Origin of the sequence: Paraburkholderia acidipaludis NBRC 101816, assembly GCF_000684975.1 — a bacterium.
Classification (GTDB): Bacteria; Pseudomonadota; Gammaproteobacteria; order Burkholderiales; family Burkholderiaceae; genus Paraburkholderia; species Paraburkholderia acidipaludis.
In genome coordinates this window covers 113793-165129 of sequence record NZ_BAXZ01000014.1, presented here as the reverse complement: position 1 = coordinate 165129, position 51337 = coordinate 113793, and the positions used below count along the sequence as shown (strand labels likewise).

Sequence of the window (51337 nt, the reverse complement as noted above, 5' to 3'; positions counted from 1 at the left end):
TCACTGAGGCACCTCGAAGATGAGCGACATGATACGCATGCACAACCCGCCCCATCCCGGAGAAGCGTTGCGGGACGACATTCTTCCCGAACTGGGTCTCACCGTGACCGAGGCCGCCGCCCAGCTCGGCGTCACGCGTGCCGCGCTCTCGCGCGTGCTGAACGGCCGCGCCGGGATTTCGCCCGAAATGGCGTTGCGGCTCGAGGCGTGGCTTGGCGAAGAAAACGGCGGCCGGGCCGATTTGTGGCTCGCCCAGCAGGCGGCGTACGACCTCTGGCAGGCGCGCGCTCGCGGTGCGCCGCGCGTTGAACGCGTCGTGGCCCGTTCGTGAGCCAGCCGGTTTGCGGCGCCACGATCAGGCAAACTTCGGTGCGGCGAGTCGAATCACGTAAAATTGCGGACTAAACCGAACTTTATGATCGAAGCATGAGCACCGATTCCACCCAATCCCGCAGCGCTCCCAGCGTCTTCCCGGTCACCGACGAAGTTCGGCACGCGCTCGCTGTCACGAAGCGCGGCGTCGACGAACTGCTGATCGAAGAAGAATTCCAGCAGAAGCTCGCGAAGAGCGCCGCAACGGGCAAGCCCCTGCGCATCAAGCTTGGCCTCGATCCGACCGCGCCCGACATCCATATCGGCCACACGGTCGTGCTCAACAAGATGCGCCAGCTTCAGGATCTCGGCCACACCGTGATCTTCCTGATCGGCGACTTCACCTCGCTGATCGGCGATCCGTCGGGCCGCAACGCCACGCGTCCGCCGCTCACGCGCGAGCAGATCGAGTCGAACGCGAAGACGTACTTCGAGCAGGCGGCGCTCGTGCTCGACCGCGAGAAGACCGAGATCCGCTACAACAGCGAATGGTCGATGCCGCTCGGCGCCGACGGCATGATCAAGCTCGCATCGCGCTACACGGTCGCGCGCATTCTCGAGCGCGAGGACTTCACCAAGCGCTTCCAGGGCGGCGTGCCGATTTCGATCCACGAATTCCTCTACCCGCTGATGCAGGGTTACGACTCGGTCGCGCTCAATGCCGACCTCGAACTCGGCGGCACGGACCAGAAGTTCAACCTGCTCGTGGGCCGCGAGCTGCAGAAGCAGTACGGCCAGGAGCAGCAGTGCATACTCACGATGCCGCTGCTGGAAGGGCTCGACGGCGTCGAGAAGATGTCGAAGTCGAAGAACAACTACATCGGCATCAGCGAGAAGCCCAACGACATGTTCGGCAAGCTGATGAGCATCTCCGACGTGCTGATGTGGCGTTACTTCGAGCTCCTGTCGTTCCGTCCGATGGCCGAGATCGAGGGCTTCCGGAAGGAAGCCGAGGCGGGACGCAATCCGCGCGACTTCAAGGTGCTGCTCGCTCAGGAAATCGTTGCGCGCTTTCATTCGCAGGCGGACGCCGAGCACGCGCTCGACGACTTCAATCACCGCGCCAAAGGCGGTGTGCCGGACGATATTCCCGCGGTCACGCTCACGGGCGCGCCGCTCGCGATCGGCCAGTTGCTCAAGCAGGCCGGCCTCGTGCCGTCCACGAGCGAGGCGCTGCGCAACATCGAGCAGGGCGGTGTGAAGATCGACGGCACGACCGTGTCCGACAAGGGCCTGAAGATCGAGGCCGGCGACTTCGTCGTGCAGGTCGGCAAGCGCCGCTTCGCGCGCGTGACGCTCACGGCCTGATGATCGCCCTGATTCAGCGTGTGCGCCGCGCCGAAGTGCGCGTGGACGACCGCGTGACCGGTGCGATCGGCCAGGGGCTGCTCGCGCTCGTCTGCGCCGAGCGCGGCGATACCGACGCCAACGCGGACAAGCTGCTCGCGAAGCTGCTGGGCTACCGCGTGTTCAGCGACGCGGCGGGGAAGATGAACCTGCCGGTGCAGAATATCGACGGCAACGGCGCGGCGGGCGGTCTCCTGCTCGTTTCGCAGTTCACGCTGGCCGCCGACACCAACAGCGGTTTGCGTCCGAGCTTCACGCCCGCGGCGCCGCCCGACGAGGGCCGCCGGCTCTTCGATTACTTCGTCACGGCAGCGCGCGCGAAGCATCCACACGTCGAGACCGGCGAGTTCGGCGCGGACATGCAGGTGTCGCTCGTCAACGACGGCCCGGTGACGTTCTGGCTGCAAGTGCGCAACTGACTGATTCCCCGTGAGACTTCGCGCCGCTCCATGACTACGCAAATCCTCTTTATCCGCCACGGTGAAACGGCCTGGAACCGCATCAAGCGCATCCAGGGCCACATCGACATTCCGCTGGCCGAAAGCGGCATCGAGCAGGCGCAGCAACTCGGGCGCCGTCTCGCCGCGGCGGCGCAGGCAGGTTCGCGTCTCGATGCGATCTGGTCCAGCGACCTGTTGCGCGCGCAACAGACTGCGCAACCGGTGTCCGAAGCCCTGCATTTGCCGGTGCAGCTCGCGCCGGGCCTGCGCGAGCGTCATTACGGCGCGTTCCAGGGACATGACAGCGACGAAATCGCCGAGCGTTTTCCGGACGAATATGCTCATTGGCAAACACGCGATCCCGGCTTCACGCCGCCCGAGGGCGAATCGCAGCGCGCGTTCTATCATCGCGTGCTGCATGCGCTGGAGCCGCTGATCGCGATGCATCCCGGCGGCCGCATCGCGGTGGTCACGCACGGCGGCGTGCTCGATTGCGTCTACCGTTTCGCCAGGGGCCTCGCGCTCGATGCGCCGCGCAACTGGCCGCTCCTCAATACGAGCATGAACCTCGTCGATTTCGAGAGCGACGGCTATGTCACGCAGGCCAGTATCGCGGAGTGGGGCGACGTCGCACATCTGGGCGGCGTGAGCGCCGACGACGGTTTCAAGCGCGCAGCCGAACCCGGCCGCTGACGCGCTACGCCATTGACGGCCAGGGAGACCGATTTTCGCTGTGCCGTCAACCCCTCTTACCGCCTTCTTACGCTCCCTTTCCAATCGCTATCCCGAATAGCGGGCTGGCTGTTACCATTCCTCCGACCTTTGCGCCGCGCCGGCCATGGGGCTTGCGCGCCGTATTTTCCGCGGCGCTCGAGACCGGCCGCGCGTTGAAGAGGACGCGCGCGTGCTGCGCCTCGCGCGGGCCAAGGCGGTAGACGAAAGGTAATTCCCGGAAAACAAGCAGGAGATTCGAATGACGTTCAAGCTTCACATGCTGGCGGTCAGCGCCGCCGTCGTTGCGTTCGCAGCGATGTCCGCCAACGCTTCGGCCGACGAGATCGTCAAGATCGGCCACGTCGGTCCGCTCACGGGCGGCTCGGCTCACCTCGGCAAGGACAACGAGAACGGCGCGCGCCTCGCCATCGAGGAAATCAACGCGAAGGGCCTCGTCATCAACGGCCAGAAGGTCACGCTGCAGCTCGACGGCCAGGACGACGCCGCCGACCCGCGCCAGGCGACCCAGGTTGCGCAGAAGCTGGTGGACGACAAGGTCGTGGCCGTGATCGGCCACCTGAACTCGGGCGCCTCGATCCCGGCGTCGAAGATCTACAGCGACGCGGGCATCGTGCAGATCTCGCCGTCGTCCACGAACCCCGCTTATACGCAGCAGGGCTTCAAGACGACCTTCCGCGTCGTCGCCACCGACGCGCAGCAGGGTCCGGCACTGGCCGACTACGCAGCGAAGACGCTGAACGTGAAGAGCGTCGCCGTCGTCGACGATTCGACGGCCTACGGCCAGGGTCTCGCGAACGAGTTCGAGAAGACCGCGAAGTCGCTCGGCCTGAAGGTGCTGTCGCACGACGCGACCAACGACAAGGCTGTCGATTTCCGCGCGATTCTCACAAAGATCAAGGGCGAGAACCCCGACGCGATCATGTACGGCGGCATGGACGCCACCGGCGGCCCGTTCGCGAAGCAGGCGAAGCAACTGGGCCTGCGCGCGAAGATCCTCGCGGGCGACGGCGTCTGCACGGAAAGCCTCGCGCAGCTCGCGGGCCCGGCGGCCGACAACATCGTGTGCTCGCAGGCCGGCATGGCGGTCGAGCGCATGAACGGCGGCGCGGCGTTTGCGGCGAAGTACGAGAAGCGCTTCGGCCATCCGATCGAATTCGACGCACCGTTCACGTATGACGCCGTGTACATCGTCGTCGACGCGATGAAGCGCGCGAACTCGATCGATCCGGCGAAGATCCTGGCCGAAATCCCGACCACCGACTACAAGGGTGTGATTGGCGAGACGAGCTTCGATTCGAAGGGCGACCTCAAGCACGGCGTGATTTCGCTGTATGACTACAAGGCCGGCAAGAAGACGCTGCTCGACGTGGTGAAGATGTAAGACGCGGTACGCGCTGCACGTCAGACGACGTGCGCGAAGCGGCCAGCCGGCATTCGCGGGCTGGCCGTTTTTTTTGCCCGTCGTCGTCCGTCGTGCGGGTCAGCGAGGCTGCGCGGCCGCGCGCCGCCGCGCACGTTTCGATACGCCGTTGACGAGCGCCCAGCGCAGCACCGGCGCGACCGTGCGCATGCCCGGCTGCACGAGCGCGCGGCGCACGCGCGCGAAGCTGTCGAAGCCGAGCAGCTGCAGCGCGAACGGCGGCAGCAGGTCGATGCCGGCCTGACGCATCAGCGCGCCCGCGGGCCGCATGGCCGGGCGCGGCGCAGGCGCGTTCATCAGCACGCGCACGACTTCGCGCGTGCGCTCGCTCGCAACGAGCTCCGCTTGCATGGACTGCAGATAAGCCGCGACTTCGGCGCGCGAAGCCGGCACGGCGGTTGCACCCAGGAGCCGCGCGATGGTCGAGGTCTCCGCGTAGTACTGATCCTGGGCGGCACCGGGCAGCAAGGGGTTCACATAGCGCAGGTGCGCCGTGAGGAAGCTGGAGACCTCCGCGACATGGACCCACGTGAGCAGCGCCGGATCGCTCGCCCGATACGGGCGCCCGTCGGGCGCGGTGCCGGTCACGCTCTCGTGAATCTTTTTCACCCGCTCGATCAGCGCGAGCGCGTCGGCGCGGCTGCCGTAGGTCGTGCCCGCAATGAAAGTCGCCGTGCGGCGCAGGCGCCCCAGGATATCGCTGCGAAACGTGGAGTGATCCCATACGCCGGCCAGCGCCAGCGGGTGCAGCGCTTGCAGCAGCAGCGCGCTGATGCCGCCCGCCATCATCGAGGCGAAGTCGGCGTGCACGGTCCAGCAGACGGCTTCGGGGCCGAAGAGACCGGGATCGCCGGGCGGCGAAGAGTAATCGAGCTTCGGGCCGCTGCCCGTGGTCAGATGCGTGACGCTTTCGGCCAGCGCCATGCGCACGCGTTGCTTGAGTTGCGCGGCGAGCCCGGTGGGCTCGGGGGTGTCGTGGCGGCGGCCTGCGTGTTGCTCGGACATCGTTTGTGCTCGCGTGACGGCCTAGCGCACATCAGGACGCGTTCGGGTCCCAGAGGCCGCCCGAAGCCGCCGAGTCCGGCGCGGCAAGCCCGAAGTGCCGGTAGGTCAGCAGCGTCGCCACGCGTCCGCGCGGCGTGCGCTGCAGATAGCCCTGCTGGATCAGGTACGGTTCCAGCACGTCTTCGATCGTGTCGCGCTCCTCGCCGATCGCGGCGGCGAGGTTGTCGACGCCCACCGGGCCGCCGTCGAACTTGTGCAGGATCGCTTCGAGCAGCTTGCGGTCCATGAGGTCGAAGCCCACGGGATCGACGTCGAGCATCTTGAGCGCGGCGTCGGCGACGGGTGCGGTGATCGCGCCGTCGGCCTTCACTTCAGCGTAGTCGCGCACGCGCCGCAGCAGGCGGTTGGCGATACGCGGCGTGCCGCGCGAGCGCCGCGCGATTTCGAGCGCGCCGTCGGGATGAATGTGCGCGCCGAGTAGCGAGGCCGAGCGCTGCACGATGCGCGAGAGCTCCTGTGCGTTGTAGAACTCGAGCCGCGAGACGATGCCGAAGCGGTCGCGCAGCGGGTTCGTCAGCATGCCCGCGCGCGTGGTCGCGCCGACGAGCGTGAACGGCTGCAGATCGAGCTTCACGCTGCGCGCGGCGGGGCCTTCGCCGATCATGATGTCGATCTGGTAGTCCTCCAGCGCCGGATACAGGATTTCCTCGACGACGGGCGAGAGCCGGTGAATCTCGTCGATGAACAGCACGTCGTTGGGTTCGAGGTTCGTGAGCAGCGCCGCGAGGTCGCCCGCGCGCTCCAGCACCGGCCCCGAGGTCTGCCGCAGATTGACCCCCATTTCGCGCGCGATGATGTGCGCGAGCGTGGTCTTGCCGAGGCCCGGCGGCCCGAACAGCAGTACGTGATCGAGCGGCTCCGAGCGGCGCTTCGCGGCCTCGATGAAAATCTCGAGCTGGCCGCGCACCTTCTCCTGGCCCACGTATTCGTCGAGCTGGCGCGGACGCAGCGCGCGCTCGAACACCTCCTCGTTGGGCGAGGCCGGCGTGGCAGCGATCACGCGTTCCGCGCCGGCGCGGTTGGCGGCGAGTTTGTCGGTTTCGATCATGCAGCGATTGTACCGCGCAAGGCCCGCGCGGGCGGGGCGGCTTCGGCCAAAGCGCTGCTAGTGCAACTAACCGCCGGAGGCTGCTTTCGAGCGCCTTTGCGTCAGGCCTTCGAGAGCACTTTCAGCGACAGTTTGATGCCCTCGGAGACGCCGGTGCCGGCCGGCACGTTCTTGATGGCGGCGAGCGCTTCCTTCTCGGAATAGCCGAGCGCGAGCAGCGCGTTGAGGATGTCGTTGGCGTGATCGGACGGCGAGGCGGCCGCGGCCATCGCGCCCAGATCGGCGCCAAGCTTGCCCTTGAGTTCGAGCAGCAGGCGCTCGGCGGTTTTCTTGCCGATGCCCGGCACGCGGGTGAGACGCGCGGCGTCTTGCAGCGTGACGGCCTGGGACAGTTCGTGCACGCTCATGCCCGACAGCACGGCGAGCGCCATGCGCGCGCCGATGCCGCTGATCTTGAGCAACTCGCGAAACGTGGCGCGCTCCTGCTGCGTGCCGAAGCCGTAGAGCAGATGGGCGTCCTCGCGCACGATCGTCTGCGTGAGCAGCACGACTTTTTCGCCGGTGCCGGGCAGGTTGTAGAACGTGCTCATGGGCACGTCGATTTCGTAGCCCACGCCGTTGCAGTCGACGAGCAGGTGCGGCGGATTTTTTTCCAGCAGGACGCCGGCGATGCGACCGATCATGACGGATTCAGTGAGGAGGGAAAGCGTGAGTGTAGCGGAGCGCGGGGCCCGCCGGCACAGCTAAAGCGGACGAAGGCGGATGTTGGCCGCAAGGCCAGGAGGGCAAGGGAGACTACCCGATCAGCCGCCCGCGCCGCACCCGCATGCCCTTCTTCGCGAGCGTGGGCGCGAGCCCGCCGAGCGCGGTGAGCGTATCGCTGCCGTGGGCGTGACAGATGGCCATGCCGAGCGCGTCGGCGGCATCGGTGCCGGGCATGCCCGTGAGGCTCAACAGACGCACCACCATCTGCTGCATCTGCTCCTTGGTGGCGCGGCCATAACCCACTACGGCCTGCTTCAGTTGCAGCGCCGTGTATTCGGCCACCGGCACGCCGCCCGAAACGAGCCCGCAGATGGCCGCGCCGCGCGCCTGCCCGAGCAGCAGTGTCGACTGCGGATTGACGTTGACGAACACCTTTTCGATCGCGGCCTGATCGGGCGCGTGCTGGCGGATCAGCGTGGAGACGCCTTCGTAGATCGTGCCGAGGCGCGTGGGCAGGTCGGCGTCGCCCGTGCGGATCACGCCGCTCGCGACGTAGGTGAGCTGATGGCCGTGCCGCTCGATCACGCCGAAGCCGGTAACGCGCAAGCCTGGGTCGATGCCGATGATTCTCATGAAGGGCGGGGAAAACGGATGTGCCTGCGATGTTACAACGAACGGGCCGCCGCCCGCGAGCGGGCGAGGCGAGCAAAAAGGCCCGCGGGATGCACTCCGGCGGGCCTTGAGGAGCATCCTGCACGCCACCGGAAGGCGGCGCGCGGTGCGCGAGTGTTTAGTGACGGAAGTGGCGGATGCCCGTCACCACCATGGCGATGTTGTGTTCGTCGGCGGCGGCGATCACTTCGTCGTCGCGCATCGAGCCGCCCGGCTGGATCACGCAGGTCGCGCCCGCGTTCACCACCACGTCGAGGCCGTCGCGGAACGGGAAGAACGCGTCCGACGCCACGGCCGTGCCCGCGAGCTTGAGGCCCGCATTTTCGGCCTTGATGCTCGCAATGCGCGCCGAGTCCACGCGGCTCATCTGGCCCGCGCCCACGCCCATCGTCATGCCGTTCGCGCAGAACACGATGGCGTTGGACTTCACGAACTTCGCGACGCGCCAGGCGAACAGCAGGTCGTCCATTTCCTTGGGAGTGGGGTGGCGCTTCGTCACCACGCGCAGCTCGTGCGGCTGCACGTTCTTCGAATCGAGCGACTGCACGAGCAGGCCGCCGCCCACGCGCTTCAGATCGAACGCGTTATGGCCTTCGCCCAAAGCGATCTCGAGCAGACGCACGTTCTGCTTGGCGGAGAACACGCCCTTCGCGGCAGCCGAGAACGACGGCGCGATCAGCACTTCGACGAACTGCTTCGACACGGCCTGCGCCGCGGCTTCGTCCACTTCGCGGTTGAACGCGATGATGCCGCCGAACGCCGAGGTCGGGTCGGTCTGGAACGCCTTCGAGTAGGCCTCGTGCGCATCGGCGCCCACGGCTACGCCGCACGGGTTCGCGTGCTTGATGATCACGCAGGCGGGCGCGTCGAAGGTCTTCACGCATTCCCACGCCGCGTCCGAGTCGGCGATGTTGTTGTACGAGAGTTCCTTGCCCTGCAGTTGCGTGTAGTTCGCCAGCGCGCCGGCCGGGGTGGCCAGGTCGCGGTAGAACGCGGCGGTCTGGTGCGGGTTCTCGCCGTAGCGCAGGTCCTGCACCTTGTCGAAGGCGAGGTTCAGCGTGGCGGGGTAGGTGTTGCGCGACTTGTGTTCGAGCTCGCCGGTGAGGCTCGTGAGGTAGTTCGTGATCGCGCCGTCGTACTGGGCGGTGTGCGCGAACACCTTGGTCGCGAGGCGGAAGTTCGTGCCGTAGCTCACGCTGTTGCCGTTCGCGCGCATTTCTTCGAGCACGGTCGCGTAGTCGGCCGGGTCGACGATCACGGTCACGTCGCGATGGTTCTTCGCCGCCGAGCGCAGCATGGTCGGGCCGCCGATGTCGATGTTCTCGATCGCCTCTTCCAGCGTGCACTCGCTCTTCGAAATCGTCTGGACGAACGGGTACAGGTTCACCACCAGCAGGTCGATGGTGGGGATGTCGTGCTTCTCGAGCGCGGCCATGTGCTCGGGCAGGTCGCGGCGCGCGAGAATGCCGCCGTGCACCTTCGGATGCAGCGTTTTCACGCGCCCGTCGAGCATTTCCGGAAAGCCGGTGTAGTCGGCGACTTCGGTGACGGGAAGGCCTGCTTCCGCGAGCAGTTTCGCGGTGCCGCCGGTCGAGAGGAGCTTGACGCCGAGCGAGGAGAGCGATTTCGCGAAGTCGACGATGCCCGACTTGTCGGAAACGGAGATGAGCGCTTGCTGGATCATGATGGGGAAGGGAGCCGAAGAGATCGAGGAGGCCGCGCCAGAGGCTCGAAAGCCGGCCCTACAGCAGGCCGTGCTGCTGGAGCTTCTTGCGCAGCGTGTTGCGGTTGATGCCGAGATACTCGGCGGCCAGCGACTGGTTGCCGCCGGCTTGCTCGAGCACCACCTCGAGCATCGGTTTTTCGACGATCGAAATCACCATTTCATAAACGTCGTGCGGATTGGAGCCGTCGAGATCCTGGAAGTAGATGCCCAGACTCTCGCGGACGCATTGTTCGATGTTGTGCTTGCTCATGCTGCCAGTCGATCGGTTGTTTCGCCTTCGCCGTCGCGGCCTTTTGGGCCGCTTTCGTTGCTTTCGTCCTCGTAGACGAGGCGCTCCGAGCGCGCTCTCTGTTCGTCGAAGAACTGGTTGACGGCGAGGAGCTGTTCGCGTGTGGTGTCCAGCGTGTTCATGCGGTGCCGGAACGTATTGGCGCCGCAAAGGCCGCGAGTGTACCAGCCGATATGCTTGCGCGCAGTACGCACACCCGTAAATTCCCCGTAAAACGCGTAATGGTCTTCGAGATGCTCGTTCATGATCGACTGGATTTCGTCGACGCGCGGCGGCGGCAGCAGCTCGCCCGTGGCGATGAAATGTTCGATCTCCCGAAAGAGCCACGGACGCCCCTGCGCCGCGCGGCCGATCATGATCGCGTCGGCACCGGTGAGGGTGAGCACGTGGCGTGCCTTCTGCGGCGAGGCGATGTCGCCGTTGGCCACCACCGGAATGCGCGCGGCGGCTTTCACCGCGGCAATCGTTTCGTACTCCGCTTCGCCGTGGTAGAGATCCGCGCGCGTGCGGCCGTGCACGGTCAGCATGGATATGCCGCAGTCCTCTGCGATGCGCGCAACGCTCAGCGCATTGCGGTTCTGGCGGTCCCAGCCCGTGCGGATCTTCAGCGTAACGGGCACCGCGTCGGGGCCCACGCCCACGGCGTCCACCACGGCCTTCACGATGCGCGCGACGAGCGGCTCGTTCTGCAGCAGCGCGGAGCCTGCCGCCACGTTGCACACCTTCTTGGCCGGGCAGCCCATGTTGATGTCGATGATCTGCGCGCCGTTCGCCACGTTGTAGCGCGCGGCTTCGGCCATCATCGCCGGATCGGCGCCGGCGATCTGCACGGCGATGGGCTCGACCTCGCCCGCGTGATTCGCGCGGCGCTGGGTCTTTTCGCTTTTCCAGAGCTGGGCGTTCGAAGCCACCATCTCCGAGACCGCGTAGCCCGCCCCGAGGCGCTTGCACAGCTGGCGGAACGGCCGGTCCGTGACCCCGGCCATGGGGGCGACGAACAGGTTGTTGCGCAGGATGTGACGGCCGATGGTAAGCATGACGCCCGGAAAACACCGCCGCCGCGATGCGTCCCGAAAATCTCGGCAACACCGGCGCGGCTACGGCTGGAAAAAGGGGAAACGCATATTTTAGCGTAAGCGAGATGCGCGGTCGCGCCGCGCGGCGCCGAAACCTTGCCGCGAAGCGCCGTGCAACGCCGCTATAACGACATCGCCGCAGATTTCTTGAAAGGCGTCTTGAAAAGCGATTCGACCCTCTACGGAAGGGGCGAGAGGGAGCGAACCGTAGCGTGTCAGATCCGCTGGCCGAACATCATCTGCCGGGCGAGCGCCTTCTTGATGGGCGGCACGAATTCGAGCGCCGTGAGCGCGAGCCCGCGCAGCGCGGCGAGCGGAGCGACGTCCACGGTGAAGAGCCGGGCGAGGGTGTCCGTCGCGCCTATCGTCATGCGCCGGTCGAAGGCGCGGCGGCCCGCGAAGTCGGCCAGCGCGAGCGGCGTCGCGCCGTGCTGGGCGAGCGAGTCGGCGAGCGCGTGCGCGTCGCGCAGGCCCAGATTGAGCCCTTGGCCCGCGACCGGATGCAGTGTCTGGGCCGCGTTGCCTACCGCCGCGATGCGGCCGTGGCCGGTCACGAGCGCGTCGAGCGCCGAAAGGCCGAGCGGGAACGCCGCGCGTCCGTGGATCTGCGCGAAGCGGCCCATGCGCGAGCCGAACGCGACGCCGAGTTCCGCGAGGAAGTCGGCGTCGGAAAGCTGCGCGCGCCGCGTGCCTTCGTCGGGCGAGCAGCACCAGACGAGCGCGTAGTCCGCGCCGCGCACGCCGCCCATCGGCAGGAGCGCAATCGGGCCTTCGTTCGTGAAGCGTTCCCAGGCGACATGCGGCTGCGGCGCCGATACCGTCACCACGCCGACCAGCGCCGTCTGGCCATAGTCGCGCGTGTGCTTCGTTTCGCCGTTGGCATGTGCGGCGGCTTCTTTCGCCGCGTTTGCGCCGGCGTCGGGATCGCCGTGCGCGGAGCGATCCGAAGGCGGCCGGTAGAGGCCGCCCTCGGCGTTCACGAGGATGCGCGTGCGCAGGCGGCGCTCGGCGCCCGCGTTCACGACGGGCAGCGTCACGCCGTCGTGCTCGACGACGGGATCGAGCGCGTGAGTCCGATGCAGCCAATGCACGGGCGTGCGGCGCACGCCTTGCGCGAGCGACTGGACGATCGAGCCGTAGCGCGCGACATAGCCCAGCGCGGGCAGATCGTAGTCGTGGCGGTCGATCAGCGTGCGGCCGAAGTGGCCGCGCTGCGAGACGTGGATGCGTTCGATGGCGGTGGCGTCGTGCGGCCACGCGAGCGCCTCGAGCAGCGTGCGGCTGCCCTGCGAGACGGCGATGGCGCGCGGGTCGCCGCTGTTGTCCTCGGGCTCGCGCGCATCGATCAGCGCGACCGACAGCGCGGCGGTCGCGCTGCGCCGCGCGAGCCAGCCGGCCAGCGCCATGCCCACCGGCCCGGCGCCGACGATGGTCACGTCGTAGTCGAACGGCGCAATGGCGGTGTCCGTCGGCACGGCCGCGGGAGTCTCGGAAGCTGCGTTCATGGCGATTCTTCGGGTTCGTTCTTGCTCGTCGGGCGCCGGGAGCTCAGGCCTGCCCGCGCGCTTCCTGCATCAGCGCTTCGATTTCGGCGGCCTCGACCGGCACGTCGCGCGTGATCAGTTCGCAGCCCGCCTCGGTCACGATCGCGTCGTCCTCGATGCGGATGCCGATGTCCCAGTAGCGCTCGGGCACGTCTTCGGCCGCGCGCACGTAGAGGCCCGGCTCGACCGTGAGCGTCATGCCGGGGTGCAGCGTGCGCCACGGCGGCGCGGCTTCGCCGGCCGGCGCCATGTGCGCGCCGTTCTGCGGGCCGCGTTCGCGGTAATCGCCCGCATCGTGCACGTCCATGCCGAGCCAGTGGCCCGTGCGGTGCATGTAAAAGCGCGCATAGGCGCGCTCGGCGATTACGTCGTCCACGCTCGCGAACTTCTGGCGGTCCACGATGCCGGTGTCGAGCAGCCCTTGCGCCAACACGCGCACGGCTGCATCGTGCGGCGCCTCGAAGTGCACGCCGGGGCGCGTCGCGTCGATGGCCGCCTGCTGCGCCGCGAGCACGATGTCGTAAAGCTCGCGCTGAGCGCTCGTGTAGCGCCCGCTGGCCGGGAACGTGCGCGTGATGTCGGAGGCATAGCCGTTCAACTCGCACGCCGCGTCGATCAGAATCAGGTCGCCTTCGCGCGCCACCGCGTTGCCGGCCGGGTAGTGCAGCACGCATGCGTTGGCGCCGGCCGCAACGATCGAGCCGTAGGCCGGACCTTGCGCGCCATGCTTGCGGAATGTGTAGAGCAGCTCGGCTTCGATTTCGTACTCGCGCATGCCGGGGCGGCACGCGGCCATGGCGCGACGGTGCGCGAGCGCCGAGATCTTCGCCGCGCGGCGCATCGTGTCGAGTTCATGGGCGTCCTTGATCACGCGCATGTCGTCGAGCAGCGGCAGCAAGTCGTACGCCGCGGCCGGCGCCGTGATGCCGCTGCGTCCCAGCGCCCGCACGGCGTCGACCCAGCCCCTCACCTGGGCGTCGAAGCGCTCCGAAGCGGCCAGCGCGTAATGCAGCGCCGGCCGGTTGGCGATGAGCTGCGGCATGCGCGCATCGAGTTCGTCGCGGGCGAAGGCGGCGTCCATGCCGAATGCTTCGCGCGCCGCTTCCGGACCGAAGCGGAAACCCTCCCACGTCTCGCGCTCGGCATTCTTTGCGCGACAAAACAGGATGGACGAGGGCTGGTTGTCGCTCGCATTCGCGTCGAGCACGAGCAGCGCTTCCGGCTCCGTGAAGCCGGTCAGGTAATAGAAGTAGCTGTCGTGGCGATACGGGTAGTCGGCGTCGCGGTTGCGCAGCGCTTCGGGCGCCGTGGGCACGATCGCAATGCCGCCGCCGCGCGCGCGCATGGCGGCGAGCACGCGTTCGCGGCGCGCCCGGTAGAGCGCCGCGCCGCCGTCGGGGCCGCGCGGCGTGTCGGCGGCGGATTGATCGGGGAGCGGGGTGGCCGCCGGGGTCGCCGAAGCATGCGTGAGGGTCGTGTCCATCGTGCGATTGTAGCGCTCCCCCAGGCAATGCCGCTCGGGTGTCCGCGCCGGCGATGCGCACTCGCCGCACAACAACGGCCGATCGATGGCCGATGTTGCATCCGTCCCACAATCGTTATCGCATAAATCGGGCCGGTCGCCGGGGACGCCGTCAGAACAGCGTCAATCCAACGTATACTTCGGCCGGATTCCAGAAAAGGCAGGTGCGATGAAACTTATCGGTTCGCTCGGCAGCCCGTACGTCCGCAAGGCGCGGATCGTGCTCGCCGAGAAGAAAATCGACTACAAGCTGGTGCTCGAAAACGTGTGGGGCGAGGAAACGGCGATCCACGACTACACCCCGCTCGGCAAGGTGCCGTGTCTCGTGATGGACGACGGCGAGGCGGTGTTCGACTCGCGCGTGATCTGCGAATACGTCGACACGCTTTCGCCGGTGGGCAAGCTGATTCCGCCGTCGGGGCGCGAACGCGTGGAGGTGCGCTGCTGGGAGGCGCTTGCCGACGGCATTCTCGACGCGCTCGTGGCGATCCGCCTCGAAGGCACGCTGCGCACGCCCGAGCAGCGCAGCGAAGCCTGGATCGAGCGCCAGCGGCGCAAGGTCGATGCGGGCCTGAACGCGCTGGCCAAGGGCCTCGCGGGCAATACGTGGTGCGCGGGCAACCGCTACACGCTGGCCGATATCGCGGTGGGCTGTGCGCTCGGCTATCTCGACTTCCGCACGCCCGATCTGAACTGGCGCGATCCGCATCCGAACCTCGCGCGCCACTTCGAGAAGCTCTCGCAGCGGCAGTCGTTCGTGGACACCTTTCCGCAGAACTGACGCCTGGAGTGAGAAACGGCGGCATCGGGCCGCCGTTCCTCACTCTACTTCGCTGCGCTCTGCCGCACGTCGCGCGCGCGGGCCGGTCAGACGATCTTTTCCGCTTCCGGCGCGAACGAGTCGCTCTGCGCGACCGGCCACCACTTCTCGTACAGCTGATAGCGGTAGCGGCCTTCGAGCAGGTCGCCCGGCTTCAGGTACTTGAGCAGGTCCGACATCAGCTTGACCTCGTATGAGGAAATGCGTCGCACGATGTGGTGTGCGCGCAGGTCCTGCGGACCTTCGAGACCGGCGGCCTGGAGGATTTCCTGCAGCGCGTGCAGCGTGTTGTGGTGGAAGTTGAACACGCGCTCGCCCTTGTCGGGCACGTTGAGCGCTTTCTGGCGCACCGGGTCCTGGGTCGCCACGCCGGTCGGGCAGCGGTCCGAGTGGCACTTCTGCGCCTGGATGCAGCCCACCGCGAACATGAAGCCGCGCGCCGAGTTGACCCAGTCCGCGCCGATCGCGAGCGTCTTCGCGATATCGAATGCCGTGATGATCTTGCCGCTCGCGCCGATCCGGATCTTGTCGCGCAGGCCGATGCCGACGAGCGTGTTGTGCACGAGCAGCAGCCCTTCCTGCAGCGGCGTGCCGATATGGTCGGTGAATTCGAGGGGGGCGGCGCCCGTGCCGCCTTCGGCGCCGTCCACGACGATGAAGTCAGGCAGGATGCCCGTTTCGAGCATCGCCTTGGCGATGCCGAAGAACTCCCACGGATGCCCGATGCACAGCTTGAAGCCCGTGGGCTTGCCGCCCGAGAGCGTGCGCAGGCGCTCGACGAATTCGAGCAGGCCGCGCGGCGTGGAAAACTCCGAATGGCGGGCCGGCGAGATGCAGTCCTGGCCGACCGGAATGCCGCGCGTTTCGGCGATCTCCGGCGTGACCTTCGCGGCCAGCAGCATGCCGCCGTGGCCGGGCTTCGCGCCTTGCGAGAGCTTCACCTCGATCATCTTCACCTGCGGTTCGCCCGCGAGGCGCTGGAATTTCTCGGCGCTGAAGGTGCCGTCGTCGTTGCGGCAGCCGAAGTAGCCCGAGGCGATTTCCCAGATGATGTCGCCGCCGTTCTCGCGGTGATATTTCGACAGCGAGCCTTCGCCTGTGTCGTGCGCGAAGCCGCCTTTCTTCGCGCCGAGATTCAGCGCGCGGATCGCGTTCGCGGAAAGCGAGCCGAAGCTCATCGCCGAGACGTTGAAGATCGAGATCGAATAGGGTTGCGCGCGGCTCGCGCCCACGAGCACGCGGAAGTCGCAGCCCGGGATCTTCGTCGGCGCGAGCGAGTGGCTGATCCACTCGTGGCCGACGGCCTTCACGTCGAGCTCTGTGCCGTAGGGGCGGCTGTCGACGGCGTTCTTGGCGCGCTGATACACGAGGCTGCGTTGCGCGAGCGAGAACGGCTTTTCGTCGGTGTCGTCCTCGACGAAGTACTGGCGGATCTCGGGCCGCACGAACTCGAAGAAGAAGCGCAGATGGCCCCAGATCGGATAGTTGCGCAGGATGGCGTGGCGCTCCTGCGTCAGGTCGTAGAGGCCGAGCAGGACGAACAGCGCGGGCACGATGGCGCACAGCCACGACAGATGATGCAGCGCCGCGGCGGCGGCGCAGACTGCCGTCACGAGCACGGCGATCCACATCGCGAGATAACGTCGGGAAAACATGGGGGGCTCCTTGGCTTGGCCTTGTGCGCGCATTTGGCCCGCGTGGACGGGCGATGCGCTGCTGCCGCGCCGTCCGGCGGCGCGGATGGCGCAAATGATGCCGCAAGTTTGTGAAACTGGCCGTGAAGCCGGCAGGAAAGTGGGCGGTGCCGAGGCGTGCCTTACGCCTTGCTTGCCGCGCTGTCGAGCAGCGCGGGTTTCTTGCCCGGCGCGCCTTGCGTGTGCGACTGGGCGCGCCGGGTCCGCTTCGCCCGCGCCGGCGCGGGCGGCGGTACGGCCGGGACGTGCGGCTCCAGCGTCTCGACTGCTTCGATGATGCCGCCGCCCAGGCACACGTCGCCATCGTAAAGCACCGCCGACTGGCCCGGTGTCACGGCCCATTGCGCCTCGGGGAAGTGCAGCGAGAACCGGCCTTCGCCGGATTCGCCGGATTCGCCGGATTCGTCCGAGACGGCCGCGCCATAGCTGCAGCGCGCGTCGGCCTGGCGGTAGCGCGTTTTCGCGCCGCACGCGTGGCCTTCGGCCGGCGGTTCGCCCGCCACCCAGCTCACGTTGCCGGCGCGCAGATCGTGCGCGAGCAGCCACGGGTGATCGTGGCCCTGCACGACGTAAAGCGTATTCGACGCCATGTCCTTGCCCGCCACGAACCACGGGTCGCCGCTGCCGTCCTTGCTGCCGCCAAGGCCTATGCCCTTGCGCTGCCCGAACGTGTAGAACGCGAGGCCGATATGCTCGCCCACCACCTTGCCGTCGGGCGTCATCATCGGGCCTGGCTGCGTGGGCAGGTAGCGGTTCAGGAAGTCGCGGAACGGCCGTTCGCCGATGAAACAGATGCCGGTGGAGTCCTTCTTTTTGGCGTTCGGCAGTCCGATCTGTTCGGCGATCTCGCGCACCTTCGTCTTCGGGATCTCGCCGAGCGGGAACATCGTCTTCGAAAGCTGGGCCTGGTTCAGACGATGCAGGAAGTACGACTGATCTTTGGTGTGATCGAAAGCCTTCAGCAGTTCGAAACGCCCGTTGCGTTCGTTCTCGCGCACGCGCGCATAGTGGCCCGTGGCGATCGTTTCCGCGCCGAGCGACATGGCGTGGTCGAGGAACGCCTTGAACTTGATCTCGGCATTGCAGAGCACGTCGGGGTTCGGCGTGCGGCCGGCCGAATATTCGCGCAGGAATTCGGCGAACACGCGGTCCTTGTACTCGGCGGCGAAGTTCACCGCTTCGACGTCGATGCCGATCAGGTCCGCCACCGACACCACGTCGATCCAGTCCTGGCGCGTCGAGCAGTACTCGCCGTCGTCGTCGTCTTCCCAGTTCTTCATGAAGAGACCGACGACGTCGAACCCCTGCTCCTTGAGCAGCCATGCGGTGACCGACGAATCGACGCCGCCCGACATGCCTACCACGACTTTACGTTTGCTCATCTCTCTTGCTGCCTTCAACCTTGAGGACCCGCTTTGGGGCCCGCTTTGGGACCCACCGCGTGCACATGCACGAAATCGACCGGCACGCGCACGCCCGCGAGGTAATCGTCGACGCACTTCATCACGAGCGGCGTGCGGTGACGCTCGGGCACGGCGCGCAGTTCCTCGGCGCTCATCCATACCGTGCGGACGATATCGGGGTCGAGCGCGCGATCTTCGGGCGCAGCGCCAACCGTGCCGCAATACGTGAAGCGCAGATAGGTCGCGCCGCTTTCGCCCGGCTTGCCGAAATGCGTCATGTAGACGCCCACCAGCGCCTCGGGCGCGAACACATATGCGCTCTCTTCGAGCGTTTCGCGCATCACGGCCTCGGCGAGCGTTTCGCCCGCTTCCAGATGGCCCGCGGGCTGGTTCAGCCGCAGGCCGGCCGGCGTGTGTTCCTCGACGAGCAGGAAGCGCCCGTCGCGCTCGATGATGGCCGCCACGGTGACGTGCGGGGCCCAGGTGTCCTCGTTCATGGTCCGCCATTTTACCGGCACACGCTTCGCGCTGCTGGCGGCGGACGTGGCAGGCGCGGCCGGGCTTACCGGCCGGCCGGTTTATCCGCCGATGCTCGCCACAGCTCGCGGCGGCGCACAACCCCCGGTTTTCTGGAGTCGATCCGCCCCCGGCTTTCGGTTAAAGTGGTGTGTCCTTATGCCGTTGCATTAGAAAAGAATACTTGCCGGCGCACCTCGCCGGCCCCCCGAATCTTTACATAGCTGGAAGGTCGAGGAGGATTCAACGATGCATATCGGAGTACCCGCAGAAACGCGGGCCAACGAAAGCCGCGTGGCCGCGACGCCGGAGACAGTCAAGAAATACGTCGCCCAGGGCCACACCGTCACCGTCCAGAGCGGAGCGGGCGCCGGCGCGAGCTTCCCCGACGAGGCCTACAGCGGCGTTGGCGCGCAGATCGCCGATGCCGCCGCCGCGTTCGGCGCCGACCTCGTGCTCAAGGTTCAATCGCCCGCCGTCAGCGAGCTGCCGTTCATGAAGCGCGGCGCCGTGCTCGTCGGCATGCTCGATCCCTTTAATGAGGAAAACGCACAAAAGCTCGCGGAGGCGGGGCTGACTGCGTTCGCGCTCGAAGCCGCGCCACGCACCACGCGCGCGCAGAGTCTCGACGTCTTGTCCTCGCAGGCCAACATCGCCGGCTACAAGGCGGTGCTCGTCGCGGCGAATCTCTACCCGCGGTTCATGCCCATGCTCATGACCGCCGCGGGCACCGTGAAGGCTGCGCGCGTGCTGATTCTCGGCGCGGGCGTGGCGGGCCTGCAGGCGATTGCCACGGCGAAGCGCCTCGGCGCCGTGATCGAGGCCTCGGACGTGCGGCCTGCGGTCAAGGAGCAGATCGAGTCGCTGGGCGCGAAGTTCCTCGACGTGCCCTACGAAACCGATGAGGAGCGCGAAGCAGCGCAGGGTGTGGGCGGCTATGCGCGGCCCATGCCGCCGTCGTGGCTCGCGCGCCAGTCGGCGCTGGTCCACGAGCGCGCGAAGCAGGCCGACGTGGTGATCTCCACCGCATTGATCCCGGGCCGCGACGCGCCTACGCTCCTGCCCGCCGAAACCGTGCGGGCGATGAAACCGGGCTCGGTGGTGATCGACCTCGCGGCGGGTCGCGGCCCGGTGGCCGATCCGGCCAGCGGCCGGCGCGGCGGCAACTGCCCGCTCACCGTTGCCGACCAGGTGGTCGCGCAGCACGGCGTGCAGATCTGCGGCTACACGAACCTCGCTTCGATGGTCGCCGCCGACGCCTCGTCGCTCTACGCGCGCAACCTGCTCGACTTCCTGAAGCTGATACTCACGAAGGAAGGCACGCTCAACATCGACCTCGCGGACGACATCGTCGCGGCCACGCTGCTGGCTCGCGACGGGGCCGTGACGAAGAAGGCATGACGAGGAGGAGAACGAATCAATGGAAGTCATCAATCATACCGTCATCAACCTGATCATCTTCGTGCTGGCCGTGTACGTGGGCTATCACGTGGTCTGGAACGTCACGCCGGCGCTGCATACGCCGCTCATGGCCGTGACCAATGCGATTTCGGCGATCGTGATCGTCGGCGCGATGCTGGCCACCGGGCTCACGGTGGGCGGCGCGGGCAAGTTCTTCGGCACGTTTGCCGTGCTGCTGGCGGCCGTCAACGTGTTCGGCGGCTTTCTCGTCACACGGCGCATGCTGGAGATGTTCCGCAAGAAGGAGCCGAAGAAGCTCGAGTCGAAGGAGGGCGCACGATGAGCATGAACGTCGTTACGCTGCTCTATCTGGTGGCGTCGGTCTGCTTCATCCAGGCGCTCAAGGGCCTCTCGAACCCGAAGAGCGCGCGCGCCGGCAACGTGTTCGGCATGACCGGCATGGCTATCGCGATCCTCACCACGGTCGCGCTGATCGTGAAGGAGTCCGCACAGTTCGGCTCGAATCTCGGGCTGGGGCTCGGACTGCTGTTCGGCGCGCTGGTGATCGGCGGGGGCGTGGGCGCCTATGTGGCCGGGCGCGTCGAGATGACGAAGATGCCGGAGCTGGTCGCGGCCATGCACTCGCTGATCGGTCTCGCGGCCGTGTGCATTGCCTACGCGGTGGTTTCCGAACCTTCCGCGTTCGGGCTCGTGGCCGAGGATGCGCCGTATCCGGGCTTCCTGCCGTATGGCAACCGCATCGAGCTCTTCATCGGCACGTTCGTCGGCGCCATCACCTTCAGCGGTTCCGTGATCGCATTCGGCAAGCTCTCGGGCAAGTACAAGTTCCGGCTCTTCCAGGGCGCGCCGGTCGTCTATGCGGGCCAGCACTTCATCAACCTGATGCTCGCGCTCGGCATGATCGGCTTCGGGATCCTGTTCTTCCTGACGCAGTCGTGGCTGCCGTTCATTATCATGACGCTCATCGCGTTCGCGCTCGGCGTGCTCATCATCATCCCGATCGGCGGCGCGGACATGCCTGTCGTGGTCTCGATGCTGAACTCGTACTCGGGATGGGCGGCGGCGGGCATCGGCTTCTCGCTGAACAATGCGATGCTGATCATCGCCGGGTCGCTCGTGGGCTCCTCGGGCGCGATTCTCTCGTACATCATGTGCCACGCGATGAACCGCTCGTTCTTCAACGTGCTGCTGGGCGGCTTCGGCGCCGAGGCCGGCGGCGCGGCGGCGGGCGGCGCGCAGGAGCAGCGCCCGGTGAAGTCGGGTTCCGCCGACGACGCCGCGTTCATGCTCGGCAATGCCGAAAGCGTCGTGATCGTGCCGGGCTATGGCCTCGCCGTGGCGCGCGCGCAGCATGCGCTCAAGGAACTCACGGACAAGCTCGTCGAAAAAGGCGTGGATGTGCGTTACGCGATCCACCCGGTGGCGGGCCGCATGCCGGGCCACATGAACGTGCTGCTGGCCGAGGCCGAGGTGCCCTACGACATGGTGTTCGAGATGGAGGACATCAACAACGAGTTCGGTCAGACCGATGTGGTGCTGGTGCTGGGCGCGAACGACGTGGTGAATCCGGCCGCGAAGAACGATCCCAAGTCGCCGATTGCGGGCATGCCGATCATCGAGGCGTACAAGGCGCGCACGGTCATCGTGAACAAGCGGTCGATGGCGGCGGGCTACGCGGGGCTCGACAACGAGCTCTTCTACATGGACAAGACGATGATGGTCTTTGGCGATGCCAAGAAGGTGATCGAGGAGATGGTGAAGGCGGTGGAGTGAACGCCGCGTGTCCCTACGGGCAGGCCATGCAAAGCGCGCAGCGATGCGCGCTTTTTTTCGTGCGGAGGCGAGGCGTAGCGACGGGCGAGCCGCCGCGTACCGCCCGTTAGCGCGAAGGCGCCTTCACGCGGCGCATATAGTCGGCGAGGCGCCGCCCGCTGACATCGGGGAATGCTTCGAGCACCTCGACCTTGTCCATGCGCGCGATGTCGAAGTTGCGGAAGTCCTCGCGCAGTTCGCACCACGCCCCCACCGTCCAGCGTGCGCCCCAATAGACGAGCCCGAGCGGCCACACGCGCCGCTCCGTATGGGCGCCCAGCCGGTCGCAATAGGCGAAGCGCACGACAAGCCGTGTGTCGACGGCGCGATGCAGCGCGTCCACCTTCTCGGAGAATGCCCGGTCGACGTGAAACGACGGCACGAATACGGCGAGGCGTTCGAGCACCACGCGCTTGTCGGCGGGCATGGCGGCCGCGATCTTGGCGAGCGAGCTGCGCGCCCCGCCCGCGAGCGCGGCGCCGCCCCACGATTCGGCCATGCGGGCGCCCACGGCGAGGGCCGTGAGCTCGTCGGCGGTGAAGGAGAGCGGCGGCAGGCTCGCGCTGCGCGCGAGGCGGTAGCCGATGCCCGCCTCACCCTCGATCGGCACGCCGGACAGCTGCAGGTCGCGCACATCCCGATAGACCGTGCGCGGCGACACCTCGAGCCACTCGGCAAGCTGCTGCGCCGTGGTGAGGCGCCGGCCGCGCAACAGCTCGGCAATGCGAAAGAGGCGGTCAGCGCGACGTGACATAGGCGAAAGCGCGTGGGGTCAACGAAGTATCGGCGAGGGGGCGGCCGCCTGGCTGAGAGCGGCCGCTGCCGCGATGATAGCGCCGCTCGCATGAGGGCCGCCGGTCGCGGGCAATGCCCGCAAAGGCGGGCGCTGAGCGGCCGTTCGCTCGCTCGCAAACCGGCCGCGCCGCCGCGTGACCCATGCCTCAGGCGAGCTTCGCCGCGTGCAGCCCGATGCGGTTGCCTTCGGTATCGAGGAAGAAGCCGATGTACCCATAGTTGTTCGGCAACTCGAGTGCCGGCCCCTGCTTCTTGCCGCCGGCCTTCTCGACGCGGTCGAGCACCGCCGTCACGGAAGGCTGGGCGTTCAGGTACACGAGCACGCCTTTCGAATCCGGCTTCAAGTCCTGCGGATTGAAGACGATGCAGCCGCCGGTTTCGGCCTCGGTGTGCGTGAACAGCGCCATCGGCACGCCGCCGAACACTTCGCGCTGCAGCGACGTATCGAGCGCCGTTTCATAGAAGCGGGCGGCGCGCTCCAGATCGTGCGCGGGAATTTCGAACCACGAGATGACACGGGATGCTTCGGTCGACATGATGCGCTCCTCGGATGCGGACTACTGACGGTGGACAGGGCGGATTCGCCGGATGGCGTAAGGGAAGTGTGCCTGGCTGCTGCTGACAACGTACTGTCAGCAGCGATCGGCAACCGTCGGCGAGGCGGGGCTATGTCTGGAGTGCGAAGATTTTCCGGCGGTGTATCGAGGGCCGCGCGGCGCCCGCTCGCAGTGCGAGGGCGGGCGCCGTTGCCCGGTCAGGCGTGGTCGTCCGTCTGCGCGCCGCTGCTGGCGGGACGTTGGCGCACGCTGCCGGCGATCAGGTCGAAGCGGAACAGCCGGCATTCGAGCGCGCCGTTGAAGAGCGGCGTCTTCGCGGACTCGCGCAGGCGCAGTTGACCGGGCAGCTTGCGGTCCGACGTCAGCACGAAGGCGCGCCAGCCCGTGAAGCGCTGCTTGAGCGCGTCGCCCAGCGCCTGGAAGAACTCGCTGTCGGGCGCATCGGTTTCGGCGCGGCGGAAACCTTCGTCGCCGTTGTCCCGGTCATCGCGATCGTCGCGCATCGAGCGCGCGGTGGGCCGCGCCTCGCCTCGCGCGTTGCGGCCGCGCACTTCGATCCGCTCGCCATACGGCGGGTTCGCCACGAGAATGCCGGGCGCGTCCGCGGGCGGCGTCATGTTGCGCGCGTCGATCTGCTTGAGCGGCACGCTGCCGAGCCCGGCGCGTGCGAAGTTGGCGCGCGCCTTCTCCAGCATCACGTCCGAAATGTCGCTGCCGTAAATCTGCAATTCGTGCGGACGGCTTTGCGCCGCGTTGCGCGCGGTGTTCGCCTCGCTTTTCAGGTGGCGCCAGGCAGCGGAGTCGAACTGCTTGAGACGCTCGAAGCCGAAACTGCGCTCGAGTCCCGGCGCGATGTCGAGCGCCACCTGCGCTGCTTCGGCGAGGAAGGTGCCGCTGCCGCACATCGGATCATAGAGCGGCGTGCCGGGCGTCCAGCCGGTCAGGCGCAGGATGCCGGCGGCGAGATTCTCGCGCAGCGGCGCGGCGCCCTTGTCGAGGCGCCAGCCGCGCTTGAAGAGCGGCTCTCCGGAGGTGTCGAGGTAGAGCGTGCACTCGCCGGCCGTGAGGAACGCAAAGACGCGCACGTCGGGATACGCGGTGTCGATGCTCGGGCGCGCGCCGGCCTTCGAGCGCATGCGGTCGCAGATCGCGTCCTTCACGCGCAGCGTCGCGAATTCCAGGCTGCGCAGCGGCGACTTGATCGCCGTGATGTCGACGCGCAGCGTGTCGTTCGGCGTGAACCACTGTTCCCAACGCTGTCCGGAGGCGAGCGTGTAGATGTCCTGCTCGCCGCGATACGGGCCCTGGGCGATCTTCATGAGCACGCGGCTCGCAATGCGCGAGTGCAGGTTCGCGGCCATGCCGCCGGCCCAGTTGCCGCGGAAATGCACGCCGCCGGGCACGTCGGCGCCCACCGTGAGCGCGCCGGGCGGCAGGCGCCGTGTGGCGGTTTCGGCCAGTTCGGCGGCGAGCGCGGCTTCGAGGCCGCGCGGGCAGGGGGCAAAGAATTCGAAAGACATGAGGGGGAAGGGACGCTGCGGGGAAGGCGCTATTGTACGCGGGTTGCGAGGGCGGCCCGTCCCGGCGGCCGCTTCAGTATCCGCTTCAATGTCTGCTTCAATGCCCCCCGGCCTCGTCCGTGTTCTGCCGCGCGCGCATCGGCCATACGAGGTCGGTCGGATGCCGCGTGATGCGCCGCCAGATCGCGCGCATGATCGGGCGCACGTCCTTGCGCCCGAGGTCGCGCGAGCGCAGCGCCATCTGCAGCGCAAACGCGAAGCTCACCGTCACGTTCAGCACCGCCATGCTGGCCACGCCCGCAACGGCCCACCAGAGTTCGCCGGACCTGAGCGTAGCGGTGCCGAGCACGCCCATCGCGACGCCGATCGAGCCGGCCGAAAGCGTCACGTGCCGCACTTCGAAATGGAACGCCATCGCCGAAACGATGGCCGGCACGATCCCGAGCATGAGCCCGAGGACGACATTGCCCCACACGCCCGCTACGTTGACGCGGCAAAAATGCGCGAAACGCGCGGCGCCCGTGGTGCCGAGCGTCATGCGCAGGCGCCGGTTCCAGGCGAGCGCGTCTTCCACGCGATGCAGCACGAACCAGTTGTCGGCCCAGCCGGAGAACACGCTCGAGGCCCACAGCAGCACGCCGGTCAGCGCCGCGTAAAACGGTGTCGGGCCGACGAGCGAGAACGACTGGAGCGTGGCGTGCGCCTTCGCCGGGGAGATCAGGTTGGCGTGGAACAGCCAGCCGCACACGAGCTGGATCGCGAGGCAGGCGGGGAACACGAGCAGCACGTTGCCGAGCACGGCCGCCGCCTGGGTGCGGATCAGCGCCACCACCGACGAGACGAAGCGCGTGCGCCCGGCCGGCTCGTCGGCGCCGTCGAGTTCGCGGGCAAGCGTCGGGGCGGTCATGGCCGGCTGCTTGGTGGCAAGCGAGAAATGGCAGAAGTGCATGACGAGGAAGCTCACCGCGTAGTTGAGCCCCGCGAACACGCCCTCGATCATCGAAGGCAGATGCGCGCCCGTGATGCCGAACTTCACGTACACCGTCACCGCCGTCACGAGCCCGCCGCCGGCGGCCATGCGCAGCATCGTCAGATATTCGGCGCGGTCGCGGGCGATGTAGTGCTCGCCGGTGTCGGCGGAGAGCTCGACCACCTTGCGCGAGAGCAGCGCGAAGTTGCTGCGCAGCAGGTGCGTCACGCTCTGGCTCGCCTGGTTCGCTTTCACGAGGTCCGCGACAAGGCGCGCCTGCACATGCAGATCGTCGGAAGCCATCCATGCGTCGAGCAGCCGTTCTGCCCGCAGCACCCGCATGCGCATGCGTTCGACCTGGAACACCGTGTCGACGCGCACGCCGTTGCGGTAGAGGTGCGCGAAGACGTCGTCGGTGGCCTCGCGGCAGCCGTCCAGCAGGACGCGCAGCCACGCGACTTCCTGCAGCAGCCGGTCGGGCTCGCCCGCGTCGCGCGCATTCTCGACGGCGAGCATCGCGCGGGTCAGGCGGAAGAACGGCAGACGTTCGACGGCGACGCGGGCGTCGTCGCTCGACAGGCGGCTGCGCACCGTCGGCGAAAGCCCGGTCGAGCTGATCTGGCAAGTGAGGTTGTGGAGCGCTGTCAGCAGACCCACGGAAAAGTCGCTCGGGCGCGGCTCTGCTCCGGTGCTGGCGGCCGATTCCGGTGCGCCGTCCGCGGGCGCGGCGGCACTCGCAACGCGGGCGGCGGCGACCGATGCCTCGGCCGCCGCCTGCTCCTGCGGCCCGGCAATCAACGCCCGCAGGCGGCTCAGCAGATCGAGCGGCAGCGTCGCGATCCATTCGGGGTCGTGCGCGGCCGGAAACATCAGCGCGACCAGCGCCGCCAGGTCGCGGCGGTTCGGCGCGGGCGGAATCAGCTGCGCCTGGATGCGCTCCATGAGCGAGCCGACGAGACCGGAATGCACCGGCATGCCGGCGTCGCACAGGAGCGAGATGCTGTCGGTCTCGCGCAGCAATTCGCGCACCATGGCGCCCACGTTCGCTTTCCACGTCGGATTGCGGTCGAGCACGTGCAGCAGGTAGCGCACGCGCGCATGCTCCGGCGGCGCGCGGTGCGGCTTGCCGGGCGCGGCGTCGGCGGTGTCCGGAGCGCTGGCCACGGCGTCGAGCTTGCCGCCTCGGTGAATCCAGTGCGCGAGCTCGATCAGCCAGTCGCTGCGCTCCGCGTAAGGGGCGTCGGCGTCGGCGACGGCGAGCAGCGCGTCGAGCTGATGGCCGGCGCTGCGCGAGGCGCGCCACTTTTTCCAGAGGGTCGTGAACGTGCGGAACATGGAGGATGAGCTGGTGCGCCGGCCCTGCGCGACGGGCGCAGGGCGCCGCCGCGCGGGGCACGGCGCGGGAGGTCAGCCGGCGCCGTTGCCCGCCGCTGCGGACGGGCACGCAATGCCGCTCACCGGCGTGGGGCGATGGTCGGACTTTTTGCCGCCGGCCGCCGACGCGGCAGGCTGCGGCGCGGCCGCAACCGCGCGCACGCCGCTCGAGATCGCCGTCGAAAGCACCTCGACCGCGCGCCGGTGCCCGTCGACGAGCGCGTCGTAGCCGGGAGCGACCGGTTCGTCGATCACGCTGCGGCAGGTCACGACCGCCTGCGTGGCGAGCGAGCGCACGCTCCAGACGGCGTCGATGAGCGCGTGCGAGTCGGGCCACGATTCGAAGCGCTGGACCCGCACGCTTATGCGATACACGGGCACGCCGGCAGGGTATGGCGAGCCGTACACGTCGATGGTGCCCAACTGCTGCGTGAGGTCGCCCGACAGCGCGCGGCGGATCTCGTCGCCGGGCATCGACGACCAGCGCCGCTCTTCGAGCACCTTGACCTGGCTGTCGCTCGTCTGCACGACGAACTGTGCCTTGGCCACCTGCGGCGGCACGTCGATCGGCGGGAGCTCGATCAGCCAGGCCGGATTGGCCGCCGGCGCGGTGCGCGCGGCATCGCCGGTCGGGCTCAGCGTGTAGAACTGGCTGGGCGGCGACGAGCAGCCGGCCAGCACGGCCGTCGCGGCGGCGAGCGCCAGTGCGGCGACGCGTGCGCCAGGCACGGCGCGCACGGGGCAGCCGGCTGCGGCGGTGCGCTTGAGGAGCCGGTCGAACATCATGGGTTATCTCCTGATTTGCCGCGCAAGAGCGATTCGGGGTGGCGTTCCAGATAGTCGGACAGCGCGTTGAGCGACTGCAGCGTGCGCGTGAGCTCCGTCATGGCCTGATGCACGTCCGACTGCAGCGGCGAATCCTGCTGCAGCGTGGCCTGCGCCGCGGCGAAGGTTTTCTGGGCTTCGTCGAGCGTGCCGCGCATCTGCGGCAGCATCTGGTCGTTGACCTGCGCGAAGAGCTGGTTGGCGCTCTTGAGCGACTCGTTCAGATTCGTGCCGATCTGGTCGAACGGAATCTTGTCGAGCTTCTTCGCAATGTCGGCCACCTGCAGCTGCAGTTCCTCGAGCGAGTTCGGGATGGTGGGCAGCTCGATCGGGTCGCGGTCGACATTCGCCGTGGCCGGCGGGGCCTTCGGGAAGATGTCGAGCGCCACGTAAAGCTGACCCGTGAGCAGATTGCCCGTGCGCAACTGGCCGCGCAGCCCGCGCTGCACGAGACGCGTAAGCAGCTCGCGGCCCTCGGGCGTATGCGGCGCCGGGCTCTCGCCGTGTATGCGACGCGAGAGGCGCATCGGATACAGGTCGATCGTGACCGGCATCGCGAAATTGTGCTCCTTCGGGTCGTACTCGATGCCGATATCGGTGACCTGGCCCAGCACGATGCCGCGGAAGTCCACCGCCGCGCCCACCGAAAGGCCGCGCAGCGACTGGTTGAAGTACATGACGACGCGTACCGGCGTGCCATCGGGCTCGCGCATGGCATCGGATTCGTTGTCGGCGAGGTTGAAGGTGGCGTTTTCGGGGGCCTGCGGACCCATCGCCTTACCCGGCGGCGCCTGGAACGCCAGCCCGCCCACCACGATGGTCGCGAGCGACTGCGTGTCCACCTTGATGCCGCTGGAGTCGAGCTGCACGTTCACGCCGCTCGCGTGCCACCAGCGCGTGTTGGCGCCGACGTACTGGTCGTACGGCGCGCTGACGAACACCTGCACGGTGACGCCCGTGCCGTCCTGGTCGAGCGAGTAGCCCGTTACCTGGCCCACCTGGATGCGCCGGTAGAAGATCGGCGTGCCGATGTCGAGCGAGCCGAGCGTATCGCTGTGCAGCGTGTAGCGGTGGCCCTTCTCGTCGATCGTGACGGCGGGCGGCGCTTCGAGCCCGACGAAGTCGCTGACGGTCTCTTTCGAGCGGCCCGCGTCGGCGCCGATGTAGGAGCCCGAGAGCAGCGTGGAGAGCCCCGAGACGCCGCTCGCGCCGATGCGCGGGCGCACCACCCAGAAGCGGCTGTCCTTCACGGCAAACGCTTCGGCGTCCTTGGTCAGCTCGACGGTGACGAGCACGTGCGAGAGGTTCGGCGCAAGCTTGATGGCGCGCACGGAGCCGATGTCGACGTCCTTGTATTTCACCTTGGTCTTGCCGGGCTCGAGGCCTTCGGCGTTCGCGAAGCTGATCGTGATGGTGGGGCCGCGCGTGGCCACGGATTTCACCACGAGCGCGACGCCGATCAGCGCGGCGACGAGCGGCACGATCCAGACGAGCGAGGGCAGCCAGCGCTTCGGCTTGACGATCTCGGGCTCGGGCAGCTCGGGTGGGAGCGGGCCGCCCGCGGAAGGCGGAGTCGGTCCTTTCGGGTTATTCATGGGGGCGATCCTGAGAGTAGTGCGTTGGCTTCTGTTTATCGTCGTCCACGGGGTCCCAGATCAGGCGCGGGTCGAACTGCATCGACGCCAGCATGGTCAGGATCACGACCGAACCGAATGCGATCGCACCCGGGCGCGCCGTGATCACGGCCAGCGACTGGAAGCGTACCAGCGCAACCGTCAGCGTCACAACGAAGATGTCCAGCATCGACCAGCGGCCGATGAACTCGACGATCCGGTACAGCTTCGTGCGCTCGACCGGGCGCCAGGTCGAGCGGCGCCCCGCCGTGAAGGCGAGCAGCGCGAGCACGAAGAGCTTCATCATCGGCACGAGAATGCTGGCGATGAACACGATCACCGCAAGCGGCCACGAACCCGAGGTCCAGAAGTACACGATGCCGCTCATGATCGTGTCGTCCTCGTCGCCGACGAGCGAGGCCGTGTGCATGACCGGCAGCAGGTTGGCCGGGATGTACAGCACCGCCGCGGCGATGAGCAGCGCCCAGGTGCGCGAGAGACTGTCCGGATGGCGCTCGTGCAGCCGCGCGTTGCAGCGCCCGCAGCGCGGGTGCGCGGCCGAGCGCACGTGCGGCTGCACGTGCCCGCAGGCGTGGCACGAAATCAGGCCAGCTTCCGTAGCGGTCACATATTTCATGGCGGCGCCTCTAGTGGGGAGACGAGCCCGAGGGCTTCGGATTACCGCGCGGCGGCATGGGCGCGGACGGATCGTGGATGTCGGGATCGGCGAGCTGACCCGGCACGGGCGGCGCGGCCGGATGGCCGGAGCCAGCGCCCGGAGCCGTCGCATGTGCCTTGCGGTCCCGGCGGGTCCGTGTGCCGGCATGCTTGCTCCGCTCGCGCAGCGCGTCGGCGATATCCCAGAGCGTTCGGGCATCGAAGGTCACGACGACGGTGAACATGAGCGTCAGCGCGCCGAACGCGAACAGCGCCGTTTCGGGAATCACGCGCGCGAGACTCACCATCTTCACGATCGTGATCAGCACGCCGAGCATGAACACCTCGAGCATGCCCCAGGGGCGCACGAACTCGATCGCGCGCAGGACCCGGTTGAACCCCGGCGGAATGAAGCCGCGCCGGATGGGCAGCAGTACGTAGAGCAGGGCGACGAGTTCGGTGAGCGGAAAGAGGACCGTGGCGCAGAACACCATCACCGCGATGATCTGCATGTCCTCGCCCCACAGGACCACGAGCGCGCCGAACAGGCTCGATTCCGAGACGATGCCGTTCGCATCGAGTTCGATGATAGGAAACGATTGGGCGATGATGAACGTGATGAGCGCGGCAAGCGTCATCGCGCAGATGCGGTCGAGCTGCGCCGACCCGCTGTTGTAGAGGGTCGCGCCGCAGCGCGGGCAGCGGGCGGTTTGCCGGCCGAGCAACTGGGGCTTGCGGTAGAGCGCGTCGCATTCGTGACACGCGATCAGTGGGTCCTGGGCCATGCGGGCAGATGACGCAAAACGACGTGAACGGGGACGGGCAACGCTGCCGCCTGCGACAGGAGAAGCGCGACGGCTGTGCTCCATGTTACCAAACGCGGGCCGGCGCGCAACGAAAGGCGCCGGGCCACACTCTTTCGGCCTGCGAAGCGCCGCTGGCCACACTCGCATAGCATGATGGGCCTGGAGTGTGCCACGTTTGCGCACAGGTTGCATTCAACCGCGGTACGCTTGTTGATTCATGTATGACCGAACTGCACGCACCGAAGGCGCTGCTGTATCTTGTGACCTTCATGTAACCCGTTTTGCGCCGCTCGCCGGCCCGCTTTCCGGTTGCGTGGCGGAGCGCCCGGTCTTCCCCCGCCGTCAAGGAGACGCTTTTGAATACGATGCTACGCGCGACCATCGGGACTGCTGCTGTATGTGCAGCGTCGTTCGCCGCGTCGGCCGTGGCCGCCGACACCTATCAGCTCGATCCGCACCACACCTACCCGAGCTTCGAAGCCGATCATCTCAACGGACTCTCGATCTGGCGCGGCAAGTTCACGAAGACCACGGGCACAGTCACGCTGGACCGCGCCGCAAAGACAGGCACCGTGGACGTCACGATCGATCCGGCCTCGGTGCAGACCGGCAATGCGGAGCTGGACAAGCACGTCGCCGGGCCGGAATTCCTCGACGCCGCGAAATACCCCACGGCGACCTACCAGGGCACGCAGATCGTTTTCGACGGCGACACGCCGAAAGAGGTGATCGGCACCTTCACGCTGCACGGCGTGACGCGGCCGCTCAAGCTCGAGATCGTGTCGTTCAAGTGCATGCAGCATCCCATGCTCAAGCGCGAGGTGTGCGGCGTGGAGGCCGAGGCCGAATTCAACCGCGACGATTATGGCGTGGACTTCGGCAAGCAATACGGCTTCAAGATGGCGACGAAGCTGCATATCCAGGCCGAGGGCATCAAGCAGTAAGGGGCGCTGTCCTCATCGGGCCGCGACGCCGGGGCCGCTGCGAAAAAAAAGCCGGTTCGCATGAGAACCGGCTTTTTGCATGCTGCGCTTTCGAGCTTTCGCTGGACGCAGGGAACAGGTTCAGACCTGCGCCCCGGCGTTCGGATCGTTCGGATCGTATTTTTCCTTCTTTTCCTTCAAGAGGTCCTCGCGCTTCACGCCGAGCCACATGGCCAGCGCCGCCGCGACGAACACCGACGAGTAGATGCCGAACAGGATGCCCACTGTCAGCGCGAGCGCGAAGTAGTGCAGCGTCGGGCCGCCGAGGAAGAACATCGACAGCACCATCATTTCCGTACAGCCGTGGGTGATGATGGTTCGCGACATCGTGCTCGTGATGGCGTGGTTGATCACCTCTACCACGGTCATCTTGCGCTCGCGCCGGAAGGTCTCGCGAATCCGGTCGAAGATCACGACCGATTCGTTCACCGAATAACCGAGCACCGCGAGCACCGCCGCGAGCACGGAGAGCGAGAACTCCCACTGGAAGAACGCGAAGAAGCCGAGAATGATCACGACGTCGTGCAAGTTCGCGATCACGCCGGCCACGGCGTACTTCCACTCGAAGCGGAACGACAGGTAGATGACGATGCCCACCACCACGCACGCGAGGGCAAGCAGGCCGTCGGTGGCGAGCTCCTTGCCCACCTGCGGGCCGACGAACTCCACGCGCTGCAGCTGGACTTGCGGGTCGTCGGCCTTGAGCCTCGCCATCACCTGGTCGCTCTGCTGGGCCGAGGAGAGGCCCTGCTTGAGCGGCAGGCGGATCAGCACGTCGCGCGAGGTGCCGAAGTTCTGCACCTGGGCGTCGCCGTAGCCGATCTTGCCGAGCGAGTCGCGCACCGGCTGGAGGTCGAGCGCCTGCGGATAGCGCACTTCGATGACCGTGCCGCCCGTGAACTCGATCGACAGATGCAGGCCGCGGTGCACGAGAAAGAACACGGCCGCGATGAAGGTGATGAACGAGATCGCGTTGAAGATCAACGCGCGCTTCATGAACGGGATGTCTTTGCGGATGCGGAAAAATTCCATGATTCCTGTCCTCCGTATCAGCGGGACGAACCGGGGTTGCCCGGGCCGCTCGATCCGTTTCTGCGGCGCACGACCGGCTTGGCGCGCGCGGCGCCCTTGGTGGTCTTGGCCGTGCTTTTTTCCATGTCGCGCGGGCGGGGCGTAACGCCGGCAGCCGTGACGGCGCGGCCGGTGTCGGTGCCCATGTCGCCCTGGCTGAGCGCCGGAGCGCCCGCCATTTCCGGCTCCGGACGCCACACCTGGCCCACGGCCAGCGACTTGAGCTTCTTCTTGCCGCCATACCAGAGGTTCACGAGGCCGCGCGAGAAGAACACGGCCGAGAACATCGAGGTGAGGATGCCGATACAGTGCACCATCGCGAAGCCGCGGACCGGGCCCGAACCGAACGCGAGCAGCGCGAGACCGGCGATGAGCGTGGTCACGTTCGAGTCGAGAATGGTGGCCCACGCGTGCGCATAACCGTTCTGGATCGCGAGCTGCGGCGGCGCGCCGTTGCGCAGTTCCTCGCGCACGCGCTCGTTGATCAGCACGTTGGCGTCGATCGCCATACCGAGCGCGAGCGCGATAGCCGCGATGCCGGGCAGCGTGAGCGTGGCCTGCAGCATCGAGAGCACGGCGATCAGCAGCAGCAGGTTCACCGAAAGGCCGATCATCGAGATCAGGCCGAACAGCATGTAGTACGCGATCATGAACACGGCGATCGCGGCAAAGCCGTAGAGCACCGAGTCGAAGCCCTTCTTGATGTTCTCCGCGCCAAGGCTCGGGCCGACCGTGCGTTCCTCGATGATGTCCATCGGCGCGGCGAGCGAGCCCGCGCGCAGCAGCAGCGCGAGGTCGGCGGCGGCCTGCGGCGTGGGCTGGCCCGTGATCTGGAAGCGGTCGCCCAGTTCCGACTGGATCGTCGCCACTGTCAGCACCTGGCCCTTGCCCTTCTCGAACAGCACCATCGCCATCGGCTTGCCGATGTTGTCGCGCGAGACGCTGGCCACCGCGCGGCCGCCCGCCGAGTCGAGGCGGATGTTGACCGACGGGCGGTTATGCTCGTCGAAGCCCGCCGATGCGTCGATGATGCGGTCGCCGGTGAAGATCACCTGCTTCTTGAGCCATACGGGCGCCTGGTTGCCCTGGGTGAACAGCTCGTTGCCCGGCGGCACCGCCGCGCTCGGGTCCGGATGCAGGCCGAGCGGGTCGGCGAGGCGCGCTTCGAGCGTGGCCGTGCGGCCGATGATGTCCTTCGCCTTTGCGGTGTCCTGCACGCCCGGCAGCTCGACCACGATGCGGTCGTCGCCTTGCTGCTGGATCACGGGTTCGGACACGCCGAGCTCGTTCACGCGGTTGTGCAGCGTCTGGATGTTCTGCTTGAGGGCCGCTTCCTGAACCGCCTTCTTCACGGCCGGCGAGAACGTGCCCACGAGCTGTACGCCGCCTTCGGGCCCGTTTTGCGTGGCCCACTGGAGCTCGTTCACGCCGGTGGCGAGCGCCTTCTGCGCGTCGGCGGCCACCGACGCGTCGGCGAAGTCGATCACGACCGACTGGTCGACGCGGTTCACGCCGCCGTCGCGAATGTACTTGTCGCGCAGGAGCGTGCGCGCGTCGGACGCGTCGGAGTCGAGCTTCTTGTTCAGCGCGCCGTTCATGTCGACCTGGAGCAGGAAGTGCACGCCGCCGCGCAGGTCGAGGCCGAGGTACATCGGCAGCGCGTGCAGCGCCGTCAGCCAGTGCGGCGAGGCGCTCTGCAGGTTCAGCGCGACGACATAGAGCGGATCGGTCGGGTCCGGGTTGAGCGCCTTCGTGAGCGCGTCTTTCAGGCGCAGCTGCGTGTCCCCGTTCGCGACGCGCACGCGGATGTTCGCGTTCATCGTCGAGTTGTCGAACGTGACGTCGTCGGCCTTGATGTTGTTCGCGGCGAGCGCGGCTTCGATCTGCGCGAGCGTGCCGCTGTCGAGCTTGACAGTGGCTTTGCCGCTCGACACCTGGACCGCGGGCGCTTCGCCGAAGAAGTTGGGCAATGTGTACACGAGGCCGATGGCGAGCGCCACGACCATCACGACATATTTCCAGAGGGGATAACGGTTCATTGGTTGACCCAACGGGGGAGGGGAATGGCCTTCGCGATGCGGGGGCGTCCGGCGGGGCCGCTGGTGCGGCGCGGTGCCGGACGCGCGGGGCCGCCTGACAGAGTTCGGCGGCCGGTCATGTTCGCGTGCGAGGGCTTACAGCGACTTGATCGTGCCCTTCGGCAGGATCGTCGATACCGACGACTTCTGCACGGTGACTTCGGTGCCGTCCGACACTTCGACGCCGACATACGCTTCGCCGACCTTCGTCACCTTGCCGACGATGCCGCCGCTGATGATGACTTCGTCGCCCTTGGCCATGGCCGCGAGCATGTTGCGGTGTTCCTTCTGGCGCTTCATCTGCGGGCGGATCATGATGAAGTACAGCACGGCGAACATCAGGATCAGCGGCAGGAAGCTCATCAGGCTGGATTCCGCGCCACCTGCTGCGGAGCCTTGTGCGAAGGCATTGGAAATAAACGACACGTTGGTCTCTCCGTTTATACGATCGGGACGATCAAAAATCGAGCCGGCTATTCTACCACCGGCACAAGTCCTGACGGCGACGCGAAATGTGCTTTCCGATCAAGCTGTTAACGGGACTCCGGGGGGACTCCCGGGGAACTGCTGGGAACTCCCGGGGCCACCGTCGCGGAAAGTGGATTGTAAAGTGTTGCCGAGCTTAACCCGCGCCGCCGGCCGCCGCCATCAGACAATTTCCAAACGGCGCTTTGCGCAGCCCGATCTGCGCGGCCCGCTCAATCCACCCCGCGCGCGCGGTTCTCGTGGAAGCGCTGGCGGAACGCCGCAAAAGACTTCGTCTCGATCGCCTCGCGAATCTCGCTCATCAACTCGAGGTAGTAGTGCAGATTGTGGATCGTGTTGAGCTGCGCGCCGAGAATCTCTCCGACGCGATGCAGATGGTGCAGGTAGCCGCGCGTGAAGTTGCGGCAGGTGTAGCAGCCGCACTGTTCGTCCAGCGGCCGCAGCGAGTTGCGGTGCACGGCGTTGCGGATCTTGATGTCGCCAAAGCGCGTGAAGATCCAGCCGTTGCGCGCATTGCGCGTGGGCATCACGCAGTCGAACATGTCGACGCCCGAGGCCACGCCCGCCACCAGGTCCTCCGGCGTGCCCACGCCCATCAGGTAGTGCGGCTTGTCGGCGGGCAGCTTCGGCGCGATGTATTCGAGCACGCGCATCATGTCTTCTTTCGGCTCGCCCACCGAAAGGCCGCCGATCGCGTAGCCGTGAAACGGCATTTCCGAAAGGCCCGCCAGCGACTCGTCCCGCAGGTTCTCGAACATGCCGCCCTGGACGATGCCGAATAGCGCGTTCGGGTTGCCGAGACGGTTGAATTCGTCGATCGAGCGCCTGGCCCAGCGCATCGACATGCGCATGGAGTCGGCGGCTTCCTGGTGCGTCGTCGGCACGCCGTTGGTGGCGTAGGGCGTGCATTCGTCGAACTGCATGACGATGTCCGAGTTCAGCACCTTCTGGATCTGCATCGACACTTCGGGCGAGAGGAACAGCTTGTCGCCGTTCACGGGCGAGGCGAAGCGCACGCCGTCTTCGGAAATCTTGCGCAGGTCGCCGAGCGAGAACACCTGGAAGCCGCCCGAATCGGTGAGGATGGGCCGGTTCCAGCCCATGAAGCGGTGCAGGCCGCCGTGCGCCTCGATCGTCTCCAGCCCCGGGCGCAGCCAGAGGTGGAACGTGTTGCCGAGGATGATCTGCGCGTGCATTTCCTCGAGCTCGCGCGGCTGCGTGGCTTTCACCGTGCCGTAGGTGCCCACGGGCATGAAGATCGGCGTTTCCACGACGCCGTGATTCAGCGTGACGCGGCCGCGGCGCGCGAGGCCGTCGGTGCCGAGCAGTTCGAATTTCAGGCCGTTTTGGGGGCGTTCGCCGACGAGTTGACCAAGATAAGTGCCGTGCTCGGCGCGTGCGTTGTTTTGATGACCGTCGGTCATGCGGTGACTCCTGTGCTACCGGAAAATGCTTTGCATGGGACCGGAGTATGCGCTAAAGCGCCAACTACGGATCGCAAGTCCGGCGTAGATGGTGAAACACCGCCGCGCGTTCGTTGTATCGCGCGACTGCATGGGAAATGTGCGTGTTACTTGTTGAGCGCGTCGTCTGTTCGGGTCAGCAGCATCGCGTCGCCATAGCTGAAGAACCGGTAGCGTTCGTCGATCGCGTGACGATAGGCCGCGCGGATCGTCTCGATGCCCGCGAATGCCGAAACGAGCATCAGCAGCGTCGACTTCGGCAGATGGAAATTCGTCACGAGCCGGTCCACCACGCGGAACCGGTAGCCCGGCGTGATGAAGATATCGGTTTCCGCCGAGGTCGCCGCCAGCGCGCGGCCTTCGTTCTCGGCGTCGCGCGCGGCGGCTTCGAGCGCGCGCATCGACGTCGTGCCCACGGCGATCACGCGGCCGCCGCGCGCGCGCGCGGCCGCGATCTTGTCCACGAGCGACTGCGGCAGCTGGTACCACTCGCTATGCATCTGGTGTTCGGCGATGTTCTCCACGCGCACCGGCTGGAAGGTGCCCGCGCCGACGTGCAGCGTGAGGGTGGCGCGCTCGACGCCCATCGCGTCGAGCCTCGCCAGCAGCGCCTCGTCGAAATGCAGGCCGGCCGTGGGCGCCGCGACCGCGCCGGGATTCTGCGCGAACACGGTCTGGTAGCGCGTTTCGTCGGTCGAGTCGGCGTCGTGCGTGATGTAGGGCGGCAGCGGCAGGCGGCCGAACTGCTCGATCAGCGAGAGACAGTCGTCGGGGAAATGCAGCGTGTAGAACGGTTCGACGCGCTCGCCCACCGTCACGTCGAACGCGTCGGCGAGGCGCAGCGTCGTGCCGGGGCCGGGGCTCTTGCTCGCGCGGATCTGCGCGAGCGCCGTGCGCGCGCCCGTCAGACGCTCGACGAGCACCTCGATCTTGCCGCCACTGGCCTTCTGGCCGAAGAAGCGCGCCTTGAGCACCTTGGTATCGTTGAAGACAAGCAGGTCGCCCGGCGCGATGCATTCGGGCAGCTCGGCGAAGTGCCGGTCGATGAGGCGCGGGGGCTGACCTGGTAACGGTGGTAGCGGCGCGCGGTTGTCGACCTCCAGCAGACGGCTCGCGCTGCGTTCGGGCAGCGCCGTCTGTGCGATCAGCTCGGCGGGGAGGTCGAAATCGAAATCGGAAAGCTTGAACATGCGGCCTGATGAAACGGATATGCAACGGAAGTTTGGCGTTGGGCGGGCGGCGGCTTCATACGGCGCGCTCGATGCCTGCTGACTCTTGGCCTCGAACGCCGGCCTCGAGCGCCGGCTGGCGGCCGATTCAGGGCCGGAATGCCCGACGGCGCACATTGCGCAGCCTGGTTGCACGGGACCGGAGTCAGTGTTGAGGCGCTAACTCCGGATCGACAACCGCTATGATTGCGGGACTGCCCCGGCCGGAACGGCAAGCGGCGCGCGCGCCCTGCCTGCGGGGTTCTGCGGCCGTGCCTGGCTTCGAGGTATGCCGTGCCGCACCGGAAAGCCGTTATTGTACTTGCGAAGCTGCTTATGCCCCCATCCGCTAGTCGTTTGATGTCCGAAACCGAAACGCCGGGCGATCCGCGCGAGCGTGCCGACGCGCCCGAAGCGGGGGACGGCGGCGCTGCGCGCAAGCGGGCCGGCCGTGCCGAGGGGACGAAGAGCGGTACGAAGGCTGGAACGAAGGGCGCCGGCGAGCGCGCGGCGCGCGAGCCGTCTGCCGCGGACGCGAGCGATGACGCGGCAGGTGCGCCGAAGGGCAAGAAGAAGGACAAGCCCGCCGTCACGAAAACCGCCGACCGCCTCGCGAAGCTCGGCCTCACGCGCGACATCGACCTCGTGCTGCATCTGCCGATGCGCTACGAGGACGAGACCACGCTCACGCCGATCGGCGAGCTGCTGCCGGGCGGCGTTGCGCAGACCGAAGGCGTGGTGTTCGACAACGAAATTGCCTACCGTCCGCGCCGCCAGTTGCTCGTGAAGCTGCGCGACGACCATGGCGACGAACTGATCCTGCGCTTCCTGAACTTCTACGGCTCGCAGGTCACGCAGATGGCGGTGGGCAAGCGCCTGCGCGTGCGCGGCGACGTGCGCGGCGGCTTCTTCGGCATGGAGATCGTGCATCCGGCCGTGCGCGTGGTCGAGGGCGACACGCCGTTGCCGCAGGCCCTCACGCCGGTCTATCCGTCCACGGCCGGCGTAAGCCAGGCATATCTGCGCAAGGCCATCGACAACGCGCTTGCGCGTGCTTCGTTGCCCGAACTGCTGCCCGAAGCCGTCGCGCGCGAATTCATGGAGCCGCTCGGGTTGCCGCTGCTGATGGAGGCGGTGAAGACGCTGCACCACCCGCCCGTGGACGCTGACGAAGCCGAGCTCATCGACGGCACGCATCCCGCCTGGACCCGCATCAAGTTCGAAGAGCTGCTCGCCCAGCAGCTCTCGCTCAAACGCGCGCACGAAGAGCGCCGCACGCGTGCCGCGCCGGCCATGCCGTCGTTCAAGGTCGATACGCCTCATGCAGCGGACGACGCGATCGCGCCGCTCGTGGCGCGCTTGCGCGCCTCGCTGCCGTTTCAGCTCACGAACGCGCAGGAACGCGTGGTGACGGAGATCGCGCGCGACCTCGAGCAACCGCATCCGATGCAGCGCCTGCTGCAGGGCGACGTGGGCAGCGGCAAGACCGTGGTGGCGGCGCTCGCGGCCGCGCAGGCCATCGACGCGGGCTACCAGGCCGCGCTCATGGCGCCGACCGAAATCCTCGCCGAGCAGCACGCGCGCAAACTGCGCGGCTGGCTCGAACCGCTCGGCGTGCAGGTGGCGTGGCTCGCCGGCAGCCTGAAGGCGAAAGAAAAGCGCGCGGCGCTCGAAGCGGCGGCGCTCGGCACGGCGAAGCTCGTGATCGGCACGCACGCGATCATTCAGGACGCCGTGGAATTCGCGCGGCTTGGCCTCGTGATCGTGGACGAGCAGCATCGCTTCGGCGTCGAGCAGCGGCTCGCGCTGCGCGCGAAGGCGCAGAACGCGAAATCCGCCGAAGATGGCGCGCGCGAGTTCCAGCCGCATCAGCTGATGATGTCCGCCACGCCGATTCCGCGCACGCTCGCAATGACCTACTACGCGGACCTCGACGTCTCCACGATCGACGAACTGCCGCCGGGGCGCACGCCGATTCTCACGAAGCTCGTTTCCGACGCGCGCCGCGAAGAGGTGATCGCGCGCGTGCGCGCCGCCGCGCTCACGGGGCGCCAGGTGTACTGGGTGTGCCCGCTGATCGAGGAAAGCGAGACGCTGCAGCTGCAGACGGCCGTCGAGACGTATGAAACGCTCGTCGCGGCGCTGCCCGAGCTCAGCGTGGGGCTCGTGCACGGCCGGCTCTCGTCCACGGACAAGGCCGCCGTGATGGACGCTTTCTCGCGCAACGAGGTTCAGCTGCTGGTCGCGACGACGGTGATCGAAGTGGGCGTGGACGTGCCCAACGCCTCGCTGATGGTGATCGAGCACGCCGAGCGCTTCGGTCTCGCGCAGTTGCATCAGCTGCGCGGGCGCGTGGGGCGGGGCACGGCGGCTTCGGTGTGCGTGCTGCTCTATAGCGGACCGCTCTCGCTCACGGGCCGCGCGCGCTTGCAGACCATGCGCCAAACGACCGACGGGTTCGAGATCGCGCGCCGCGACCTCGAAATTCGCGGCCCCGGCGAATTCCTCGGCGCGCGCCAATCGGGCGCCGCGATGCTGCGCTTCGCGAACCTCGAAACCGACGGCTGGCTGATCGAGCCCGCGCGCGGCGCGGCCGAACGTCTGCTGCACGGCTGGCCGCTCGTCGTGACGCAGCACCTGAACCGCTGGCTCGGCGCTCGCGAGCAATATCTGAAGGCGTGAGGCCGCGAGTCCGCAGCCGCGCGGGAACTTGCTGCCTTCCGAATCGTCCGACTAATTCGCTGTTCCCGCCCGACTATGGGCGTTGAATATTGGCGAATCGCCGCCATAGGTGTATAAGTACAAACTATTGATTCACCTTTTCTGATTGGTCCCCAAAGAAATGACGCTCACTGAACTGAAATACATTGTCGCGGTTGCTCGCGAGCGCCACTTCGGACGGGCCGCCGAAGCCTGTTTCGTCAGCCAGCCGACCTTGTCGGTGGCGATCAAGAAGCTCGAAGACGAATTGAACGTGCAGATTTTCGAGCGCGGCACGAGCGAAGTGAGCGTGACGCCCATCGGCGAGCAAATCGTGACCCAGGCGCAACGCGTGCTCGAACAGACGCTGGCCATCAAGGAAATCGCCAAGCAGGGCAAGGATCCGCTAGTCGGCCCCTTGCGTCTGGGCGTGATCTACACGATCGGGCCGTACCTGCTGCCCACGCTCGTCAAGCAGATGATCAAGCGCGTCCCGCAGATGCCGCTGATGCTGCAGGAGAACTACACGCTCAAGCTGATCGAGCTGCTCAAGCAGGGCGAGATCGACGTGGCGATCATGGCGCTGCCGTTCCCCGAGACTGGCCTCACCTTGCGAGCGCTCTACGACGAGCCGTTCGTCGTGGCGCTGCCTTCCGGCCACGCGTGGGAACAGCGCGAGAAGATCGATCCGGACGACCTCAAGCAGGAAACCATGCTGCTGCTCGGCAGCGGGCACTGCTTCCGCGATCACGTGCTGGGCGTGTGCCCGGAGCTGATGCGCTTCTCGCAGAACGCGGACGGCATCCAGAAGACTTTCGAAGGCTCCTCGCTGGAAACGATCCGGCACATGGTGGCGAGCGGTGTCGGCATTACCGTGCTGCCGCGCATGTCGGTGTCGGAGGTGAGGCCGCACGCGGGCGGCGTCGATTCGGGGCTGCTCTCTTACGTGCCGTTCGACGAGCCGGTGCCGGACCGGCGTGTGGTGCTCGCCTGGCGCAAGAGCTTTACGCGGATGCCGGCCATCGAGGCGATTGTCGATGCCATTCACGCCTGCGATCTGCCCGGCGTGAAGAAAATCGAGGCGCCGGCAGAGGTTGCCTGACGCGTGATCTGCCTGGCTGGCGCCCGAACGACTCAAACGGGAATTGGCCCCGAAAGTCTGCGGCTATCTGATTTATAAAATAAATCAAATTAAGTTAATGGATAGCCGTTGCTAGACTTCTCCCCAGCGATACCCAATCGCATCCACCAGGAGGAAGTCATGCAAAGCAACGTTCCCAGCGTTTCAGTTCCCGCCGCGCTGCCGACCCCTGCGTCCCCGGTCTTTACCGGCCTGCGCACCGTCGCGTTTTCGCTGCTCGTCGACCGCGCGTTGAGCGCCTGACGGCTCGAGCCGCCGTCCACCTTTGCACGACAGCCGAACTTTCCCGCAGCGACAGCCTTGCATGAAACAGGAGAAACGATCGTGACCCGAGTGATGACAATGACGCTCCACGCCGCCGGTTTTGGCCGCGCGGACGATGCCCGCGAGACGTTGGAGCGCGCGACCTTCATGCTGCGCCGGGGCGCCGGCCTCGCGATTTTTGCGGGCGGCGTGGCCGTGCTGATCGTGGAGGCGATCGTGCGCCTTCACGGCGGCTGATCTGGCGGGAACGCGCGCTGCGGTTCCCCTGTCCGACAGAGAGGGCCAGATGAGCGTATCTATCTGGCTGTATTCAACGATAATCCGACGTCCGTTCAACCCTACGCGGGTCGCCGCCGGCCAGGCGCGACCGGAAGGGTTCCCAAGGTTCGTCACACTACCAACAAGGAGTCGTCATGGCCAGGAAAGCAACCGTGCAGCACGTGAATATCGGTATCAGCGACAAGGATCGCAAGAAGATCGCGGAAGGCCTGTCGCGCCTGCTCGCGGACACTTACACGCTCTACCTGAAGACCCACAATTTCCACTGGAACGTCACGGGGCCGATGTTCAACACGCTCCACCTGATGTTCGAGACGCAGTACACCGAACTGGCCACCGCGGTCGATGCGATCGCCGAGCGCATTCGCGCGCTGGGCGTGGCCGCGCCGGGTAGCTACAAGGAGTTCGCGAAGCTCTCGTCGATCCCGGAGGCGGACGGCGTGCCGGCGGCCGAAGAGATGATCCGCCAGCTCGTGGAAGGCCAGGAAGCCGTGGTGCGTACTGCGCGCGCCATTTTCCCGGCGACCGAGGCGGCCCACGACGAGCCGACCGCCGACCTGCTCACGCAGCGCATGCAGACGCACGAAAAGACGGCGTGGATGCTGCGATCGATGCTGGCGTAGGCGGCATAGGCGGCATAAGTGACATCGGGCGGGCGCGGGTCCGTGCGCGAGGCGGCGGCGGGCTGCCGCGCTGGCCTACAATAGCGGCATCGTTTTTCCCGCTACGATCATGTTCGCCCGACTCCCGCTCTATCTGCGGCTTGTCCGCATGGACAAGCCGATCGGCAGCCTGCTGCTGCTATGGCCCACGCTCAACGCGCTCTGGATCGCCTCGAACGGTCGTCCGCCGCTCCCGCTGATCCTGATCTTCGCGGTGGGCACCGTGCTGATGCGCTCGGCGGGCTGCGCGATGAACGACTACGCGGACCGCGATTTCGACCGCTACGTGAAGCGCACCGCGGAGCGGCCGATCACGTCGGGTCGCATCCACGCGTGGGAAGCGGTGGTGATCGCGGTGGGGCTCGCCTTCGTCTCGTTCCTGCTCATCCTGCCGCTCAATACGCTGACGAAGCAGCTTTCGGTCGTGGCGCTGTTCGTGGCGGCGTCGTATCCGTTCACGAAGCGGTTTTTCGCCATTCCTCAGGCGTATCTGGGTATCGCATTCGGCTTTGGCATTCCGATGGCGTTCGCCGCCGTGCAGGATCACGTGCCTACGCTGGGCTGGATCATGCTGCTGGCGAACGTGTTCTGGTCGGTGGCCTACGACACCGAATACGCGATGGTCGACCGCGACGACGACATCAAGATCGGCATTCGGACTTCCGCCCTGACGTTCGGCCGCTCCGACGTTCTCGCCATCATGCTGTGCTATGCCGTGACGCTCGGCATCTACGTCTGGATCGGCATCGCGCTCGGCTTCAGCGTGCTCTACTGGATCGGCTGGGCCGCGGCGGCGGGCTGTGCCGTCTATCACTACACGCTCATCAAGGGCCGGGAGCGGATGCCGTGCTTCGCCGCGTTTCGCCATAACAACTGGCTGGGCGGCGTGCTGTTCGCGGGGATTGCCGCGCACTACATATTCGCGGCAACCTGAGGCGCGCGGCCGGCCGGCTTACTGCTTGCCGAATTCTTCGCCCATTTCCTTCGCACGCGAGTCGGCGGCCAGCGCGCCGCGCACGATCGCATCCTTGATCCCCGACGCATCGAACGAGGCCAGCGCGGCGGCCGTCGTGCCGCCCTTCGAGGTCACGCGCTCGCGCAGCACCGAAGGCGGTTCGTCCGATTGCAGCGCGAGCTGCGCCGCGCCCGTGAACGTGGCGATGGCGAGCGCGCGCCCCTGCTTTTCGTCCATGCCGAGCTGACGCGCGGCCTCTTCCAGCGCCTCGATGAAATAGAACACGTAGGCCGGGCCGCTGCCGGAGATGCCCGTTACGGCGTCGATCTTCGACTCGTCGTCGAACCACACGGTTTGTCCTACCGCGCCGAGCACGTCGGAGGCGAGCTGGCGGCCCGCCGCATCCACGCCGCCGCTCGCGACGAGACCCGTTGCGCCCATGCCGATCAGCGCCGGCGTGTTGGGCATCGTGCGGACGATGCGCGCATGGCCGCCCAGCCAGCGCGAGAGGTCCTCGATACGGATGCCGGCCATGATGGTGATCACGACCTGATGCGGTGCGAGATGCGGTGCGAGCCCTTCGGCCACGGCCTTGGCGATCTGCGGCTTGACCGCGAGCAGCACGGCGTCGTACTGCGAGAGCGCCGCGTCGGCAGCCGCACCGGTGAGCACACCGAATTGTTCGGTATTGCGCTTGCGGACGTCCTCGTTCGGATCGATCGCATAGAGATTGGCGGCGCTCACACCCTTGCGGATCAGACCGCCGATGAGTGCGGCGGCCATGTTGCCGCCGCCGATGAAGGCAATTTTCATGATGATGGAAAGTGATCAGTGAGAGTAATCGCGTGCGCCGAAGACAGCGGTGCCGATCCGCACGATGGTCGCGCCTTCGAGCACGGCCGCTTCCAGGTCGGCCGACATGCCCATCGACAGGGTGTCCAGCGCGAGCCCCTCGGCGCGCAGCGCATCGAACAGTTCGCGCAGTTGCCGGTGCGGCGCGCGCTGCGCTTCAAGCGTGGATTCGGGTTCCGGGATCGACATCAGCCCCCGCAGCCGCAGATTGGGCAGCGCGGCGATCGCGCGGGCGACCTGCGCTGCGTCCTGTGGCGCGACGCCGCTCTTGGTGGCTTCGCCGCTCACGTTCACCTGCAGGCAGACGTTGAGCGGCGCCATGCCGGCGGGCCGCTGTTCCGAGAGACGCTGCGCGATCTTCAGGCGATCCACCGAATGCACCCAGTCGAAGCGTTCCGCCACGGGGCGCGTCTTGTTCGACTGCAGCGGCCCGATGAAATGCCATTCGAGCCCGGCGCGCAGATCGGCCAGTGCCTCGATCTTGTCCACGGCTTCCTGCACGTAGTTTTCGCCGAACGCACGCTGGCCGGCCGTATGCGCGGCTCGCACGTCTTCTGCGGGGAAAGTCTTCGAAACCGCGAGCAGCTCGACCGAATCCGGCTCGCGCCCGGCGTTGCGGGCGGCGGCGGCGATACGCTGGCGGACGGTTTCCAGATTATGGGTGAGATCGGTCATGGGGATGGGGCGGTCACCTTATTGGCGCGGTGGCCGTTGAAACGAACCAGAGCGAACGTGGGCAATGACTGTGGGCAATTATACGGACTGGACCAGACGCCAAACATAGGCCGAACGGCCGGCTTTTTGCGTGCTGCGTGAGGCGCTACGCTTGGAACGTGTTCGATCTCCCGGCGTTCAGTTCGCCGCCAGCATATGCTCCACCAGCTCGATCCAGTGTGTGACCGGAATCGTCGTGCCGCTCTGCAGGTGCGCGATACAGCCGATGTTCGCCGAGACGATCAGTTGCGGTTCGAGCGCCTTCAGGCGATCGACCTTCTGGTTGCGCAGCGCGTAGGAAAGGCGCGGCTGCGTGATCGAATACGTGCCGGCCGAGCCGCAGCACAGATGGCTGTCCGCAGGCACGCGCACGTCGAGGCCCAGCGCGCCCAGTACCTTTTCGACGCCGCCGCGCAGTTGCTGGCCGTGCTGGAGCGTGCAGGGCGGATGCCACGCCACGGTCTGGATGCCGCGCCGGCGCGCGGCCGCCACGAGTTCCTCTTCGAAGTCGGGCAGGATCTCCGAGATATCGCGCGTCAGCTCGGCGATGCGCCGCGCCTTGTCGGCGTAAGCGGGGTCGTTGCGCAGCAGGTGCGCATACTCCTTCACCGTCGCACCGCACCCCGAGGCGTTCATCACGATCGCTTCCACACCGGCTTCGACATGGGGCCACCAGGCGTCCACGTTGGCGCGCACGTCGTCGAGCGCCTCGTCCACGTAGCCCATATGCAGGCGGATCGCGCCGCAGCAGCCGGCCTGCGGCGCGACCACCGTTTCAATGCCGAGCGCGTCGAGCACGCGCGCCGTGGCCACATTGATGTTCGGCATCATCGAAGGCTGCACGCAGCCCGCGAGCATGAGCATCTTGCGCGCGTGCTTCGCGGTCGGCCAGGCGAGCACACGCTGGCGTACCGGCACCTTGTCGCGCAGGCGGCGCGGCAGGAGCGGGCGGATCTGCTGGCCAATGCGCATGGCCGGCGAGAACAGCCCGCGGCGCGGCAGGAAGCTGGCGAGCAGGCGCCGCACGATCCGCTGGCGCAGCGGCCGCGGGACCGTCTCTTCGGCATGCTTGCGGCCGATCTCGACGAGGCGCCCGTACTGCACGCCCGAGGGGCACGTCGTTTCGCAACTGCGGCAGGTGAGGCAGCGATCCAGATGCGTGAGCGTGTTCTTCGTCACCGTCGCGCCCTCCACCATCTGCTTGATCAGATAGATGCGCCCGCGCGGGCCGTCCAGCTCGTCGCCGAGCAACTGGTAGGTCGGGCAGGTCGCCGTGCAGAAGCCGCAGTGCACGCATTTGCGCAGGATCGCGTCGGCCTCGTCGCCGTCCGCCGTGTTCCGGATGAAATCCGCGAGATTCGTCTGCATTGCCGCGTGCCGGTGATATCAAAAGTCGGAGTACAGTCGGCCGCGATTGAAGATGCGGGCCGGGTCGAACGCGGCTTTCAGGCCGCGGTGGATCTTCATGAGCGGTGCGGGCAGCGGCGTGAACACGCCCGCGCTGCGGTCGTATGCGTGCCCCGTGCGGAACATCGTCGCGTGGCCGCCTGCCTGCTTGGCCGTGATGCGCACGGTTTGCGCGTCGGTTTCCGTGATCCACCAGCGCTGGGAGCCGCCCCATTCCATCAGTTGCGCGCCGGGCAGCTGCAGCGGCTCGGCGATCGAGGGCAGGGCGAGGCGCCAGAGCGCGGCGTTGGGCGCGATGGCCGCGAAGAACGGGTCGGTCTGCTCGCGCAGGCCGGCCCAGAAGCGTTCGGCCTCCACCGCGTCCACCACTTCGCCGCCCAGCGCCGCGCGCGCGGCCTTCACGGCGGTTTCCGCGCCCGCGAGCCGCACGGCGAGCGTGCCGTTGCGCCAGGCGCTTGCCGTCATGGGGAGAGGACGGCCGCCCCATTCATTGAGCTTGCGCACGGCGTCGGTGCCGTTCATGTCGAACTTGAGCGTCGTTTCGGACTGCGGCGCCGGCAGAACTTTGATCGAGAGTTCGAGGATCAGGCCGAGCGTGCCGAGCGAACCTGCGAGCAGGCGCGAGACGTCGTAGCCGGCCACGTTCTTCACGACCTGGCCGCCGAAGTGCAGCACTTCGCCATGTCCGTTCATGATCGCGGCGCCCAGCACGAAGTCGCGCGCCGCTCCCGCGAATGCCCGGCGCGGCCCCGCGATGCCCGCTGCAATGCACCCGCCGAGCGTGGCCTGCGTACCGAAGTGGGGGGGCTCGAAGGGCAGCATCTGGTCGTTCGCCGCGAGGGCCGCTTCGATTTCGGTGAGCGGCGTGCCGGCGCGCGCCGTGATCACGAGTTCGGCCGGGTCGTAGGCGACGATGCCCCGGTGCGTGCGGGTGTCGAGAATGGCGCCTTCGAGTGTCTGCCCGTACCAGTCCTTCGTGCCGCCGCCGCGTATGCGCAGCGGGCGGCCATCGGCAGTCGCCGCGCGTACGCGGTCCGACCAGACGGCGACGATGTCGTCCTCTTCCATGGCGTGATTGTCGTTGTCGTTCGTTCGATTGTACCGGCCGGTCCCGTGCTGGCAACCCGGAGCGGACCCGCATCGGGCGCTGCCTCCCGGGCAGCCCGTCCAGCGGGCCTAGAAGCGCGGCAGCTCGGGGTGCGGCAGCAGGTTCCCGCGCACGTGCATCCTGCCGTACTCGGCGCAGCGGGCCCGGGTGGGAATGCCCTTGTCGGGGTTGAGCAGCCCGGACGGATCGAACGCGCGCTTGACCGCGTGGAACGCGTCGCGCTCCTGCGGAGAGAACTGCACGCACATCGAATTGATCTTCTCGATGCCCACGCCGTGCTCCCCGGTCACGGTGCCGCCCAGCTCGACGCAGGTTTCGAGAATGTCGGCGCCGAAGGCCTCGGCGCGGTGCCACTCGTCGAGGTCGTTGCCGTTGAAGAGAATGAGCGGGTGCATGTTGCCGTCGCCGGCGTGGAACACGTTAATGCAGCGCAAGCGGTACTGCGCTTCCATGTCGTGAATGCGCGCCAGCAGCGGGCCGATGCTGCGGCGCGGCACCGTGCCGTCCATGCAGTAGTAGTCGGGCGAGATGCGGCCCGCGGCCGGAAACGCGTTCTTGCGCCCGGACCAGAAGCGCAGCCGCTCTTCCTCGGTGCGCGAGATCTGGATGCGCGTGGCGCCATGCTCGCGCAGCACGAGCACGGTGCGCGCGATTTCATCGGCCACTTCCTCGGGCGTGCCGTCGGATTCGCACAGCAGGATCGCGGCGGCGTCGATGTCGTAGCCCGCTTTCACGAATTCTTCCACGGCGCGCGTGGCGGGCTTGTCCATCATCTCGAGGCCAGCTGGAATGATGCCCGCCGCGATGATGCCGGCCACCGCGTCACCGCCTTTCACGACGTCGTCGAAGCTCGCCATGATGACCTGCGCGGTCTGCGGCCGCGGGATCAGCTTGACGATGACTTCGGTCACGATCGCGAACATGCCCTCGCTGCCGATCATCACGGCGAGCAGGTCCAGACCCGGTGCATCGGGCGCGAGCGAGCCGAATTCGACGATCTCGCCGTCCATCGTGACCGCGCGCACGCGCAGGATGTTATGCACGGTAAGGCCGTACTTGAGGCAATGCACGCCGCCCGAGTTCTCGGAGACGTTGCCGCCGATCGTGCAGGCGATCTGCGAGGAAGGGTCGGGCGCGTAGTAGAGGCCGTAAGGTGCGGCGGCTTCGGAGACCGCGAGATTGCGCACGCCGGGCTGCACGGTCGCCGTGCGCGCATAGGGGTCGACTTCGAGTATCCGGCGAAACCGCGCGAGCGAAAGCACGATGCCGTGCCGGATCGGCATGGCGCCGCCGGAAAGTCCCGTGCCCGCGCCGCGCGGCACGATGGGCACGTCGAGGCGGCGGCAGATCTGCACGATGCGCTGCACCTGCGACTCGGTTTCCGGCAGCGCGACCGCAAGCGGCAGGCGCCGGTAGGCGGCGAGCCCGTCGCACTCGTAGGCGACGGTGTCCTCTTCCCGATGCAGCAGGCAATGCGCGGGCAGTACCGCCATCAAGGTTTGCACCACTTCGCGCTGGCGTTGCGCGAGCACTTCCGGCGACACCTCGGCCGGTGCGTTCATGTGTCCTCCCGTTTGTCCACGCTGTTCCGCGCTGTTCCGTTGGCACCGCGGCGCTCAGGCCGCCCACGAAAAGATTTTGCCTGGATTCATCAGGTTGTGCGGATCGAGCGCATGCTTGATCGCGCGCATCGTGTCGACGGTATCGGCGCCGTGCTCTTCCACGAGGAAGTCCATCTTGTGCAGCCCCACGCCATGCTCGCCGGTACAGGTGCCGTCCATCGCGAGCGCGCGCTCGACGATGCGGCGGTTCAGGCGTTCCGCCTCGTCGATTTCTGCGGGATTGTCCGCGTCGATCAGCATCGCCACGTGAAAGTTGCCGTCGCCCACGTGACCGACGATCGGGCAGGGCAGCGGCGACGCCTTCAGGTCGGTTTCCGTTTCCACCACGCACTCGGCAAGGCGCGAAATGGGCACGCAGACGTCGGTCGTCACCGCGCGGCAGCCGGGCCGCAGCTGCAGCATGGCGAAGTAGGCGCTATGGCGCGCGTTCCACAAGCGGCTGCGGTCTTCGGGGCGTGTCGCCCATTCGAAGCCTTCGCCGCCGTTCTGCGCGGCAAGCTCCTGCACGAGCCGCGCCTGTTCCTCGACGCCCGCGGCCGTGCCGTGGAATTCGAAGAAGAGCGTGGGCGCCTCGCGCAGCGTAAGGTTCGAATGGCGGTTGATGGCGCGCACGGCGAGCGAATCGATGAACTCCACGCGCGCGATCGGTACACCCACCTGGATCGTCTCGATCACGGTGCGCACAGCTTCGGCCATCGATGGGAACGTGCAGACCGCGGCCGACACTGCTTCCGGCTGGGGATAGAGGCGCAAGGTGATTCCAGTGATGACACCGAGCGTGCCTTCGGACCCCACGAAGAGGCGCGTCAGGTCGTAGCCGGCCGACGACTTGCGTGCGCGCGTGCCGGTCTTGATGACGCGTCCGTCGGCCAGCACGGCGGTGAGCCCAAGCACGTTCTCGCGCATCGTGCCGTAGCGCACGGCGTTGGTGCCGGAGGCGCGCGTCGCGGACATGCCGCCAATGCTCGCGTCCGCGCCCGGATCGATCGGGAAGAAGAGACCCGTGTCGCGCAGCGCCTCGTTCAGCGCCTTGCGCGAGATGCCGGGTTCGACGGTGACGGTGAGGTCTTCCGCATTGATCGACAGCACGCGGCTCATCTGCGAGAGGTCGATCGAAACGCCGCCCTGCACGGCCAGCAGATGGCCTTCGAGCGACGACCCGTTGCCGTACGGAATGATCGGCACGCCGTATTGCGCGCACAGCTTCACGATGGCCTGGACTTCTTCGGTGCTGTGCGCGAACACCACGGCGTCGGGCAATTGCGGGTCGAAGCGCGACTCGTCGCGGCCATGGTGGGCGCGCACGGCTTCGGACGTGGAAACACGCTCGCCGAACGCACTGCGCAACTGGTCGAGGAGATCGGCGGGAAACGGGCGGCGTGCGGTGGCCGGCGGCGCGGGGTGATTCAACGGCGTCTCCTTCATCGGGGCATGTCTTGCTTATGCGTTGCTTGTACGTTGCTGCTGCGGCCCATTTTACGCCGAACGATGGTGCGCCTGCCGGCCCGCCCAATTTGCTGCGCTGCGTCAAACCTATAATGCCGGCAAGGCGCGTGCGGTGCGCGCCGCCCCGCCTCGGGGCCTTGCATGGGACACAAA

The 51337-nt window shown here is 67.2% G+C and carries 47 protein-coding genes; 16 read left to right on the top strand and 31 right to left on the bottom strand.

Annotated elements, in window-relative coordinates:
• Positions 1–28: 28 nt before the first annotated feature.
• The 5 genes from BAC01S_RS16885 (at position 29) to BAC01S_RS16865 (ending at position 4275) form a co-directional block, all read left to right on the top strand.
• Complete coding sequence (locus tag BAC01S_RS16885) at positions 29–331, top strand: HigA family addiction module antitoxin (RefSeq protein WP_027795834.1); 303 nt, start codon at positions 29–31, stop codon at positions 329–331.
• Between the two features lie 95 nt (positions 332–426).
• Positions 427–1680, top strand: a complete 1254-nt coding sequence (gene tyrS / locus BAC01S_RS16880; RefSeq protein WP_027795833.1) for a tyrosine--tRNA ligase — start codon at positions 427–429, stop codon at positions 1678–1680.
• Positions 1680–2138, top strand: a complete 459-nt coding sequence (gene dtd / locus BAC01S_RS16875; protein WP_027795832.1) for a D-aminoacyl-tRNA deacylase — start codon at positions 1680–1682, stop codon at positions 2136–2138. The genes tyrS and dtd overlap by 1 nt, the downstream gene beginning before the upstream one ends.
• A gap of 30 nt (positions 2139–2168) precedes the next feature.
• A complete protein-coding gene (locus BAC01S_RS16870) occupies positions 2169–2852 on the top strand; it encodes a histidine phosphatase family protein (RefSeq protein ID WP_027795831.1) in 684 nt (227 codons plus the stop codon).
• A gap of 280 nt (positions 2853–3132) precedes the next feature.
• Entirely contained in the window at positions 3133–4275 is a 1143-nt protein-coding gene (locus tag BAC01S_RS16865; RefSeq protein WP_027795830.1) for a branched-chain amino acid ABC transporter substrate-binding protein, read from the top strand.
• Positions 4276–4374: 99 nt separating this feature from the next.
• Here BAC01S_RS16865 and BAC01S_RS16860 read toward each other — a convergent pair whose 3' ends face one another.
• The 9 genes from BAC01S_RS16860 to BAC01S_RS31580 form a co-directional block, all read right to left on the bottom strand.
• Positions 4375–5319 (bottom strand): oxygenase MpaB family protein, encoded by a 945-nt coding sequence (locus tag BAC01S_RS16860; RefSeq protein WP_027795829.1) that lies wholly within the window; start codon positions 5317–5319, stop codon positions 4375–4377.
• A gap of 31 nt (positions 5320–5350) precedes the next feature.
• Positions 5351–6427, bottom strand: coding sequence for a Holliday junction branch migration DNA helicase RuvB (gene ruvB, locus BAC01S_RS16855; protein WP_027795828.1), 1077 nt, complete (start codon positions 6425–6427; stop codon positions 5351–5353).
• 101 nt (positions 6428–6528) lie between these two features.
• On the bottom strand, positions 6529–7110 hold the full coding sequence (gene ruvA, locus BAC01S_RS16850; protein ID WP_027795827.1) for a Holliday junction branch migration protein RuvA: 582 nt from the start codon (positions 7108–7110) through the stop codon (positions 6529–6531).
• Between the two features lie 112 nt (positions 7111–7222).
• On the bottom strand, positions 7223–7765 hold the full coding sequence (ruvC, locus tag BAC01S_RS16845; RefSeq protein ID WP_027795826.1) for a crossover junction endodeoxyribonuclease RuvC: 543 nt from the start codon (positions 7763–7765) through the stop codon (positions 7223–7225).
• Positions 7766–7922: 157 nt separating this feature from the next.
• On the bottom strand, positions 7923–9488 hold the full coding sequence (gene purH / locus BAC01S_RS16840; protein WP_027795825.1) for a bifunctional phosphoribosylaminoimidazolecarboxamide formyltransferase/IMP cyclohydrolase: 1566 nt from the start codon (positions 9486–9488) through the stop codon (positions 7923–7925).
• Positions 9489–9546: 58 nt separating this feature from the next.
• A complete protein-coding gene (locus BAC01S_RS16835; RefSeq protein ID WP_027795824.1) occupies positions 9547–9780 on the bottom strand; it encodes a Fis family transcriptional regulator in 234 nt (77 codons plus the stop codon).
• Positions 9777–10856, bottom strand: a complete 1080-nt coding sequence (dusB, locus tag BAC01S_RS16830; protein WP_027795823.1) for a tRNA dihydrouridine synthase DusB — start codon at positions 10854–10856, stop codon at positions 9777–9779. Before dusB ends, BAC01S_RS16835 begins: the two co-directional genes overlap by 4 nt.
• Positions 10857–11110: 254 nt before the next feature.
• Positions 11111–12400: a UbiH/UbiF/VisC/COQ6 family ubiquinone biosynthesis hydroxylase gene (locus BAC01S_RS16825; protein ID WP_027795822.1), complete on the bottom strand. Its 1290-nt coding sequence runs from the start codon at positions 12398–12400 to the stop codon at positions 11111–11113.
• Between the two features lie 43 nt (positions 12401–12443).
• Positions 12444–13922, bottom strand: a complete 1479-nt coding sequence (locus BAC01S_RS31580; RefSeq protein ID WP_084168619.1) for an aminopeptidase P N-terminal domain-containing protein — start codon at positions 13920–13922, stop codon at positions 12444–12446.
• Positions 13923–14130: 208 nt separating this feature from the next.
• Here BAC01S_RS31580 and BAC01S_RS16815 point away from each other — a divergent pair, with 208 nt between their 5' ends.
• The gene (locus BAC01S_RS16815; RefSeq protein WP_027795821.1) at positions 14131–14742 is read left to right on the top strand and encodes a glutathione S-transferase C-terminal domain-containing protein; all 612 of its coding nucleotides are present in this window, start codon (positions 14131–14133) and stop codon (positions 14740–14742) included.
• An 86-nt stretch (positions 14743–14828) separates the two neighbouring features.
• Here the strand turns inward: BAC01S_RS16815 and BAC01S_RS16810 are convergent, their stop codons facing one another.
• The 3 genes from BAC01S_RS16810 to BAC01S_RS16800 form a co-directional block, all read right to left on the bottom strand.
• Positions 14829–16436: an FMN-binding glutamate synthase family protein gene (locus tag BAC01S_RS16810; RefSeq protein ID WP_027795820.1), complete on the bottom strand. Its 1608-nt coding sequence runs from the start codon at positions 16434–16436 to the stop codon at positions 14829–14831.
• Between the two features lie 161 nt (positions 16437–16597).
• Complete coding sequence (gene mnmA, locus BAC01S_RS31575; protein WP_043202534.1) at positions 16598–17857, bottom strand: tRNA 2-thiouridine(34) synthase MnmA; 1260 nt, start codon at positions 17855–17857, stop codon at positions 16598–16600.
• Positions 17858–17871: 14 nt separating this feature from the next.
• Complete coding sequence (locus tag BAC01S_RS16800) at positions 17872–18375, bottom strand: NUDIX hydrolase (protein WP_027795819.1); 504 nt, start codon at positions 18373–18375, stop codon at positions 17872–17874.
• 268 nt (positions 18376–18643) lie between these two features.
• On the opposite strand from BAC01S_RS16800, the gene BAC01S_RS16795 reads away from it, so the two are divergent.
• Genes BAC01S_RS16795 through BAC01S_RS16785 form a run of 3 tightly spaced genes read left to right on the top strand, consistent with a single transcriptional unit; the run spans position 18644 to position 21589 of the window.
• Entirely contained in the window at positions 18644–19795 is a 1152-nt protein-coding gene (locus BAC01S_RS16795) for a Re/Si-specific NAD(P)(+) transhydrogenase subunit alpha (RefSeq protein WP_027795818.1), read from the top strand.
• Between the two features lie 19 nt (positions 19796–19814).
• On the top strand, positions 19815–20138 hold the full coding sequence (locus BAC01S_RS16790) for an NAD(P) transhydrogenase subunit alpha (RefSeq protein ID WP_027795817.1): 324 nt from the start codon (positions 19815–19817) through the stop codon (positions 20136–20138).
• Entirely contained in the window at positions 20135–21589 is a 1455-nt protein-coding gene (locus tag BAC01S_RS16785) for an NAD(P)(+) transhydrogenase (Re/Si-specific) subunit beta (protein ID WP_027795816.1), read from the top strand. Before BAC01S_RS16790 ends, BAC01S_RS16785 begins: the two co-directional genes overlap by 4 nt.
• A 106-nt stretch (positions 21590–21695) precedes the next feature.
• On the opposite strand, the gene BAC01S_RS16780 is transcribed toward BAC01S_RS16785, so the two are convergent.
• The 8 genes from BAC01S_RS16780 to BAC01S_RS31565 form a co-directional block, all read right to left on the bottom strand.
• Positions 21696–22382 carry a helix-turn-helix transcriptional regulator gene (locus BAC01S_RS16780; protein ID WP_027795815.1) on the bottom strand — a complete coding sequence of 229 codons (687 nt, stop codon included), beginning with the start codon at positions 22380–22382 and terminating at the stop codon, positions 21696–21698.
• A 187-nt stretch (positions 22383–22569) separates the two neighbouring features.
• On the bottom strand, positions 22570–22959 hold the full coding sequence (locus BAC01S_RS16775) for a VOC family protein (RefSeq protein ID WP_043202529.1): 390 nt from the start codon (positions 22957–22959) through the stop codon (positions 22570–22572).
• Between the two features lie 218 nt (positions 22960–23177).
• Positions 23178–24500 (bottom strand): THUMP domain-containing class I SAM-dependent RNA methyltransferase, encoded by a 1323-nt coding sequence (locus BAC01S_RS16770; protein ID WP_027795813.1) that lies wholly within the window; start codon positions 24498–24500, stop codon positions 23178–23180.
• Positions 24501–24597: 97 nt separating this feature from the next.
• Positions 24598–26805, bottom strand: coding sequence for a site-specific recombinase (locus tag BAC01S_RS16765; RefSeq protein WP_027795812.1), 2208 nt, complete (start codon positions 26803–26805; stop codon positions 24598–24600).
• 72 nt (positions 26806–26877) lie between these two features.
• A complete protein-coding gene (locus tag BAC01S_RS31570; RefSeq protein ID WP_027795811.1) occupies positions 26878–27630 on the bottom strand; it encodes a PqiC family protein in 753 nt (250 codons plus the stop codon).
• Complete coding sequence (locus tag BAC01S_RS16755) at positions 27627–29264, bottom strand: PqiB family protein (protein ID WP_027795810.1); 1638 nt, start codon at positions 29262–29264, stop codon at positions 27627–27629. The genes BAC01S_RS31570 and BAC01S_RS16755 overlap by 4 nt, the downstream gene beginning before the upstream one ends.
• Positions 29257–29919 carry a paraquat-inducible protein A gene (locus BAC01S_RS16750; protein WP_027795809.1) on the bottom strand — a complete coding sequence of 221 codons (663 nt, stop codon included), beginning with the start codon at positions 29917–29919 and terminating at the stop codon, positions 29257–29259. Before BAC01S_RS16750 ends, BAC01S_RS16755 begins: the two co-directional genes overlap by 8 nt.
• Positions 29920–29929: 10 nt before the next feature.
• Entirely contained in the window at positions 29930–30724 is a 795-nt protein-coding gene (locus BAC01S_RS31565) for a paraquat-inducible protein A (protein WP_043202526.1), read from the bottom strand.
• A 386-nt stretch (positions 30725–31110) separates the two neighbouring features.
• On the opposite strand from BAC01S_RS31565, the gene BAC01S_RS16740 reads away from it, so the two are divergent.
• Positions 31111–31689 (top strand): YceI family protein, encoded by a 579-nt coding sequence (locus BAC01S_RS16740; protein ID WP_043202556.1) that lies wholly within the window; start codon positions 31111–31113, stop codon positions 31687–31689.
• Between the two features lie 120 nt (positions 31690–31809).
• Here BAC01S_RS16740 and secF read toward each other — a convergent pair whose 3' ends face one another.
• The 5 genes from secF to queA all read right to left on the bottom strand — a co-directional run bounded on the left by secF (position 31810) and on the right by queA (position 38016).
• Entirely contained in the window at positions 31810–32760 is a 951-nt protein-coding gene (gene secF / locus BAC01S_RS16735; protein ID WP_027795807.1) for a protein translocase subunit SecF, read from the bottom strand.
• Positions 32761–32777: 17 nt separating this feature from the next.
• Entirely contained in the window at positions 32778–34838 is a 2061-nt protein-coding gene (secD, locus tag BAC01S_RS16730) for a protein translocase subunit SecD (protein ID WP_027795806.1), read from the bottom strand.
• Between the two features lie 135 nt (positions 34839–34973).
• Positions 34974–35303, bottom strand: coding sequence for a preprotein translocase subunit YajC (gene yajC, locus BAC01S_RS16725; protein WP_027795805.1), 330 nt, complete (start codon positions 35301–35303; stop codon positions 34974–34976).
• A 272-nt stretch (positions 35304–35575) separates the two neighbouring features.
• Entirely contained in the window at positions 35576–36787 is a 1212-nt protein-coding gene (tgt, locus tag BAC01S_RS16720; RefSeq protein ID WP_027795804.1) for a tRNA guanosine(34) transglycosylase Tgt, read from the bottom strand.
• Between the two features lie 146 nt (positions 36788–36933).
• On the bottom strand, positions 36934–38016 hold the full coding sequence (gene queA / locus BAC01S_RS16715; protein WP_027795803.1) for a tRNA preQ1(34) S-adenosylmethionine ribosyltransferase-isomerase QueA: 1083 nt from the start codon (positions 38014–38016) through the stop codon (positions 36934–36936).
• Positions 38017–38370: 354 nt separating this feature from the next.
• Here queA and recG point away from each other — a divergent pair, with 354 nt between their 5' ends.
• The 6 genes from recG to ubiA all read left to right on the top strand — a co-directional run bounded on the left by recG (position 38371) and on the right by ubiA (position 44014).
• Positions 38371–40716: an ATP-dependent DNA helicase RecG gene (gene recG / locus BAC01S_RS16710; protein ID WP_027795802.1), complete on the top strand. Its 2346-nt coding sequence runs from the start codon at positions 38371–38373 to the stop codon at positions 40714–40716.
• A gap of 160 nt (positions 40717–40876) precedes the next feature.
• Positions 40877–41836: a hydrogen peroxide-inducible genes activator gene (locus BAC01S_RS16705; protein ID WP_027795801.1), complete on the top strand. Its 960-nt coding sequence runs from the start codon at positions 40877–40879 to the stop codon at positions 41834–41836.
• 159 nt (positions 41837–41995) lie between these two features.
• Positions 41996–42118: a hypothetical protein gene (locus tag BAC01S_RS35810; RefSeq protein WP_281175917.1), complete on the top strand. Its 123-nt coding sequence runs from the start codon at positions 41996–41998 to the stop codon at positions 42116–42118.
• Positions 42119–42217: 99 nt separating this feature from the next.
• Positions 42218–42376: a hypothetical protein gene (locus tag BAC01S_RS34655; RefSeq protein ID WP_156954432.1), complete on the top strand. Its 159-nt coding sequence runs from the start codon at positions 42218–42220 to the stop codon at positions 42374–42376.
• Between the two features lie 176 nt (positions 42377–42552).
• The gene (locus tag BAC01S_RS16690) at positions 42553–43041 is read left to right on the top strand and encodes a Dps family protein (protein ID WP_027795800.1); all 489 of its coding nucleotides are present in this window, start codon (positions 42553–42555) and stop codon (positions 43039–43041) included.
• A 109-nt stretch (positions 43042–43150) separates the two neighbouring features.
• Positions 43151–44014, top strand: coding sequence for a 4-hydroxybenzoate octaprenyltransferase (gene ubiA, locus BAC01S_RS16685; RefSeq protein WP_027795799.1), 864 nt, complete (start codon positions 43151–43153; stop codon positions 44012–44014).
• Positions 44015–44032: 18 nt separating this feature from the next.
• On the opposite strand, the gene proC is transcribed toward ubiA, so the two are convergent.
• The 6 genes from proC to BAC01S_RS16655 all read right to left on the bottom strand — a co-directional run bounded on the left by proC (position 44033) and on the right by BAC01S_RS16655 (position 51148).
• The gene (proC, locus tag BAC01S_RS16680) at positions 44033–44848 is read right to left on the bottom strand and encodes a pyrroline-5-carboxylate reductase (protein ID WP_027795798.1); all 816 of its coding nucleotides are present in this window, start codon (positions 44846–44848) and stop codon (positions 44033–44035) included.
• A 15-nt stretch (positions 44849–44863) separates the two neighbouring features.
• Positions 44864–45562 (bottom strand): YggS family pyridoxal phosphate-dependent enzyme, encoded by a 699-nt coding sequence (locus BAC01S_RS16675; protein WP_027795797.1) that lies wholly within the window; start codon positions 45560–45562, stop codon positions 44864–44866.
• Positions 45563–45739: 177 nt separating this feature from the next.
• Positions 45740–46969: a glycolate oxidase subunit GlcF gene (gene glcF, locus BAC01S_RS16670; protein WP_027795796.1), complete on the bottom strand. Its 1230-nt coding sequence runs from the start codon at positions 46967–46969 to the stop codon at positions 45740–45742.
• An 18-nt stretch (positions 46970–46987) separates the two neighbouring features.
• The gene (glcE, locus tag BAC01S_RS16665; protein WP_027795795.1) at positions 46988–48076 is read right to left on the bottom strand and encodes a glycolate oxidase subunit GlcE; all 1089 of its coding nucleotides are present in this window, start codon (positions 48074–48076) and stop codon (positions 46988–46990) included.
• Positions 48077–48184: 108 nt separating this feature from the next.
• Positions 48185–49678, bottom strand: coding sequence for an FAD-linked oxidase C-terminal domain-containing protein (locus tag BAC01S_RS16660; protein WP_027795794.1), 1494 nt, complete (start codon positions 49676–49678; stop codon positions 48185–48187).
• A gap of 54 nt (positions 49679–49732) precedes the next feature.
• The gene (locus BAC01S_RS16655) at positions 49733–51148 is read right to left on the bottom strand and encodes an FAD-binding oxidoreductase (RefSeq protein ID WP_027795793.1); all 1416 of its coding nucleotides are present in this window, start codon (positions 51146–51148) and stop codon (positions 49733–49735) included.
• Between the last annotated feature and the right edge of the window lie 189 nt (positions 51149–51337).

Excerpts from the sequence above, each read along its gene's own strand:
- purH (WP_027795825.1), bottom strand. The coding sequence starts at position 9,488 with ATGATCCAGCAAGCGCTCATCTCCGTTTCCGACAAGTCGGGCATCGTC.
- ruvB (WP_027795828.1), bottom strand. The coding sequence starts at position 6,427 with ATGATCGAAACCGACAAACTCGCCGCCAACCGCGCCGGCGCGGAACGC.
- BAC01S_RS16860 (WP_027795829.1), bottom strand. The coding sequence starts at position 5,319 with ATGTCCGAGCAACACGCAGGCCGCCGCCACGACACCCCCGAGCCCACC.
- glcE (WP_027795795.1), bottom strand. The coding sequence starts at position 48,076 with ATGGAAGAGGACGACATCGTCGCCGTCTGGTCGGACCGCGTACGCGCG.
- BAC01S_RS16740 (WP_043202556.1), top strand. The coding sequence starts at position 31,111 with ATGCTACGCGCGACCATCGGGACTGCTGCTGTATGTGCAGCGTCGTTC.
- BAC01S_RS16780 (WP_027795815.1), bottom strand. The coding sequence starts at position 22,382 with ATGTCACGTCGCGCTGACCGCCTCTTTCGCATTGCCGAGCTGTTGCGC.
- BAC01S_RS16705 (WP_027795801.1), top strand. The coding sequence starts at position 40,877 with ATGACGCTCACTGAACTGAAATACATTGTCGCGGTTGCTCGCGAGCGC.
- BAC01S_RS16870 (WP_027795831.1), top strand. The coding sequence starts at position 2,169 with ATGACTACGCAAATCCTCTTTATCCGCCACGGTGAAACGGCCTGGAAC.
- BAC01S_RS16800 (WP_027795819.1), bottom strand. The coding sequence starts at position 18,375 with ATGAACGAGGACACCTGGGCCCCGCACGTCACCGTGGCGGCCATCATC.
- ruvA (WP_027795827.1), bottom strand. The coding sequence starts at position 7,110 with ATGATCGGTCGCATCGCCGGCGTCCTGCTGGAAAAAAATCCGCCGCAC.
- BAC01S_RS16815 (WP_027795821.1), top strand. The coding sequence starts at position 14,131 with ATGAAACTTATCGGTTCGCTCGGCAGCCCGTACGTCCGCAAGGCGCGG.
- glcF (WP_027795796.1), bottom strand. The coding sequence starts at position 46,969 with ATGCAGACGAATCTCGCGGATTTCATCCGGAACACGGCGGACGGCGAC.
- BAC01S_RS16755 (WP_027795810.1), bottom strand. The coding sequence starts at position 29,264 with ATGAATAACCCGAAAGGACCGACTCCGCCTTCCGCGGGCGGCCCGCTC.
- BAC01S_RS31580 (WP_084168619.1), bottom strand. The coding sequence starts at position 13,922 with ATGGACACGACCCTCACGCATGCTTCGGCGACCCCGGCGGCCACCCCG.
- tgt (WP_027795804.1), bottom strand. The coding sequence starts at position 36,787 with ATGACCGACGGTCATCAAAACAACGCACGCGCCGAGCACGGCACTTAT.
- BAC01S_RS16835 (WP_027795824.1), bottom strand. The coding sequence starts at position 9,780 with ATGAGCAAGCACAACATCGAACAATGCGTCCGCGAGAGTCTGGGCATC.
- BAC01S_RS31565 (WP_043202526.1), bottom strand. The coding sequence starts at position 30,724 with ATGGCCCAGGACCCACTGATCGCGTGTCACGAATGCGACGCGCTCTAC.
- BAC01S_RS16690 (WP_027795800.1), top strand. The coding sequence starts at position 42,553 with ATGGCCAGGAAAGCAACCGTGCAGCACGTGAATATCGGTATCAGCGAC.
- ubiA (WP_027795799.1), top strand. The coding sequence starts at position 43,151 with ATGTTCGCCCGACTCCCGCTCTATCTGCGGCTTGTCCGCATGGACAAG.
- BAC01S_RS16660 (WP_027795794.1), bottom strand. The coding sequence starts at position 49,678 with ATGAACGCACCGGCCGAGGTGTCGCCGGAAGTGCTCGCGCAACGCCAG.
- BAC01S_RS31570 (WP_027795811.1), bottom strand. The coding sequence starts at position 27,630 with ATGATGTTCGACCGGCTCCTCAAGCGCACCGCCGCAGCCGGCTGCCCC.
- BAC01S_RS16825 (WP_027795822.1), bottom strand. The coding sequence starts at position 12,400 with ATGAACGCAGCTTCCGAGACTCCCGCGGCCGTGCCGACGGACACCGCC.
- BAC01S_RS35810 (WP_281175917.1), top strand. The coding sequence starts at position 41,996 with ATGCAAAGCAACGTTCCCAGCGTTTCAGTTCCCGCCGCGCTGCCGACC.
- BAC01S_RS16775 (WP_043202529.1), bottom strand. The coding sequence starts at position 22,959 with ATGTCGACCGAAGCATCCCGTGTCATCTCGTGGTTCGAAATTCCCGCG.
- tyrS (WP_027795833.1), top strand. The coding sequence starts at position 427 with ATGAGCACCGATTCCACCCAATCCCGCAGCGCTCCCAGCGTCTTCCCG.
- BAC01S_RS16885 (WP_027795834.1), top strand. The coding sequence starts at position 29 with ATGATACGCATGCACAACCCGCCCCATCCCGGAGAAGCGTTGCGGGAC.
- BAC01S_RS16790 (WP_027795817.1), top strand. The coding sequence starts at position 19,815 with ATGGAAGTCATCAATCATACCGTCATCAACCTGATCATCTTCGTGCTG.
- BAC01S_RS16770 (WP_027795813.1), bottom strand. The coding sequence starts at position 24,500 with ATGTCTTTCGAATTCTTTGCCCCCTGCCCGCGCGGCCTCGAAGCCGCG.
- proC (WP_027795798.1), bottom strand. The coding sequence starts at position 44,848 with ATGAAAATTGCCTTCATCGGCGGCGGCAACATGGCCGCCGCACTCATC.
- BAC01S_RS16750 (WP_027795809.1), bottom strand. The coding sequence starts at position 29,919 with ATGAAATATGTGACCGCTACGGAAGCTGGCCTGATTTCGTGCCACGCC.
- BAC01S_RS16765 (WP_027795812.1), bottom strand. The coding sequence starts at position 26,805 with ATGTTCCGCACGTTCACGACCCTCTGGAAAAAGTGGCGCGCCTCGCGC.
- dtd (WP_027795832.1), top strand. The coding sequence starts at position 1,680 with ATGATCGCCCTGATTCAGCGTGTGCGCCGCGCCGAAGTGCGCGTGGAC.
- ruvC (WP_027795826.1), bottom strand. The coding sequence starts at position 7,765 with ATGAGAATCATCGGCATCGACCCAGGCTTGCGCGTTACCGGCTTCGGC.
- dusB (WP_027795823.1), bottom strand. The coding sequence starts at position 10,856 with ATGCTTACCATCGGCCGTCACATCCTGCGCAACAACCTGTTCGTCGCC.
- BAC01S_RS16795 (WP_027795818.1), top strand. The coding sequence starts at position 18,644 with ATGCATATCGGAGTACCCGCAGAAACGCGGGCCAACGAAAGCCGCGTG.
- BAC01S_RS16785 (WP_027795816.1), top strand. The coding sequence starts at position 20,135 with ATGAGCATGAACGTCGTTACGCTGCTCTATCTGGTGGCGTCGGTCTGC.
- BAC01S_RS16810 (WP_027795820.1), bottom strand. The coding sequence starts at position 16,436 with ATGTTTTCCCGACGTTATCTCGCGATGTGGATCGCCGTGCTCGTGACG.
- mnmA (WP_043202534.1), bottom strand. The coding sequence starts at position 17,857 with ATGAGCAAACGTAAAGTCGTGGTAGGCATGTCGGGCGGCGTCGATTCG.
- queA (WP_027795803.1), bottom strand. The coding sequence starts at position 38,016 with ATGTTCAAGCTTTCCGATTTCGATTTCGACCTCCCCGCCGAGCTGATC.
- secD (WP_027795806.1), bottom strand. The coding sequence starts at position 34,838 with ATGAACCGTTATCCCCTCTGGAAATATGTCGTGATGGTCGTGGCGCTC.
- secF (WP_027795807.1), bottom strand. The coding sequence starts at position 32,760 with ATGGAATTTTTCCGCATCCGCAAAGACATCCCGTTCATGAAGCGCGCG.
- BAC01S_RS16675 (WP_027795797.1), bottom strand. The coding sequence starts at position 45,562 with ATGACCGATCTCACCCATAATCTGGAAACCGTCCGCCAGCGTATCGCC.
- BAC01S_RS34655 (WP_156954432.1), top strand. The coding sequence starts at position 42,218 with ATGACGCTCCACGCCGCCGGTTTTGGCCGCGCGGACGATGCCCGCGAG.
- BAC01S_RS16865 (WP_027795830.1), top strand. The coding sequence starts at position 3,133 with ATGACGTTCAAGCTTCACATGCTGGCGGTCAGCGCCGCCGTCGTTGCG.
- recG (WP_027795802.1), top strand. The coding sequence starts at position 38,371 with ATGCCCCCATCCGCTAGTCGTTTGATGTCCGAAACCGAAACGCCGGGC.